The sequence below is a fragment of the Mycobacterium sp. P2_H7 genome (genome assembly GCF_056403275.1).
Genome location: NZ_JBFUFU010000011.1, coordinates 1 through 56,425, shown reverse-complemented (window position 1 = coordinate 56,425; position 56,425 = coordinate 1). Strand labels below are relative to the sequence as shown.

At 67.0% G+C, this 56,425-nt stretch carries 52 protein-coding genes (1 of these 52 cut by a window edge); 24 read left to right on the top strand and 28 right to left on the bottom strand.

The genetic code is table 11. The features are described 5' to 3' along the window. From AC1DY7_RS18260 to AC1DY7_RS18230, 7 genes are all read right to left on the bottom strand, one after another. A protein-coding gene (locus AC1DY7_RS18260; RefSeq protein ID WP_477495114.1) for a CBASS cGAMP-activated phospholipase crosses the window boundary here: on the bottom strand, positions 1-665 show its 5' portion. The gene continues 367 nt to the left of window position 1, outside the view; 665 of the gene's 1,032 nt are visible here — the first part of the coding sequence; it begins with the start codon at positions 663-665; its stop codon lies off the left edge, out of view. Positions 666-691: 26 nt separating this feature from the next. Beyond that, on the bottom strand, positions 692-2,860 hold the full coding sequence (nrdE, locus tag AC1DY7_RS18255; RefSeq protein ID WP_477495113.1) for a class 1b ribonucleoside-diphosphate reductase subunit alpha: 2,169 nt from the start codon (positions 2,858-2,860) through the stop codon (positions 692-694). Continuing rightward, a complete protein-coding gene (gene nrdI, locus AC1DY7_RS18250; RefSeq protein ID WP_477495112.1) occupies positions 2,827-3,270 on the bottom strand; it encodes a class Ib ribonucleoside-diphosphate reductase assembly flavoprotein NrdI in 444 nt (147 codons plus the stop codon). The genes nrdE and nrdI overlap by 34 nt, the downstream gene beginning before the upstream one ends. 28 nt (positions 3,271-3,298) lie before the next feature. Next, entirely contained in the window at positions 3,299-3,538 is a 240-nt protein-coding gene (nrdH, locus tag AC1DY7_RS18245) for a glutaredoxin-like protein NrdH (RefSeq protein WP_477495111.1), read from the bottom strand. Positions 3,539-3,913: 375 nt separating this feature from the next. Continuing rightward, positions 3,914-7,054 (bottom strand): ATP-binding protein, encoded by a 3,141-nt coding sequence (locus AC1DY7_RS18240; protein WP_477495110.1) that lies wholly within the window; start codon positions 7,052-7,054, stop codon positions 3,914-3,916. Between the two features lie 4 nt (positions 7,055-7,058). Beyond that, positions 7,059-8,303, bottom strand: coding sequence for a glycosyltransferase (locus AC1DY7_RS18235; RefSeq protein WP_477495109.1), 1,245 nt, complete (start codon positions 8,301-8,303; stop codon positions 7,059-7,061). A gap of 108 nt (positions 8,304-8,411) precedes the next feature. Then, a complete protein-coding gene (locus tag AC1DY7_RS18230; RefSeq protein WP_477495108.1) occupies positions 8,412-8,951 on the bottom strand; it encodes an NADPH-dependent FMN reductase in 540 nt (179 codons plus the stop codon). A 91-nt stretch (positions 8,952-9,042) separates the two neighbouring features. Here AC1DY7_RS18230 and AC1DY7_RS18225 point away from each other — a divergent pair, with 91 nt between their 5' ends. The 4 genes from AC1DY7_RS18225 (at position 9,043) to phoA (ending at position 13,449) form a co-directional block, all read left to right on the top strand. After that, positions 9,043-9,651: a TetR/AcrR family transcriptional regulator gene (locus AC1DY7_RS18225; protein WP_477495107.1), complete on the top strand. Its 609-nt coding sequence runs from the start codon at positions 9,043-9,045 to the stop codon at positions 9,649-9,651. Then, positions 9,648-10,679: a DNA polymerase IV gene (locus tag AC1DY7_RS18220; protein WP_477495106.1), complete on the top strand. Its 1,032-nt coding sequence runs from the start codon at positions 9,648-9,650 to the stop codon at positions 10,677-10,679. The genes AC1DY7_RS18225 and AC1DY7_RS18220 overlap by 4 nt, the downstream gene beginning before the upstream one ends. Continuing rightward, a complete protein-coding gene (locus tag AC1DY7_RS18215; protein WP_477495105.1) occupies positions 10,673-11,827 on the top strand; it encodes an AAA family ATPase in 1,155 nt (384 codons plus the stop codon). The genes AC1DY7_RS18220 and AC1DY7_RS18215 overlap by 7 nt, the downstream gene beginning before the upstream one ends. Positions 11,828-11,916: 89 nt before the next feature. Then, positions 11,917-13,449 (top strand): alkaline phosphatase, encoded by a 1,533-nt coding sequence (gene phoA, locus AC1DY7_RS18210; RefSeq protein WP_477495266.1) that lies wholly within the window; start codon positions 11,917-11,919, stop codon positions 13,447-13,449. Here phoA and AC1DY7_RS18205 read toward each other — a convergent pair. Beyond that, positions 13,436-14,299, bottom strand: a complete 864-nt coding sequence (locus AC1DY7_RS18205) for an SDR family oxidoreductase (RefSeq protein WP_477495104.1) — start codon at positions 14,297-14,299, stop codon at positions 13,436-13,438. The genes phoA and AC1DY7_RS18205 overlap by 14 nt on opposite strands. A 27-nt stretch (positions 14,300-14,326) precedes the next feature. Then, positions 14,327-14,971 carry a TetR/AcrR family transcriptional regulator gene (locus AC1DY7_RS18200; protein ID WP_477495103.1) on the bottom strand — a complete coding sequence of 215 codons (645 nt, stop codon included), beginning with the start codon at positions 14,969-14,971 and terminating at the stop codon, positions 14,327-14,329. A 132-nt stretch (positions 14,972-15,103) separates the two neighbouring features. Here AC1DY7_RS18200 and AC1DY7_RS18195 point away from each other — a divergent pair, with 132 nt between their 5' ends. Next, positions 15,104-16,585 carry a cytochrome P450 gene (locus AC1DY7_RS18195; RefSeq protein ID WP_477495102.1) on the top strand — a complete coding sequence of 494 codons (1,482 nt, stop codon included), beginning with the start codon at positions 15,104-15,106 and terminating at the stop codon, positions 16,583-16,585. A gap of 72 nt (positions 16,586-16,657) precedes the next feature. Here the strand turns inward: AC1DY7_RS18195 and AC1DY7_RS18190 are convergent, their stop codons facing one another. From AC1DY7_RS18190 to AC1DY7_RS18180, 3 genes are all read right to left on the bottom strand, one after another. Beyond that, positions 16,658-17,050: a homocitrate synthase gene (locus tag AC1DY7_RS18190; protein WP_477495101.1), complete on the bottom strand. Its 393-nt coding sequence runs from the start codon at positions 17,048-17,050 to the stop codon at positions 16,658-16,660. 159 nt (positions 17,051-17,209) lie between these two features. Beyond that, the gene (locus tag AC1DY7_RS18185; RefSeq protein WP_477495100.1) at positions 17,210-17,989 is read right to left on the bottom strand and encodes a Fic family protein; all 780 of its coding nucleotides are present in this window, start codon (positions 17,987-17,989) and stop codon (positions 17,210-17,212) included. Further along, positions 17,989-19,032 (bottom strand): putative nucleotidyltransferase substrate binding domain-containing protein, encoded by a 1,044-nt coding sequence (locus AC1DY7_RS18180; protein WP_477495265.1) that lies wholly within the window; start codon positions 19,030-19,032, stop codon positions 17,989-17,991. Before AC1DY7_RS18180 ends, AC1DY7_RS18185 begins: the two co-directional genes overlap by 1 nt. A gap of 130 nt (positions 19,033-19,162) precedes the next feature. On the opposite strand from AC1DY7_RS18180, the gene AC1DY7_RS18175 reads away from it, so the two are divergent. Both AC1DY7_RS18175 and AC1DY7_RS18170 read left to right on the top strand, forming a co-directional pair. Beyond that, complete coding sequence (locus AC1DY7_RS18175; protein ID WP_477495099.1) at positions 19,163-20,698, top strand: amino acid permease; 1,536 nt, start codon at positions 19,163-19,165, stop codon at positions 20,696-20,698. A gap of 95 nt (positions 20,699-20,793) precedes the next feature. Further along, positions 20,794-21,528 (top strand): sulfite exporter TauE/SafE family protein, encoded by a 735-nt coding sequence (locus tag AC1DY7_RS18170; protein WP_477495264.1) that lies wholly within the window; start codon positions 20,794-20,796, stop codon positions 21,526-21,528. 15 nt (positions 21,529-21,543) lie between these two features. Here the strand turns inward: AC1DY7_RS18170 and AC1DY7_RS18165 are convergent, their stop codons facing one another. Beyond that, positions 21,544-22,899 carry a neutral zinc metallopeptidase gene (locus AC1DY7_RS18165; RefSeq protein ID WP_477495098.1) on the bottom strand — a complete coding sequence of 452 codons (1,356 nt, stop codon included), beginning with the start codon at positions 22,897-22,899 and terminating at the stop codon, positions 21,544-21,546. A 119-nt stretch (positions 22,900-23,018) separates the two neighbouring features. Next, positions 23,019-23,786, bottom strand: a complete 768-nt coding sequence (locus AC1DY7_RS18160; RefSeq protein ID WP_477495097.1) for an SDR family NAD(P)-dependent oxidoreductase — start codon at positions 23,784-23,786, stop codon at positions 23,019-23,021. A 154-nt stretch (positions 23,787-23,940) separates the two neighbouring features. On the opposite strand from AC1DY7_RS18160, the gene AC1DY7_RS18155 reads away from it, so the two are divergent. Next, positions 23,941-25,446 carry a molybdopterin-dependent oxidoreductase gene (locus tag AC1DY7_RS18155; RefSeq protein WP_477495263.1) on the top strand — a complete coding sequence of 502 codons (1,506 nt, stop codon included), beginning with the start codon at positions 23,941-23,943 and terminating at the stop codon, positions 25,444-25,446. On the opposite strand, the gene AC1DY7_RS18150 is transcribed toward AC1DY7_RS18155, so the two are convergent. Further along, on the bottom strand, positions 25,427-25,888 hold the full coding sequence (locus AC1DY7_RS18150) for a pyridoxamine 5'-phosphate oxidase family protein (RefSeq protein ID WP_477495096.1): 462 nt from the start codon (positions 25,886-25,888) through the stop codon (positions 25,427-25,429). The genes AC1DY7_RS18155 and AC1DY7_RS18150 overlap by 20 nt on opposite strands. An 83-nt stretch (positions 25,889-25,971) precedes the next feature. On the opposite strand from AC1DY7_RS18150, the gene AC1DY7_RS18145 reads away from it, so the two are divergent. From AC1DY7_RS18145 to AC1DY7_RS18135, 3 genes are read left to right on the top strand one after another with little or no spacing between them, the layout of a single operon-like run. Next, entirely contained in the window at positions 25,972-27,492 is a 1,521-nt protein-coding gene (locus tag AC1DY7_RS18145) for an ATP-dependent DNA ligase (RefSeq protein WP_477495262.1), read from the top strand. Between the two features lie 55 nt (positions 27,493-27,547). Beyond that, on the top strand, positions 27,548-29,827 hold the full coding sequence (locus tag AC1DY7_RS18140) for a carbon starvation CstA family protein (RefSeq protein WP_477495095.1): 2,280 nt from the start codon (positions 27,548-27,550) through the stop codon (positions 29,825-29,827). Next, the gene (locus AC1DY7_RS18135; RefSeq protein ID WP_477495094.1) at positions 29,773-29,964 is read left to right on the top strand and encodes a YbdD/YjiX family protein; all 192 of its coding nucleotides are present in this window, start codon (positions 29,773-29,775) and stop codon (positions 29,962-29,964) included. The genes AC1DY7_RS18140 and AC1DY7_RS18135 overlap by 55 nt, the downstream gene beginning before the upstream one ends. 56 nt (positions 29,965-30,020) lie before the next feature. Here the strand turns inward: AC1DY7_RS18135 and AC1DY7_RS18130 are convergent, their stop codons facing one another. Genes AC1DY7_RS18130 through AC1DY7_RS18120 form a run of 3 tightly spaced genes read right to left on the bottom strand, consistent with a single transcriptional unit; the run spans position 30,021 to position 33,227 of the window. After that, entirely contained in the window at positions 30,021-31,259 is a 1,239-nt protein-coding gene (locus tag AC1DY7_RS18130; RefSeq protein ID WP_477495093.1) for a cytochrome P450, read from the bottom strand. A 57-nt stretch (positions 31,260-31,316) separates the two neighbouring features. After that, complete coding sequence (locus AC1DY7_RS18125) at positions 31,317-32,186, bottom strand: SDR family oxidoreductase (protein WP_477495092.1); 870 nt, start codon at positions 32,184-32,186, stop codon at positions 31,317-31,319. Next, positions 32,187-33,227, bottom strand: coding sequence for an LLM class F420-dependent oxidoreductase (locus tag AC1DY7_RS18120; protein ID WP_477495091.1), 1,041 nt, complete (start codon positions 33,225-33,227; stop codon positions 32,187-32,189). Between the two features lie 59 nt (positions 33,228-33,286). Between AC1DY7_RS18120 and AC1DY7_RS18115 the strand changes: the two genes are divergently transcribed. Then, positions 33,287-34,783, top strand: a complete 1,497-nt coding sequence (locus AC1DY7_RS18115; RefSeq protein ID WP_477495090.1) for an acyl-CoA carboxylase subunit beta — start codon at positions 33,287-33,289, stop codon at positions 34,781-34,783. After that, on the top strand, positions 34,783-35,130 hold the full coding sequence (locus AC1DY7_RS18110) for a lipocalin-like domain-containing protein (RefSeq protein ID WP_477495089.1): 348 nt from the start codon (positions 34,783-34,785) through the stop codon (positions 35,128-35,130). Before AC1DY7_RS18115 ends, AC1DY7_RS18110 begins: the two co-directional genes overlap by 1 nt. Here AC1DY7_RS18110 and AC1DY7_RS18105 read toward each other — a convergent pair. The 3 genes from AC1DY7_RS18105 to AC1DY7_RS18095 are packed head-to-tail and all read right to left on the bottom strand — an operon-like array spanning position 35,115 to position 37,563. Further along, positions 35,115-36,155, bottom strand: coding sequence for a TIGR03857 family LLM class F420-dependent oxidoreductase (locus AC1DY7_RS18105; RefSeq protein WP_477495261.1), 1,041 nt, complete (start codon positions 36,153-36,155; stop codon positions 35,115-35,117). The genes AC1DY7_RS18110 and AC1DY7_RS18105 overlap by 16 nt on opposite strands. A 2-nt stretch (positions 36,156-36,157) precedes the next feature. Beyond that, entirely contained in the window at positions 36,158-36,529 is a 372-nt protein-coding gene (locus AC1DY7_RS18100; RefSeq protein WP_477495088.1) for a nuclear transport factor 2 family protein, read from the bottom strand. Next, positions 36,526-37,563 (bottom strand): phosphotransferase, encoded by a 1,038-nt coding sequence (locus AC1DY7_RS18095; protein ID WP_477495087.1) that lies wholly within the window; start codon positions 37,561-37,563, stop codon positions 36,526-36,528. The genes AC1DY7_RS18100 and AC1DY7_RS18095 overlap by 4 nt, the downstream gene beginning before the upstream one ends. Positions 37,564-37,629: 66 nt before the next feature. Between AC1DY7_RS18095 and AC1DY7_RS18090 the strand changes: the two genes are divergently transcribed. Next, entirely contained in the window at positions 37,630-38,244 is a 615-nt protein-coding gene (locus AC1DY7_RS18090; RefSeq protein ID WP_477495086.1) for a TetR/AcrR family transcriptional regulator, read from the top strand. On the opposite strand, the gene AC1DY7_RS18085 is transcribed toward AC1DY7_RS18090, so the two are convergent. From AC1DY7_RS18085 to AC1DY7_RS18065, 5 genes are read right to left on the bottom strand one after another with little or no spacing between them, the layout of a single operon-like run. After that, positions 38,195-39,316 carry an alpha/beta hydrolase gene (locus AC1DY7_RS18085; protein WP_477495085.1) on the bottom strand — a complete coding sequence of 374 codons (1,122 nt, stop codon included), beginning with the start codon at positions 39,314-39,316 and terminating at the stop codon, positions 38,195-38,197. The two genes, AC1DY7_RS18090 and AC1DY7_RS18085, sit on opposite strands and share 50 nt — an antisense overlap. Beyond that, a complete protein-coding gene (locus AC1DY7_RS18080) occupies positions 39,309-40,922 on the bottom strand; it encodes a flavin-containing monooxygenase (RefSeq protein WP_477495084.1) in 1,614 nt (537 codons plus the stop codon). The genes AC1DY7_RS18085 and AC1DY7_RS18080 overlap by 8 nt, the downstream gene beginning before the upstream one ends. Then, a complete protein-coding gene (locus tag AC1DY7_RS18075; protein WP_477495083.1) occupies positions 40,919-41,932 on the bottom strand; it encodes an NAD-dependent epimerase/dehydratase family protein in 1,014 nt (337 codons plus the stop codon). Before AC1DY7_RS18075 ends, AC1DY7_RS18080 begins: the two co-directional genes overlap by 4 nt. Next, positions 41,922-42,368, bottom strand: coding sequence for a nuclear transport factor 2 family protein (locus AC1DY7_RS18070; protein ID WP_477495082.1), 447 nt, complete (start codon positions 42,366-42,368; stop codon positions 41,922-41,924). Before AC1DY7_RS18070 ends, AC1DY7_RS18075 begins: the two co-directional genes overlap by 11 nt. Positions 42,369-42,370: 2 nt before the next feature. Further along, complete coding sequence (locus AC1DY7_RS18065; protein WP_477495081.1) at positions 42,371-43,192, bottom strand: mycofactocin-coupled SDR family oxidoreductase; 822 nt, start codon at positions 43,190-43,192, stop codon at positions 42,371-42,373. 83 nt (positions 43,193-43,275) lie between these two features. Here AC1DY7_RS18065 and AC1DY7_RS18060 point away from each other — a divergent pair, with 83 nt between their 5' ends. Genes AC1DY7_RS18060 through AC1DY7_RS18050 form a run of 3 tightly spaced genes read left to right on the top strand, consistent with a single transcriptional unit; the run spans position 43,276 to position 46,617 of the window. Further along, positions 43,276-44,373, top strand: coding sequence for an aromatic ring-hydroxylating oxygenase subunit alpha (locus AC1DY7_RS18060; protein WP_477495080.1), 1,098 nt, complete (start codon positions 43,276-43,278; stop codon positions 44,371-44,373). After that, on the top strand, positions 44,370-44,960 hold the full coding sequence (locus tag AC1DY7_RS18055; RefSeq protein ID WP_477495079.1) for a cysteine hydrolase family protein: 591 nt from the start codon (positions 44,370-44,372) through the stop codon (positions 44,958-44,960). The genes AC1DY7_RS18060 and AC1DY7_RS18055 overlap by 4 nt, the downstream gene beginning before the upstream one ends. Further along, positions 44,953-46,617: an acyl-CoA synthetase gene (locus AC1DY7_RS18050; RefSeq protein ID WP_477495078.1), complete on the top strand. Its 1,665-nt coding sequence runs from the start codon at positions 44,953-44,955 to the stop codon at positions 46,615-46,617. Before AC1DY7_RS18055 ends, AC1DY7_RS18050 begins: the two co-directional genes overlap by 8 nt. Here AC1DY7_RS18050 and AC1DY7_RS18045 read toward each other — a convergent pair. Further along, complete coding sequence (locus AC1DY7_RS18045) at positions 46,614-48,095, bottom strand: coniferyl aldehyde dehydrogenase (protein WP_477495077.1); 1,482 nt, start codon at positions 48,093-48,095, stop codon at positions 46,614-46,616. The two genes, AC1DY7_RS18050 and AC1DY7_RS18045, sit on opposite strands and share 4 nt — an antisense overlap. A 176-nt stretch (positions 48,096-48,271) precedes the next feature. Between AC1DY7_RS18045 and AC1DY7_RS18040 the strand changes: the two genes are divergently transcribed. Together AC1DY7_RS18040 and AC1DY7_RS18035 are read left to right on the top strand one after the other, a co-directional pair. Beyond that, positions 48,272-49,495 (top strand): cytochrome P450, encoded by a 1,224-nt coding sequence (locus AC1DY7_RS18040; RefSeq protein WP_477495076.1) that lies wholly within the window; start codon positions 48,272-48,274, stop codon positions 49,493-49,495. Between the two features lies 1 nt (position 49,496). Continuing rightward, a complete protein-coding gene (locus AC1DY7_RS18035; protein WP_477495075.1) occupies positions 49,497-50,180 on the top strand; it encodes a TetR/AcrR family transcriptional regulator in 684 nt (227 codons plus the stop codon). 6 nt (positions 50,181-50,186) lie between these two features. On the opposite strand, the gene AC1DY7_RS18030 is transcribed toward AC1DY7_RS18035, so the two are convergent. Beyond that, positions 50,187-51,647 (bottom strand): aldehyde dehydrogenase family protein, encoded by a 1,461-nt coding sequence (locus tag AC1DY7_RS18030; RefSeq protein ID WP_477495260.1) that lies wholly within the window; start codon positions 51,645-51,647, stop codon positions 50,187-50,189. A 166-nt stretch (positions 51,648-51,813) separates the two neighbouring features. On the opposite strand from AC1DY7_RS18030, the gene AC1DY7_RS18025 reads away from it, so the two are divergent. From AC1DY7_RS18025 to AC1DY7_RS18005, 5 genes are all read left to right on the top strand, one after another. After that, a complete protein-coding gene (locus AC1DY7_RS18025; protein ID WP_477495074.1) occupies positions 51,814-52,236 on the top strand; it encodes a Zn-ribbon domain-containing OB-fold protein in 423 nt (140 codons plus the stop codon). Further along, positions 52,233-53,378 (top strand): thiolase family protein, encoded by a 1,146-nt coding sequence (locus tag AC1DY7_RS18020; protein ID WP_477495073.1) that lies wholly within the window; start codon positions 52,233-52,235, stop codon positions 53,376-53,378. The genes AC1DY7_RS18025 and AC1DY7_RS18020 overlap by 4 nt, the downstream gene beginning before the upstream one ends. Positions 53,379-53,407: 29 nt before the next feature. Continuing rightward, entirely contained in the window at positions 53,408-54,640 is a 1,233-nt protein-coding gene (locus AC1DY7_RS18015) for an amidohydrolase family protein (RefSeq protein WP_477495072.1), read from the top strand. A gap of 22 nt (positions 54,641-54,662) precedes the next feature. After that, entirely contained in the window at positions 54,663-55,868 is a 1,206-nt protein-coding gene (locus AC1DY7_RS18010) for a cytochrome P450 (RefSeq protein ID WP_477495259.1), read from the top strand. A 36-nt stretch (positions 55,869-55,904) separates the two neighbouring features. Next, positions 55,905-56,425 (top strand): DUF222 domain-containing protein (locus tag AC1DY7_RS18005; RefSeq protein ID WP_477495071.1); only part of this gene is annotated, 521 nt, incomplete at its 3' end.

The following is a 56,425-nucleotide window of genomic DNA, read 5'->3' as shown; positions in this document are numbered from 1 at the left end:
CGGATGGAGCCGAGATCGACGTCGAGCATGCTAACCGCTTCGCCGATCGCGACCACGGATGGATTGTTGGCCCACACTCCGCCGTCGATAAGTCTCTGCCCATCAACAACGGCCGCCGGGAAGTATGTCGGCGCAGCCGCTGTGGCAACGGCGACGTCGGCCATGGGAAGTCGCCAGTCTCGGCGCAATCGCTCATGATGTGGCGTCTTGAAGATATGCACCTCACCCCGCTCGACGCTCCACGACGGGACCACCAGTCTCTTGAGGCTTTCCCCAAGCAGCCGGGTGCCGAAGACATCGCCCAGCGCTTCGCGCAGTACGTCACCCGAGTAGGCGGGGCGGGTGGCCCGCGGCAGGTAACCCCATCGGGCTCGACGGCTGCGAGGGAAAATGCGCGGAATCATCTTGGTGTACTTATCGACGATCTCGCGAGGGCGCATTCCTGCGCCGAGGCCGAGGGCGATGATGCCACCCGCAGATGTCCCAGCGATCAGGTCAAACGAATCTGCGACACATACACCCAGGTCGTCTTCGAGCCGTGCCAGCACATGGGCAGCAAATAGTGCCTTGACTCCACCACCGTCGAGAGCGAGCACCTGAAACCGTCCGCAGCCGGGCGATGCTCCGCCCGGCGCGGCATTGGTTTCGGTAACTTCGCCCATCATCTAGTCCTGATTACGCTCCGCGGTTCCTACAGCATGCAGCTGACGCAACCCTCCACCTCAGTGCCCTCCAGGGCCATCTGGCGCAGCCGGATGTAGTACAGCGTCTTGATGCCCTTGCGCCAGGCGTAGATCTGCGCCTTGTTGACCTCGCGGGTGTCGGCGGTGTCCTTGAAGAACAGCGTCAGGCTCAGCCCCTGGTCCACATGTTGGGTGGCCGCGGCGTACGTGTCGATGATCTTCTCGTAGCCGATCTCATACGCGTCCTGGTAGTAATCCAGGTTGTCGTTGGTCAGATATGGCGCCGGGTAATAGACACGGCCGATCTTGCCTTCCTTGCGGATCTCGATCTTGCTCGCCACCGGGTGGATCGAGGAGGTCGAGTGGTTGATGTAGGAGATCGACCCCGTCGGCGGGACGGCCTGCAGGTTCTGGTTGTAGATGCCGTGCGCCTGCACCGACTCCTTCAACGCCTTCCAGTCGTCCTGCGTCGGGACGCGGATCCCGGCATCGGCGAACAGCTCACGCACCCGCGCGGTGGCAGGCTCCCACACCTGATCGGTGTACTTGTCGAAGAATTCGCCCGAGGCGTACTTCGACTGGTCGAACCCGCCGAAGCGCGTACCCCGTTCGATCGCAATGAGATTCGAGGCGCGCAGCGCGTGGTAGAGCACGGTGTAGAAGTAGATGTTGGTGAAGTCCACACCCTCTTCGGAGCCGTACAGGATCCGCTCGCGCGCCAGGTAACCGTGCAGGTTCATCTGCCCCAGGCCGATGGCGTGTGAGCTGTTGTTGCCCTGTTCGATGGACGGCACCGACCAGATGTGGGTCTGATCGCTGACTGCGGTGAGCGCCCGGATGGACACCTCGATGGTCTGCGCGAAGTCCGGCGAATCCATCGCCTTGGCGATGTTCAGCGAGCCGAGGTTGCACGAGATGTCCTTGCCCACCTTGGCATAGGACAGATCCTCGTTGAACAGCGACGGCGTGGAGACCTGCAGGATCTCCGAGCACAGGTTGGAGTGGGTGATCTTGCCTGCGATCGGGTTGGCCCGGTTCACCGTGTCCTCGTACATGATGTACGGGTATCCCGACTCGAACTGCAGCTCGGCCAGCGTCTGGAAGAACTCGCGGGCCTTGATCTTGGTCTTGCGAATCCGCGCGTCGTCGACCATCTCGTAGTACTTCTCGGTGACCGAGATGTCGGCGAACGGGATGCCGTAGACGCGCTCGACGTCGTACGGCGAGAAGAGGTACATGTCCTCGTTCTTCTTGGCCAGTTCGAACGTGATGTCCGGGATGACGACGCCCAGGGACAGCGTCTTGATCCGGATCTTCTCGTCGGCGTTCTCGCGCTTGGTGTCCAGGAAGCGGTAGATGTCAGGGTGATGCGCGTGCAGGTACACCGCGCCGGCACCCTGACGGGCCCCGAGCTGATTGGCGTAGGAGAACGAGTCCTCCAGCAGCTTCATGATCGGGATGACGCCCGAGGACTGGTTCTCGATGTTCTTGATCGGTGCGCCGTGCTCGCGAATGTTGGAGAGCAGCAACGCAACTCCGCCGCCGCGCTTGGACAGCTGCAGTGCCGAGTTGATGGAGCGCCCGATTGACTCCATGTTGTCCTCGATGCGCAGCAGGAAGCAGGACACCGGCTCGCCGCGCTGCTTCTTGCCCGAGTTGAGGAAGGTCGGGGTGGCCGGCTGGAACCGGCCATCGATGATCTCGTCGACCAGTTTCTCGGCGAGCACGGTGTCGCCGGCGGCCAGGGTCAGCCCCACCATCACCACACGGTCCTCGAAGCGCTCCAGATAGCGCTTTCCGTCGAAGGTCTTCAACGTGTACGAGGTGTAGTACTTGAACGCTCCGAGGAAGGTCGGGAAGCGGAACTTCTTGGCGTACGCACGATCCAGCAGGCTCTTGACGAAATTGCGCGGGTACTGGTCGAGCACCTCACGCTCGTAGTAGTTCTCCTTGACCAGGTAGTCGAGTTTCTCGTCCTGGTTGTGGAAGAACACCGTGTTCTGGTTGACGTGCTGCAGGAAGTACTCACGCGCGGCCAGTACATCCTTGTCGAACTGGATGTTGCCGTCTTTGTCGTACAGGTTGAGCATCGCGTTGAGCGCGTGGTAGTCCGTCTCCCCCGGGAGCGCATGAGCGCCGGTGGTTACAGGCTCTGCAGCTGTGACGGTTGGTGGCACGTCTGTTCCTTCCAGAAATCTTGCAGTCCCGAACGGACGGCGTCGACGTCGTCCGGGGTTCCCATGAGTTCGAAGCGGTAGAGGTAGGGCACTCCGCACTTCGCGGACACCACATTGCCCGCGTAGGCGAATTCCTCACCGAAATTGTTGTTGCCCGCGGCGATGACGCCGCGGATCAACGACCGGTTGTGCTCGTCGTTGAGAAACGCGATGACCTGCTTGGGGACGTAGCCCCCGCTACTGATGTCCGGCGTCGCGTGCCCGCCGCCATAGGTCGGTAACACCAGAACGAAGGGCTCATCGACCTTGATCCGCTCTTTGAGCGGGATCCGGGTCGCCGGGATTCCCAGCTTCTGGACGAAGCGGTGGGTGTTCTCGGAGACGCTGGAGAAATAGACCAGGTTCGTCACCCGTCGACCCCCTCCCGGTGTGCTGTGACTACGCGGTGACCGCAGCGGCGCTGAGTGCCTTGATGCGGTCCGGGCGGAAGCCCGACCAGTGCTCACCGCCGGCCACCACGACCGGCGCCTGCAGGTAGCCCAGTGCCATCACATAGTCACGGGCCTCGGTGTCGACGCTGATGTCGACCACGTCGTAGGCAACACCCGCCTTGTCGAGGGCCTTGTAGGTGGCATTGCACTGCACACACGCGGGCTTGGTGTACACGGTGACGGTCATCTGCGTGGCTCCTCTACGGATGGACTGGCAACTTATCTGTTACAGCGTTCCTGCGGACCCGGTCATTCCGGTTCGCAGGGCCCTGATTGCGGCGGATTAGAGACGATCTACCACCGGTTCCCTGGCCCCGGCTGACCCGTACTCCTGGGGGTCCGTCGGTTCGCCAAACACTACACCTAGTGTCCGACAAACCGAACAGATACAAGATGTTCTGAACAACATTCATGGAATTCCCTGGTCGTAAGCCCTGTGTACACGACACGCCCCGGCGTGTCGCATGTCACATCCGGGTGTGTCGTGCCATGAGGCCGGTTTATCAGCAGGTACCGACAAGTCGGGCAGGCCGGCACCGGACAGCAAAAAGGTGGTGGCGCCTCAGACCATCGCCGACGCGGCCGTGATATGGCCGTCGAACCCACACGAGGCGGCCAACGCCAGGTACTGCTGCGCCCAGCGCCGGTAGCCGTCCTCGTCGCCCTCGGCCCCGGCAACCAGCGCACGTAAGCGCAGTAGCGCCACCTCGTGCAGCAGGAACCCGTGATCGACAGGATCAGCCTGCAGTCTTTCGATCGCGGCCTGCGCCGCCTGCACGTCGCCAGGGGCGCGTCGGGCGACTAGCGCCTCGACGAGCGCGCTGGTGGCCGGGCCACGCCACACCACCGAGCCAAGGGCGAACAGCTCGTCCACGCTCGCCGACGCGAGCGCGACGGCCCCGTCGAGATCACCGAGTCGACGGCGGCGGTGTGCGAAGTGGATGTCGGCAATCAGGACTATCGACGAGTTGCCATACCCCAGCAGCGCCGCGTGGCGGGCCTGGTTCAGGTGTTCGTAACCGGCCTCGCTCTCGGCGCCGCCGCGGCCCACCAGGGCTATCCCCCGCGCCAGGTGTGCGTGCACGACGGTGAAGTCGTCCCCGGACCGCTCGGCGACAGCGAGGGACGCAGCCGTGTCGCGCAGCGCGTCGGGTCCGGACTGCAACGCGCCCACACCGATCTGTGCGTACTTGTGCAGACCGGCGACCACGTTCATCAGCGGATCGAGCTCACGCGCCGTGGCGATGGCCTGGTCGAGATCGTCCTTCCACCCCGGGCTGCCCAGAGACATCCGGGCGACGCCGCGCAGCGCCAGCGAGAGCACTCGCGGGGATCCCACAAATCTCACACCGCGCGCCTCATCGACGTCATGGTCGATGACACGCTGCGCCACGGCCAGGACGTCGTGCACCTCGCCGGTCTCCCATTTGGCCGCCAGAATCCCGAACGATGCGGCGACGGTGAGATCCTCGTCCCCGATGCTGTCGAGCAACTGCTGCAGGCGGGAGGCGAGTTCGGAAGCGTCCCTCGGGTGATTGTGCATCGTCAGCGCCATCATGTAGCCCGACATACCGATGGCCAGCGATCGGCGGTCGCCGCGATCCGCGCAGAGCCGGCGGAGATCGTCGAAGTTCTTCTCCGCCTCGGCAAGTCCTATCCGCCAGGAACTTCCGCACAGTGCGGCGCCGGTTTCGATGAGCATGGACGGCCGGTCCGGGGCATCGAGGGGCAACAACTTGGCCACCTGCCCGGCACGCTGCCAACTGGCGCGGGCTGCCGCGAGATCTCGCAGTGCCAACCAGTTCCCGGCCCGCATGTGCCAGGCGAACGCGGCAGTCAGCTCGTCGGCGCACTCGAGATGGGTGGCGATCAGCGCCGCGTTCTCGTCAGGGGTTCCCGGTCCGTCGCGCTCGATCGTCGAGGCCAACCTGCGGTGCAGCCTGGCCCGCTCGGAGCGCAGCTGAGATTGGTAGGCGACGGTCCGGATCAGTGGGTGACGGAACCCGTATTCGACGCCGTGGTCGGAGTCGAGCTTCTCGATCATCTCGGCGTCCAGGAGCACGTCGATACAGAGCCGGGCGACCAGCTGCGCCAGCCGGTCCTCGCCGAATCGTGATCCGATGACCGCCGCCGCGTTCAACGCGCTCTTGGCTGCGTCACCGAGTCGGTCGATGCGGGCGGCGATGGTGGCCTGCAGCGTCGCCGGCACGCCGATGACCGTGGCCCCGCCATCGGCCACAAACGCTCCCGGGCTTCCTTGCAGGACGGCACGTTCAGCCAGATCCCGGACGATCTCTTCGGCGAAGAAGGGGTTTCCCGCGGCGTGCTCAGAAATCTGCGCGGCCAGCGATCTCACCGACGGGTCGGCGCCGACGAGTTCGCCGATCAACGCATGGGCCTGCGAATCATCCAGTGGGACAAGGGTCAACGTGTCCAGCGCGGCGAGCTCCGCCAGCTTCCCGTGATACTCGGGCCGGTAGGTGATCAACGCCATCGAATGGCCGAGCGCCGACAGGAAACCGGCAATCGTCGATTCACTGGCATCGTCCATCCAATGCGCGTCTTCGATCACGTACACGTCGGCAGTGGTCCGCGCTGCCGAGACACGCGTGAGCAGAGCCGTGATTCGCCGGCGGCGAGCATCCGGATCGACCACGGGCAAGTCGATGTCGGGTTCGGCGATGCCCAGCAGATCATCGAGTAGGAGAACATCCGTGGGCTCGGCGCCGGCCAGATGCGCACGGACGCAGTCCCGGGCCTCCTGACCATGCAGACTCCCCACCCCGGTCAGGTCACGGAACAACCGGGCCGCCGCGTGGAACGGGACATCACGGGTGTGTGCCTCGCAGTAGGTGGACACCACCCCGATGCCGCGCATCTCGCCACGTTTCAGCGTCTCCGCGACCAGCCGGCTCTTGCCGATGCCCGGCGGCCCGACCACGCCGACCGCGACGCCTGCGCCGGCCAGCGCCGCGTCGAGGTGCGCACACAGCACACCCAGCTCCGCGTCTCGCCCCACCAAGGTGGATCGTGAATGCCCAAGCCCCAATCCGGTCACCGCCACAGCGACCAACGTCCGCCCCGCCACCAGGTCTTCGGAGTTCTTGATGCGCAGGTGTTCCACCGCACCCATCTCGACGGTGCCCTCCACGAGGTGCGCGGTGGAATTGCTGAGCATCACACCACCCGGTGGGGCGGCCGCTTCCATCCGCTGTGCCATCCCGACGTGGGCTCCGACGGCGGTGAAACTGCCGGCGCCGATTTCACCCGCAATGACCTGTCCGGAGTTCAGCCCGACCCGCAGTTCCAGACGCACGTCGTCGCGCCGTCGCACCTCGGTGGCCAGCGTCCGCATCGCGCCCTGGAGGTCGAGGGCGGCCAGACAGGCGCGAAAAGCGTGATCTTCCAACGCGACCGGCGCACCGAAGATGGCCATGATGCCGTCCCCGGTGAATTCCACCGAGCCGCCATAATGCGTGACGATGTGGCGCGACCGGCGAAACACATCGCTCATCACCTCACGCAGGCGCTCGGTGCCCAGCGCCGCGGCGAGGTCCATGGACCGCACCACGTCGGCGAACAGCACGGTGACCTGTTTGAACTCGGGATGATGGGGCGTCGCCTCGATCGGGGCGCCACACCCGTCGCAGAATCTGGCACCTGTTCGTGGCTGCGTACCGCACCGAAGACAGGACGCGTCCATCCGTTCAGGCCTCAGCGCCTGCGGTGTCGAGCAGTCGTCGCTCGAGCAGGTCCGCGCCGCGCGTGACACCTCCGGCGGCGGCGAGCCCCGCGGCCACCCGGGCCGCGCCACCCGACATCGTCATCGCTTCGGCGACCGCGGAACGCAGCCGCGAGGCGGTCAGTCGTCGCCGGCTCAGCCGGGTCCCGCTCCCCGACACCACCACACGCGCCGCCACCTCGAATTGGTCACGCCCGTAGGGCACTACGCACACCGGGACTCCTCGGGCCAGGGCCTTCTGCGTGACGCCCATACCGCCGTGGGTGATCGCGCACACCGCGTGGTCGAGCAACGCCCCGTGATCGACGATGCGCCGCACCGTCGCGTTGGCCGGAACGGCGAGGCCCTCGGGCACACCGCACGGAAATGTCGCCACGACATGTACCGGCTCGTCGGCCAGCGCCGCGAGCGCGGTGATCGGCAACCCGTCGTCGCCCTGACGTTCCGAGGACGTGGTCACCAGGACCACAGGGCGGTCGCGGATCGCGAGCACGTCCATCGCCGCGCCGGCCGGCGGCCGGTATTCACACGGCCCGATCATGGCGACACGCTCGTCCCAGTCGGGATGGGCGTATTCGAACGGCTCTGCGGTTCCCACCAGAATCAGCGGCGCACGCATCACGAATTCGTCAGCGGAGCGCACGGGCGCGAGGCCGAGTCCCCGGTGGATGTGGTTGATCGGTTCGATCATCGCCCGCTCGACGAGTCCCCGCGTGACCATGCTCAACACGCCGTCGCGCAGCCGCCCGAACATCCCCGCATGGGGCAGCAACCCGGGCCCGAAGGGCGGCGAAGAACGTGAGGTGAGGTACGGCGGGTAGGCCCAGAACGTCGCCCACAGCAGGCCCGCCGCCTCGACTGCTGCCGGAGCTCCCCAACAGTTGCAGTCGAGGATGACAACGTCGGGCGCAGCCGCACCGATGGCTGCCTGAACGTCGCGTACCTCGAGCTCGGCGCGCTCGCCGAAGACGTCGAAGGCCCGCTTGATCGTGCCGAGCCCGGTGCGCGCCGTCCAATCGGTCATCTGCACCGCTTCGATCCGCGGATCGATCGGCGCTGCGTCGAAACCAGCGCCCAGCCCGATCGGCACCCCGGATTCCAGGGTGCGCAACACGATGCGATGACCGCGACGACGCAACTCGATCAGCAGCGCGACAATCGGATACAGATTGCCCAGCGCTGGAGAGGTGTACGCCAGGACTGTGGCCATCAGTCGCCCGTCAACATCCCACGTCTGGGAGCCGAACCGGCGCGCCGGCCCCTAGAGACGGCAGTCTATTGCGTCATCGAGGGGCCGGTGGCGGGATCGCCAACTGGCTCAGCCGACCTCGGCGGCCAGCTTGCCCACCACGTCGCGCACGCTCGCCGCCACATCGGCGGTCTCGCGCGGATGCTTCCCGTCGAACGCCTTCGACGGGATCGACAGCTTCTCGTCGATCACCCGCGGACCCGCGATGCCGAACGACTTGCGGGTCTCGTCATGCGCCCACACACCGCCGAACTGGCCCAGCGCGGTTCCGATGACAGCCAGCGGCTTGTCCTTCAGCGCGCCGTTGCCCCACGGGCGCGACAGCCAGTCGATGGCGTTCTTGAGCACGCCGGGGATGCTGCCGTTGTATTCGGGGGTGACCACCAGGGCCGCATCGGCGACGGCGGCGGCATCACGCAGTGCCACCACCGAGGCGGGCACGTCCTCGTTGTCGATGTCCTCGTTGTAATGCGGCAGGTCGCCGAGGCCCTCGTAAAGGCTCAAGGTCACCCCGTCCGGGGCGGACTCGACGGCCAGTTCGGCCAGTTGGCGATTCAGCGATGCGGCGCGCAAGCTACCCAGCAGAACCAACACCTTCGTCTCCGACATTTTCACTCCCCAGTCTGTACGGTCGTTTCCATCGTCACACACCTTAACCGGACTGTGGTCCGAATAATTCCGGCTGAGTTAAAGTGCAGGTATGGGCGCCCCTGAACCCCTGATAGCGCTGCCGCTGACCGGCGCCGTCGCGCACGAACGCGGCGACGCCGCGCGCAATCGCGCGCTGCTGCTGGACGCGGCACGCCGACTCATCGCCGAACGCGGCGCCGACGGCATGTCGATGGACGACGTCGCCGCAGCCGCCGGGGTGGGCAAGGGCACCTTGTTCCGGCGCTTCGGCAGCCGGGCCGGCCTCATGATCGTGCTGCTCGACGAGGACGAGAAGGCCGAACAGCAGGCCTTCATGTTCGGTCCACCACCGCTGGGGCCCGGCGCCCCGCCCTTGGATCGCCTGCTGGCCTACGGACGGGAACGGCTGCGATTCGTCCGCACGCACTACGCGCTGCTCTCGGATGCCAACCGTGACCCGCAGATGCGGTTCAACTCCCCCGCCACGCTGCACCACACCCACGTCCGGATGTTGCTCGAATCTGCCGGTACCACAGGTGATCTCAACGCACAGGCCGACGCACTGGTGGCACTGCTGGACGCGGACTACATCGAACATCAGGTCAACGATCGCGGCCAGGACCTCGACCGCCTCGGCGACGCATGGGAAAGCGTGGCCCGCAAGCTCTGCGGCACATGAAACCCTGGATCCTGCACGTCGACCTGGACCAGTTCCTGGCCTCGGTCGAACTGCGGCGGCATCCCGAACTCGTCGGCCTGCCGGTGATCGTCGGAGGCTCGGGTGACCCCGCCGAACCTCGCAAGGTGGTCACCTGCGCCTCCTATGAGGCGCGTGAGTTCGGCGTGCACGCGGGCATGCCGTTGCGCACGGCGGCCCGAAAATGCCCGGAGGCCACATTCCTCCCGTCGGATCCGGCCGCCTACGACGAAGCCTCCGAACAGGTGATGAGCCTGCTGCGCGACCTCGGTCACCCCCTGGAGGTGTGGGGCTGGGACGAGGCGTATATCGGTGCGGCCGTGGCGGATCCGTTCGACCTCGCCGAACGGATCCGCACCGTGATCGCCGCCGAGACCGGGCTGTCGTGCTCGGTCGGGATCAGTGACAACAAACAGCGTGCCAAGGTGGCCACCGGATTCGGCAAGCCCGCAGGGGTCTTCCGGCTCACCGATGCCAACTGGATGTCGGTCATGGGTGACCGTCCGGTCGACGCCCTCTGGGGCGTCGGGCCCAAGACGTCGAAAAAACTTGCCACCCTGGGTGTCACCACCGTCGCCGATCTGGCCACCACCGACGCGACCACACTCACCGCCGCATTCGGGCCGAGCACCGGTCTCTGGATCCTGCTGCTGGCCAAGGGCGGTGGCGACGACACCGTCAGCACCGAAGCATGGGTCCCACGGTCGCGCAGCCACGTGGTGACGTTCCCGCAGGACCTCATAGACCGAGCCGAGATGGACGCCGCCGTGGTCGAACTGGCGCACCGCACGCTGGCCGAGATCGTCGAGGCCGGCCGCACCGTCACCCGGGTCGCGGTCACGGTGCGCACCAAGACGTTCTTCACCCGCACCAAGATTCGCAAACTCGCCACCGCGGGCAACGACGCAGAACCCATCGTCGCCACCGCACTGGCTCTGCTCGGCGAGTTCGAACTGGACCGACCGATCCGGCTGCTCGGGGTGCGGCTGGAACTGGAGATGCCGTGCTGAGCACCGTCGCGGTCCGCGGCTACCGGTCGCTGCGTGATCTCACCCTGCCGTTGGGCGCGCTGACCGTCATCACCGGCGCGAACGGCACCGGCAAATCGTCGGTGTACCGAGCGCTGCGGTTGCTCGCCGACTGCGGGCGCGGCGCGGTGATCGGCTCACTGGCCCGTGAGGGCGGACTGGAGTCGGTGCTGTGGGCGGGGCCCGAGCAGACCAAGGGCGCCCGCCGTACCGGCGAGAGCACCGGCACCACCCGCACCCGGCCGGTGTCGCTGGAACTGGGCTTCGCCTCCGACGATTTCGGTTATCTGATCGACCTCGGCCTGCCCCAGTACGCCGGGCCGAACTCGGCGTTCGCCCGGGATCCCGAGATCAAACGCGAAGCGGTGTTCGCCGGTGCGGTGGCCCGGCCTGCGACCATCCTGATCCGCCGCGCCGGGGAGTACGCCGAGGTCGGCGCGGAGTCCGGCCGCGGCTTCGACCAACTCACCCGCGGCCTGCCCACCTACCACAGCGTGCTGTCCGAGTTCGCCCATCCGGGAACGCATCCCGAACTGGCGGCCGTGCGGGACCGGCTGCGTGGTTGGCGCTTCTACGACGGTTTCCGGGTCGACTCGGCGGCACCGGCGCGCCGCCCGCAGATCGGCACCCGCACCCCGGTGCTCTCCGATGACGGTGCCGACTTGGCCGCCGCCGTGCAGACCATCCTCGAAGTGGGCCAGGACGACCTGACCCGGGCGGTGGCCGACGCATTCGACGGGGCCACCCTCTCCGTCGCCGTGCACGACGGACTCTTCGAGCTGAACCTGCACCAACAGGGCATGCTCCGTCCGCTGCGGGCCGCCGAATTGTCCGATGGCACACTGCGTTTCCTGCTCTGGGGCGCCGCGTTGTCCAGCCCCCGGCCACCGTCTCTGATGGTCCTCAACGAGCCGGAGACCTCGCTGCATCCCGACCTCGTCGCACCGCTGGCCGAGATGATCCGCTCGACCGCCACCCGAACCCAGGTCGTCGTCATCACCCATGCCGCCGCACTGGTGGATCGGCTCGCCGCGGACTCGGAACTGGCGCTGTACAAGGAGTGGGGCGAAACCCGTGTCGACGGGCAGACCATGCTCAGCGCTCCACCGTGGGACTGGGGTAAGCGATAGCCGTTCGCGTACTCGTCAACCCGCGTTCACCCGGGTGCCGTTGAATTCCGCCGTCGATTCCACGAATCGGGGACCAGGGGGAACCAGTGGTGCGCATCAGTGGCCATCTCAAGACGATCGCCGTCATCGCGGCCGCGGCGGCCCTTCCGCTCGCAGCGTGCAGCAGCGACGAGAAAGCGGAGTCGAACGGTAACCCGGTCCAGCGCGCGGCATCCGGCGACCTCTCCGCCACCGGGGGCGCGCGCCGATTCGACGGCGACCAGAGCGGTGCGATCCGCGACGCCATCAACGCCTCCGGCGCGAAGAACGTCATCCTGCTGATCGGTGACGGGATGGGCGACTCCGAGATCACCCTGGCCCGCAACTACGACCGCGGCGCGGGCGGCTTCTTCACCGGACTGGATGCCCTGCCGCTGACCGGGCAGTACACCACCTATGCCCTGCGCAAGGACGGGAAACCGGACTACGTCACCGATTCCGCGGCGAGCGCCACCGGCTGGAGCACCGGCACCAAGACCTACAACGGCGCCCTGGGCATCGACATCGGGGCCAACCCGCACAAGACGATCCTGGAACTCGCCAGGGAGCAAGGCTTCGCGACCGGAGACATCACCACCTCAGAGATCCAGGACGCCACCCCGGCCGCATTGTTCTCACACATAACCAAACGCGGCTGCTACGGACCGGTCAAGACCGCGAAGGACTGCGGCAAGGAAGCCCTGGAGAACGGCGGACCCGGTTCGATCACCGAGCAGATGCTGGTGGCCCGGCCCGACATCACCATGGGTGGTGGCGCCAAGACGTTCGCCGAGACGGCCACCGGCGGCGACTACAAGGGCAAGACGCTCGAGGTCCAGGCCAAGGAGCGCGGCTACCAGATCGTCCGCACCGCAACCGAACTCGATGCGGTGACCAAGGCCGACCAGGACGCCCCGCTGCTGGGCCTGTTCGACGACGGCAACATGCCGGTGAGCTGGACCGGCCCCGCCGCCGTGCGGCAGGGCTACCTGCAGCCGGCCGCCACGTGCGGGCCCAATCCCAAACGGGGTGCGCAGGTGCCGGAGTTGGCGGCCATGACGCAGAAGACCATCGACCTGCTCAAGGCTCGGACAGGAACTTCCGAAAAAGATCCTGCCAAGGGCTTCTTCCTGCAGGTGGAGAGCGCCTCGATCGACAAGCGCGACCACATGGCCGACCCGTGCGGCCAGATCGGTGAGACGGTGGCGTTCGACGCCGCCGTGCAGAAGGCCCTGGAGTTCGCCAAGTCCGACGGCAACACCCTGGTCATCGCGACCGCCGATCACGGACACAGCAGCCAGATCGTCGAGCCGATCTCCCAGGACGACCTGGCCGACATCGCCGAGGAATCCAAGCAGCCCATCGAGCGGGTGCGCGACATCATGTACCCCGGCCTGACCCGGGTGCTCACCACCGCCGACGACGCGGACATGGTGGTCAGCTACGGAACCTCGGCCGACGTCGGTGTCGAGGACCAGACCCACACCGGCACCCAGGTGCGGCTGGCGGCCTACGGTCCGCGCGCGGCGAATGTGGTGGCGCTGACCGATCAGACCGATCTGTTCTTCACCATGACCGACGCGCTGGGCATCAAGCGCGGGTAGCGGACCCGTCCGGCCGCAGCGCCCGGGTGAACAGCAGGTTCGCCCGTCGCATGCTCACGCTGTAGGGCCACCAGGCGACCCGCTTGAACAGGTACAGCGCCCGGATGTCGGACGAGGTGTAGATGAGGAAACGGTTGCGCGCGACACCGTCGAGGATCTTGGCCGCGGCGTGCTCCGGGGACACCGCATGGCCGGCGAACCGGTCCACCCACTTGGCCACCCGGGGATCCTCCCGGTCTACGCCGGCGATCTGAATCGTCTGCACCAGACCGGTTTTGACCGCACCCGGCACCACCACCGACACCCCGATGCGGTGCCGGGCCAGATCGAAACGCAGCACCTCGCTCAGTCCGCGCAGCCCGTACTTGCTGGCGCTGTAGGCCGCATGCCAGGGCAGCGCGACGATGCCTGCCGCCGACGACACGTTGACCAGGTGTCCACCCCGGCGTGCGGCCACCATCGGCGGCAGGAACGTCTCGATGATGTGGATGGGCCCCATCAGGTTCACGTCGATCATGGACTTCCAGTGCTGATGGGTCAGCGTCGACACGGTGCCCCAGGCCGAGATCCCGGCGATGTTGCACACCAGGTCCATCGACCCGTGGGCGGCGTGGACGTCGTCGGCGAACGCGCAGACCGCGTCGAAGTCGGTGATGTCGAAGGCCCGGTAGGCCCCGACGATGCCGCCGAGTGCCTCCACATCGGCGGCGGTGACCGCCAGCCCGTCGGCATCTCGGTCGGTGAGGAACAACTCGGCGCCTTCGGCGGCCAGCCGCAGGGCGGTGGCGCGGCCGATTCCGCTGGCCGCACCTGTCAGAAGACACCGTTTGCCCGCGAACGTATCCGGCATGGCCCAGATGCTACCGGCGGTACCGGATCAGACGGCGTTGCCGCCCCACAACGCGTGCAACCACAGTTTCTCCAGCACCCCGACGATGCGGTCCCGGTCTTCGCCGGGCCCCGAGAACGGCAGGTCCCCGGAGAACGCCATCACCGTCGTGGCACCGAGGGTCCGGATCAGCGTCGGGATGTCCTCGGAGATCGGGTGGGCGGTGCCGGCCGTCATCTCGTTCTCGACCACGGCGATGATCTGCTTGATCACGGCGAGCATCTGCTCGTCCTGGATGCGGCGGATCTCGGCGTCGGTCGCCCGGGCGGCGTAGCAGGCCGACATCACCGGGTCGTTGTGGGCAAAGGTCAGGGCCGCGCTGCCGACCATCCGCTTGGCGAAGGCGGCCGGCGTCTCCCCGGGACTGCGGGGCGCGAAGTGGTGGGTGAGCTCTTCGAGTTCCCGCGTCGCCTCGTCCAGGATCTGCGCGAGCACCGCGTACTTGGTGTCGAAATAGAAGTAGAAGCCCGACCGGGCCACGCCGGCCCGCTCACTGATCATGCTCACCGACAGGTCGGCGAACGGTTTTTCCTCCAGCAGTGCGCGGACGGCCGCGACGATGGCATCGCGTTGCCGGTCCCCCCGGCTGCGACGGACCGGCGAATCTGGCGCAGGTTCCGGCTGTGCAGTCATGGTTTAGACCTTTACATCGCGACGCGCCAGAACAAAACTTGACATGCGTCAAGTCTGGCATACAGGATGACATCTACGAGTGACATCGACCACAGGTCTGTTAGCCCGACGATCTTCTCAGGAGCTCCAACGATGCCCGCAATCAACACTCCGGCCTACCTTCTCGATCAGGCCAAACGACGCCTGACCCCGACCCCGGTGACGATCCCCGGGATGGGCGCCATCGAGAAGAGGTTGCTGGAGCGGGAGTGGAACGAGTTCCCGCTGGCCCCGGCGCCCCCCGGCAGCGGCCTCAAGACGATCATGGGCGACTCCGGCCTGCCGGTGTTCGGGCACATGATCGAGATGTTCCGCGGCGGCCCGGACTTCATCCTGCACCTGTACCGCAAGTACGGCCCGGTGCACTACATGTTCTCCCCCGTACTGCCCGCGGTGCTGACGATCGGCCCGGATGCCACCCAGGCCGTGTTCTCCAACCGCAACAAGGATTTCTCGCAGCGCGCCTGGGACCCGGTGATCGGTCCGTTCTTCGACGGCGGGCTGATGCTGCGCGACTTCGACGACCACATGTTCCACCGCCGGATCATGCAGGAGGCGTTCACCCGCAGCCGGCTCACCGGCTACGTCGAGCACATCGACAGCGTTGCCAGCCAGGTGCTGGCCAACGACTGGGTGGCCAACGACCGGCGCTTCCTGTTCTACCCCGCCGTCAAGGAGCTGACGCTGGACATCGCCTCGGTGGTGTTCATGGGCCATGAGCCGGGCGCCGACCGCGAACTCGTCACCACGGTGAACCACGCCTTCACCACCACCACCCGCGCGGGCAACGCGATCGTCCGCAAGCCGGTGCCGCCGCTGAGCTGGTGGCGTGGCGTGAAGGCGCGCGAGACATTGGAGAACTACTTCAACAGCCGCATCGCCGAGAAGCGGGCCTCGCGGGACACCGACATGTTCAGCGTGCTGTGCCATGCCGAGGACGAGGACGGTCAGCGGTTCACCGACGAGGACATCGTCAGCCACATGATCTTCCTGATGATGGCCGCCCACGACACGTCGACCTCGACGCTGACGACCATGGCCTACCACCTGGCGGCCAACCCCGAATGGCAGGAGCGCTGCCGTGAGGAGTCCGACCGGATCGGCGACGGCCCGCTGGACATCGAGTCGCTGGAGAAGCTGGAAACCTACGACCTGGTGATCAACGAGGCGCTGCGGATGCAGACCCCGCTGCCGTTCAACTTCCGCCAGACCGTGCGCGACACCGACATCCTGGGCTACTACCTGCCCGCCGGCACCAACGTCATGACGTGGCCGTCGATCAACCATCGGCTGCCCGAGCTGTGGACCGACCCGGAGAAGTTCGATCCCGCCCGCTTCGCCGAGCCGCGCAACGAGCACAAGAAGCACCGCTACGCGTTCGCCCCCTTCGGCGGTGGCGCCCACAAGTGCATCGGCATGGTGTTCGGCCAGCTGGAGATCAAGACGGTCATGCACCGGCTGCTGCGCCGCTACCGCCTCGAGCTGCCCCACAAGGGCTACCAGCCGCACTACGACTACGGCGGCATGCCCGTGCCGATCGATGGCATGCCGATCGTGCTGCGCCCGATCCGCTGACGCATCGGGTTCGACAGGCCAGTTGTTGCACACACTTCGCGAGAAGCCGTGCAACAACTGGCCTTTCGGCGTTTAAGCGAGCCGGTTCGCGCAGGCGGTGAACGCCCGCAGCGCCGACTGTGTCGGGGACTCCGACCAGCCGATGGCCCATTCGGTGCGCACCCCGTCGGTGCCACGGATGAAGGTCGCGGTCTGCCCGCCGGCCCGCAACTGGTGGAAGTTCAGCATCTCGACGGCAAAACCCTGGTCGTAGAGCAGCGCTGTCAGCGCGGCGAGCGGGCCCGGCGCGGCGGCCAGCGACGCGGCCGTCTGCTCGTCCAGGCTCAGCGGACCGGTGCTGGAGAACGTCGCGGCGACGTCGTCCCAGGACATGTCGCCGGCCAGTTCACGCAGGCCGCGCGGCAGCGGGGTGTCGAAGAAGTCGGCGAAACGAGGCCCGGTGAGAGTGGTGGTGAGGGTGCTCATGATGTCGGTCTTTCGGCTCAGAAGAGGCGACCGACGGGTAGTAGCGTCCGACCCACAGCGGGGGGTCGGTCCGGATCAGACCCCGCTGGGGATGGCTACTACGACATTGCGATGCACGTCCGCGAGGCTAGCGGCTACCCCGCGGTCTCTGCAACCCGTTTAGCCGAGCGCGCGCACCAGCAGCGGGATGAAGGGCCGGTGGTTGGCCTGGCCGTCGCGACGGAACGGCATGCTGTCCGCCGAGGCGCTGTACCAGTCGGCGCGGGTGAGGCCCGACAGGTCGAATGGATACCCGCACAGCGCCGACACGGTGTGCAGCAGCAGCGTCCCGGTGCGGCCGTTGCCTTCCCGGAACGGGTGTATCTGGTTGTAGTCGGCGTACAACCGCGACAGTTCATAGGCCAGCGCGGGCGCATCGGCGGGCCGGTCGGCCGCCACCCGGCGGGCGTGCCCGGTGACAGCGTCCATCTGCGGCGCGATGTCGGCCTGCCATCCGAATGCCGCGTCGCCGCGCCGCAGTTCGGTGACCCGGTACTCCCCCGCCCAGGCATACACATCGGCAAACACCTGCTGGTGGATCACCCGGGCGTCCAGATCGGCGGCACCCACCAGCCCGGCGCCGATCCGCTGCTGCCACGCGAGCATGCGGCCCGCGGTCGCGACAAATTCCAGCTCGGTCAGCGCCGCCTGCTCAACGAGCCCGAAGTTGTTGCGTAACAATGTCGTTCCGGGAATCAGATAGGGAACGCGGCGGCGCAGCACCCACCGGCGCGCAGGCGGCGCCGCGGGTGGGTACCGAGCGCGGTAGCCGGCCAGATACTCCCCGAACGTCAGTTCCGCGCGCCCCAGCCTGCCCAGGTCGTCGAGTTGTTCGGCGGTGGGCCCCCACCCCTCCAGCCGCGCAGCGGCGACGGTCTGGCGCACCGCGCCGGATGTCACTACCGGTACGCCGAGGTAGAGGCCAGGAAGGTGAGCTTGCGGCAGATCCCCGCCACCTCGCGGTGCACGCCCCGCAACCCGGCGCGCTCATGCGGGGCGATGTCGGTCAGCGCGATGACGTCCGAGACCGGCCTGCCCTGCAGCCACGGCCCGGTCCGCATGCGCCAGCGGAATCGGGTCAACCACAGGAAACACTCGTTCAGGGTCGAAACATCTTCGGCATCAAGGATATCGGCGGCCCCGGCCGCGTCGAGGCGGCCAAGGGTGGACACCGTCACCGAGCCCGCCGACAGCCCGGCCCAGCGGGCGATCTTGACCACCGGATCCACCATCGCGAGCTTCATGTCGACCGTGTCGGCGTTCCGGGCGAAGATGCGCAGCCGCGACGGGAAGCCGGCCCGCAGGGTGGTGGCGTCGTCGAGCATCGCCTTGCGCACCGGATAGTGCCGTCCCACCGCGGCGACGGTGGCAGCGCGAAGGACGTCCGCGCCGTCCGGCGCCAGCCCGGCCGCGTCGGCCACCAGTCCGGTCATCACCACGCCCCGGTCTTCGCGAGGATCGGCGGACCAGCGTTCGATGCCCTCGGTCCAACTCTGCATCCGGCGGCAGAACCGCGGCCGGCTGCCCAGCACCCCGTTGCCGTCCCCCTGGACGCCGCACCGCTCCAGCAGGGCGTGTACGTCGGCGGCCCGTGCCATCAGGGCCGCCTTGCGGTCCTCGGACACGCTGTCGGCCAAGGCGACCATCGTCTCGACGTCCGAGCCGGGCGCCGCCTCGCCGCGCGCCACACTGCCGGAGACGAACCAGCGAGATTCACGTTCGTCATCGCCGGGCGTCAGTGCCACGGCGGCGGCGACGCCGTGGCGCAGGACCTCCGACCAGCCCGCCGCCAATGCCTGCGCTGGCGTGTGCGCCGCCAGTTCCTCGGTGACCGCGAGTTTGGCCCGCTCGACTCCGGCGCGCAGATCCGCCTCATCGCTGGCAGCATCGATGACTGCGAGGGCTGCGGCGATGCCGCGCCCGGAGGGGCTGTCGGGAGGCACGGAATTGATTGTCACTCGCACGCTCCCTGGGCGCAGGTCACACAAATGTGACAGTTCCGAAATGCGGGAAACAAAAACACACGCTAATTTCTATCGCACGATAGTTATTACCACCACCCAGGAGCACAGCATGACCGCCCCCTTCGACCCGGCGATCTCCTCACAGGAGGACGCCGCCACCCTCGAGGAGCTCGGGTATACGCAGGAACTGCACCGCGGCATCGGCGGTTACGCCGCCTTCGCCGCCGGCTTTTCCTTCGTCTCGATCCTCACCACCGTCTTCGCCTTCTTCCCGCTCGGCTTCGCCCTCGGCGGCCCCGCTTTCTTCTTCACCTGGCCGATCGTGTTCATCTGTCAGTTCTGCGTCTGCCTGGTCTTCGCCGAACTGTCCGGCAAGTTCCCCGTGGCGGGTGCCATCTATCAGTGGTCCCGGCGCCTGGCCGGTAACGCCGTCGGCTGGTTCGCCGGCTGGTTCATGCTGATCGGCTACATCGTGTCCATCGCGGCGCTGGCGATCGCCATGCAGACCGTGCTTCCCCCGATCTGGAGTGGCTTCCAGGTCGTCGGCACCGACATGGATCCGCTGTCGGTGGACGGTGCCACCAACGGCATCATCCTGGGCAGCATCACCATCGTCCTGTGCACCGTCATCAGCGCCGCCGGAGTGCGGTTCATGGCGCGCATCACGGTCACCGGCGTGACGCTGGAGATCATCGGCGTCTTCCTCATCATCGGTGCGATGTTCTGGAACGCCGAGCGCACCCCGGTGCAGGCGGTGGTCGACACCGGCGGTCACGGCAGCGGCCTGGGCTACCTGCCCGCGTTCCTGGCATCCATGCTGATGGCCGCCTACGTGATGTACGGATTCGACAGTGCCGCAGAGCTTTCCGAAGAGACCAGGGATCCACGGCGGACCGCTCCCAAGGCCATCGTCAACGCCCTGCTGGTGTCCTTCATCGGTGGCGGCCTGATGATCGTGGCGGCACTCATGTCGGCACCCGAACTGGGTGACGACCTGGCCACCGGCGGCATGGCCTGGGTCATCGAGAGCCAACTGGACACCTGGCTGGGCAAGACGCTGCTGGGCCTGGTCGCGGTCGCGATGTTCTCCGCCACGCTGGCCATCCAGGCCTCGGCCTCACGGGTGATGTTCTCGATGGCCCGCGACAACCGGCTGCCGTTCGGCAAGCTCCTGGCCAAGGTGAACAAGCGCACCGGCACCCCGGTCATCACCGGCATCGCGGTGTCCACGCTGGCCATCGGCGTGCTGCTGGTCAACCTGGGCCAGGCCAGTGTGTTCCTGGCCATCGCGTCGGTGTCGGTGGTCATCGTCTACCTGGCCTACCTGATGGTGACGGTGCCCGCGCTGGTGCACCGGCTCCGCGGGACCAGCCTCTCGCACGGAAAGCCCGTCATGGACCTGGGCAAGTGGGGCATCCCGGTCAACCTCGTCGCGGTGGTCATGGGCGGCCTGCTGGTCGTCAACATCGGCTGGCCGCGACAGGAGGTCTACAACCCGGCGGGCGATTCGTGGTTCCTGCAGTACTTCGCGGTGATCTTCGTCGCACTGACCCTGGTCGTGGGCTTCGTCGCCTACCGCGTCGTCAAGGACCGCGACGGCGCCCCCGACCCAGTTGACGCCCTGGTTTCGCCCAAGAAGAAGTAGTACGCGGGCACCGAGATCCCGCCTCCGCGACCCGGGGGCGGGATTCCTGCCCGGACCGGTCGCTGCGCCAGGATGGGCCGGTGACGTGGTCGGAAATGCTGCTCCTGGTCGCCGCCGGAATCGGCGGCGGCCTCGCCGGCAGCATCGCCGGGCTGGCGTCGGTGTCCACCTATCCGGCGCTGCTGCTCGTCGGATTGCCCCCGGTGGCCGCGAACGTCACCAACACCGTCGCACTGGTGTTCAACGGCGTCGGATCGGTGTGGGGCTCGCTGCCCGAACTGAAGGGCCAGGGCGCCAAGCTGCGCCGGATGGTGCCCCTGGCCGCGCTCGGCGGCGCGGCCGGCGCTGCGCTGCTCCTGTCGATTCCCGCCGAAGGGTTCGAGAACGTGGTGCCGGTGCTCCTGGCGGCGTCCTCGGTAGCGATCGCCCTGCCGATCCGCAACGACGCCGACCGGCCCCGCAGCACCAGACACCGTGTGCTGCAAGGACTTCTCGTATTGGCGATCTGCGTCTACGGCGGGTTCTTCGGGGCCGCGGCCGGGGTGCTGCTGCTGGCCATGTTCCTGCGCACCGGCAGTCCCAGCCTGGCCGACGCCAACTCCACCAAGAACGTGGTGCTCGGCATCGCCAACGGGGTGGCGGCGCTCGGTTTCGTCCTGTTCGCCCCGGTGAGTTGGGCCGCCGTCATCCCGCTGGGGCTGGGCTGCCTGATCGGCTCGCGGCTGGGGCCGGTGGTGGTTCGCCATGCCCCGGCGACCCCGCTGCGCCTGCTCATCGCGGTCGCCGGACTCGGCCTGGCCGTCAAGCTCGGACTGGACACCTATCGATGAGACGCGTGACGGAGGTCAGTGCTGGTACTCCGTGCATGCCTCGGCACCGTTGATGACGCCTTCGCGGAACGCGCGCACCCGGTCGAATCCTGCGCCCTGGCGGTCGGCATCCTCGTCGCCGCGGAACACGAGCAGCGCCTTGATCCCCTCGTCGAGGTCACCCGGTGAGATGGACCAGGTGCTGGTCTCCTCGCGGTTGTGCAGGATGACGCTGGCGGTGTAGGCACCGGCGAAGCAGTCGCCCCGCGCGGTCGAGGTCTTCACATCGGAGTCGTCACCCAGTCGGGTCAGGGCCGCCAGCCCGTACTGGGTGGCCAGCAGCGTGGCCACCGCGTAGTCGCCGCCCTGGTCGTACACCCGCGGCATCGTCTGCTTGTCGTCCCAGCCGATGTAATCGTCGGGCACGCAGTAGAACAGCGAGAAGCCTTCGGTGGATTGGTCGCCGCAGTTCGGCGGGCTGGATGGGTCGAACGGCTCCAGTCCGTGCACCGGCGGCCACTCCTTCCCGTTGGAGATCTCCGGATACACGTGGGTCCAGTAGTCCTCCAGGTCATACGGCACACCGTTGGTGATGGACTCGTAGGGGGCGTCGCCGCCGCGGGCGGCGTCCTCGGGGTCGGCGAACGGCAGCGCCAGCACCATCGGGTCGTCGTCGCGGTAGTCCTTGCACCGCTGCAGGCCGTTGTCGAAACCGTCCTGGAAGGCGCCGACGCGGTCGAATCCGCTGCCGTGCGCGGACGGGTCGAGTTTGTCGGTGCCCACCGGGTCACGCAGATCCAGGATGCCGGCCAGCGCGGTGTCCAGTTCCCCGCTGGTCACCTCGAAGACCTTGTCGTCCTTGGCATGCCGGGCCCAGGCACCGGCGAAGCAGTCCGCCTGCAGTTCCCTGGTGACGGTCCGCGCGGTGAAGTTCGACCGCGCCTGCACCGCGTGCCCCCACTCGTGGGCCATGACCACCGGGATGACGAAATCGCCGTATTTGGACTGCAGGTCGGGGAACAAGCCGGTCGAATCCCAGGCGACGACGTCCTTGGAGCCGCAGTAGAAGGCGTTGCCCGCGACGTCTTCGGGGCCGGCGGCGCACGGCGGCGTCTCTCCCGAGGACGGGTCCACCGCGAAGAACCCGCCCGCGACGGGTTCGTAGTCCTTGCCGTACAGGTCGGGGAATTCCTTGCCCCAGAACGACTGCAGGTCGGCGATGGCCTCGACGGCCAGCTGATTCAGCGGACCCGACGCATCACCTTGCACCTTGATCCCGCTGGTGTCGGGCTTGACGGCCATTGCCGAGGATTTGGGGATCTCGACCTTGGGACCGCCGCAGGCGGCCACCATCACGACCGCGGCGCACGCCGCGGCGATTCGCTTGAGCATGGGCAAACAGTAGTGCGCATGCTTGGAATCGGCTTGGAAATCAGTGAGCTGCCGCTATGCGTCAGCCGGCGCGATCGGAGGCCGCATCGGCAACCGATCACGCCGGCTTCGGCAGACGTTTACTTCGGGGCGAACCGCTGGCCGGCGTCCAGCCGTACACACTGCCCGTTGAGCATCGGGTTCTCGACGATCGCCACCGCGAGTTTGGCGTACTCCTCGGGCTTGCCGAGGCGCTTCGGGAAGGCCGCGTCCTTCGTCAGCACGGCGGCGAACTCATCCGGGATGCCCTCGGTCAGTCCGGTCGCGAACAGGCTCGGCGCGATGGCCAAGGCGCGAATACCCAAGCTGCCGAGATCTCTTGCCATGGTCAGGCACATCCCGGCGATGGCGGCCTTGGATGCGGTGTAGGCGATCTGGCCGATCTGGCCTTCGAACGCGGCGATGGACGCCGTGTTGATGATGACGCCGCGCTCCTCGGCCTCCTCGTCGACCGGTTCGTTCTTGCTCATGTGCCACGCCGACAATCGGCTGATGTTGAAGGTGCCGATGAGATTGAGGTCGATCGATTTGCGGAACGACTCCAGGCTGTGCGGACCGTCCTTCTTGACCGTGCGCTCACCGATACCGCCGCCGGCGGTGGTGACCGCGATGTGCAGCCCGCCCAGGTCGGCGACGGCCGCCTCGAGAACCTTCTCCGTGCCGTCGAAGTCGGTGATGTCCACCTCGTGGAACGCGCCGCCGATCTCCTGGGCGACATCCTTGCCCTTCGACTGCGGCCGGTCCAGGATGGCGACGCTGGCCCCCCGCTTGGCCAACGCCTCCGCGGTGGCGCGGCCGAAGCCGGATGCCCCGCCGACGACGACGGCCTTCTTGCCCGAGATCTCCATCTAGCTCCCTTTCACGGTGGTGCGTTCACGGTGTCAGTTTCCACAATCGGGTCAGACTGTAACGCCGACCTTCCCGCGACACTTTACGGTAAGCCTTTCGGGGACTCCGCTCGGCTAGCGTGGATCTGTGACAGCCATCGCTCCCGGCACCCGCATGCTCTGTGGGATCTCCGCTGCAGCCATCACCCTCGGCGTCAGCGCGCTGGCGGCCATCCCGCTCGGCGCCTCCGCAGATGCCCGCACCGCCGTCGGCTCCACGGTCATCGACCACACCCCGGGAGCCGTGAAGGAATGGGCGATCCAGACCTTTGGCACCAACGACAAGCTGTTCCTCACGGTAGCGGTGCTCCTCATCATCGCGATCCTGGCCGCGCTGGCCGGGCTGCTGGAGCGGCGCCGTTTCCCGATCGGCAGCGTGATGTTCGCCGCCGCCGGAGCCGCCGGTTGCGCGGCCGTGCTCACCCGCGCGGGAGCGGGCCCGATGGACATGATCCCTACCGTCGTCGGCGCGGTGGCCGGCATCGTCACGTTGCGGTTCCTGGTCTCGGGACGGCTTCTCGACGAATCCGCCCATGAATCAGCCGAAGCCGATCCGGGACGGCGGTTGTCGCTCGCAGCGCTCGGACTGCTCGGCCTGGGCACGCTGAGTGCGGCGCTGGGCTCGGTCTACGGCGGGCGGCTCACCTCGGTGTCCGGCGACCGCAACGCGTTCTCGCCGCCCCCGCTGGCCAAGCCCGCTCCGCCGGTACCCCCCGGTGTGCAACCCGAGGGTGTTGCGCTGCCCAGTTTCGTGACAGACAACGCCGACTTCTACCGGATCGACACCGCACTCTCGGTGCCGCAGCTGGCCCGCGGAAACTGGGAGCTACGCATCCACGGCATGGTCGATCACGAAAAGACCTACCGCTTCGACGATCTCACCGCCTTCGAACTGATCGAGAAGGTGGTCACGTTGACCTGCGTGTCCAACCCGGTGGGTGGTGACCTGATCGGCAACGCCGTGTGGTCCGGCTACCGGGTGCGTGACCTGCTCGCCGCAGCCGGCGTGCATCCCGACGCCGACATGGTGCTGTCCACCTCCAGTGACGGCTTCACGGCGGGCACGCCGGTGCAGGCCCTCACCGACGACCGCGATGCCCTGTTGGCGATCACCATGAACGGTCAGCCGCTGCCCGTCGAGCACGGCTACCCGGTGCGGCTGGTGGTGCCTGGCCTGTACGGCTACGTCTCGGCCACCAAATGGGTGGTCGACCTCGAACTCACCAGATATGACCGGGCAGAGGCGTATTGGACCCGGTTGGGCTGGTCGGAGAAAGGCCCGATCAAGACGCAGTCCCGCATCGACGTGCCTCGCAGCGGTGCCGACGTGCCGAAGGGGCCGGCCCGGTTCGGTGGGGTGGCGTGGGCGCAGAACCGCGGGGTGCGGGCGGTCGAGGTACGCATCGACGACGGACCCTGGCAGCCGGCCACGCTCGGGGCCGCCTACTCGAATGACACCTGGCGGCTGTGGAGCTTCGACTGGCAGGCCGAACAACCCGGGCTGCACGACATCTCGGTGCGCGCCACCGACAACACCGGTGCGGTGCAGACCGCCGATCTGGCAGACGTCGTGCCCGACGGTGCGACCGGTTGGCACACCGTCAACTTCGCGGTGAAGTAACCGGTTTCACGTCGGTCGTCTGGTACCGCGGCCCTGTGGAGTCGCGGAACTCCCGGCCCGTCATCTGCTCGGTCTTGATCCGGATGAAATGGTCGCGATGGCCGGTCACCCACGGCGTGACGAAAGTGCCTGCCACCTCGACCAGATCATCGACCCCGGTGATCGGCTCGGCGTGGCCGACGACCGTCACACTCCACCCGGAGCGCAGGTCCTGATCGAGGTCGTCAGCCTCGAACGCCACCACCTGATGATCCGCCGCAGCAGCCAGTTTGGCCCCGCCGGCCACCCTGATCACCACATCGTCGCGCCACAGCCGGAAGTTCACCGGCTGCACCGCGGGCAGCGCGCCCTCGGTGAAGATGAGCCGGCCGACGCGGGTGGTCTGCAGCCGGTCCAGGCACTGCCTGCGGTTGAGGACGTCGAGTTCGTGTGTGTTCGGCATGGATCTCATGCTCTGCCGAGATGCGCCGCCAGTACAGAGCCGAAGGTCCCGACTTGTCACACGGCCGTGGCACGGTGGAAGCCATGTTGCTCAGTGCGGTGGCGGACGCCTCGACCGACGTGGCCGCGTCGTCCTCGCGGCTGGCCAAGACGGCACGGGTGGCCGACCTACTCAGCCGGACCGATCCCGGCGAGGTCGCCATCGTGGTGTCCTGGCTGACGGGTGAGCTTCCGCAACGCCAGATCGGTGTCGGTTGGGCGGCCCTGCGGGTGCTACCCGAACCGGCCGACGCGCCGGCACTGACGGTCTCCGGTGTCGACGAGACGCTGTCGCTCATCAAGGCCACCACGGGCAAGGGCTCCCAGGCGCTGCGTAGCCGGTTGCTCGCCGACCTGTTCACCACGGCCACCGCCACCGAACAGGTCTTCCTGCGCAAGCTGCTCTCCGGTGAGCTCCGGCAGGGTGCGCTGGCCGGGGTGATGGCCGAGGCCGTTGCCCGGGCGGCCGGCGTTCCCGGCGCCGACGTGCGCCGGGCGGCCATGCTGTCCGGAGATCTCGCCACGGTCGCGGTGGCTGCGCTGTCCGAGGGCGGCGCCGGCCTGGCCCGGTTCACCCTCGCCGTCGGCAGGCCCGTCGGACCCATGCTGGCGCAAACCGCGACCGGCGTCGGCGATGCCCTCGAAAAGCTCGGCGGCACCGCAGTTTTCGAGGCGAAGCTGGACGGCGCCAGGGTTCAGATCCACCGCACCGGGGACGCCGTCACGGTGTACACCCGCAGCCTCGACGACGTCACCGCACGGCTACCGGAGGTGGTCGACGCGGCGTTGGCCCTGCCGGTCACCGATCTCATCGCCGACGCCGAGGCCATCGCGCTGCGACCGGACGGGCGTCCTCACCGCTTTCAGGTCACCGCATCCCGGTTCGGTAGTTCGACCCCAGGAGAGCAGCCGCTGTCGGTGTTCTTCTTCGACCTGCTGCACCACGACGGCACCGATCTGCTCGATCTGCCCATCACCGAACGACTCGCCGTCCTCGACGGGGTGGTACCGGCCACCCGACGGGTGGACCGACTATGCACCTCCGATCCTGATGCCGCCGCGCGATTCCTGGAGTCGACGCTGGCCGCGGGTCACGAAGGGGTGATGGCGAAGTCGCCCACCTCGCCGTATGAGGCGGGCCGGCGCGGATCCGGGTGGCTGAAGGTGAAGCCGGTGCACACCCTGGACCTCGTGGTGCTGGCGGTGGAGTGGGGCTCGGGGCGGCGCACCGGCAAGCTGTCCAACATCCACCTGGGTGCGCTGGATCCGGCCACGGGCGGATTCGTGATGCTGGGCAAGACGTTCAAGGGCATGACCGACGCCATACTGGACTGGCAGACCCAGCGCTTCACCGAGCTCGCGGTCGGTAGCACCGATGGGTACGTGGTGACGGTGCGCCCGGAGCAGGTCGTCGAGATCGCCTTCGACGGGGTGCAGGGCTCGACGCGTTATCCCGGCGGGATGGCGCTGCGTTTCGCCAGGGTGCTGCGCTACCGCGACGACAAACCCGCCGCCGACGCCGACACCGTCGACACCGTGCGCGCCCTGTACGAACGAGGCAGTTGAGTCCAAACCGGCGGTTCGGCCGCAGCGCGATTTTGTTCGGTGCGAGGATCGACCCATGTCCGCTCCTGAACGCCTCGAAGAGCACGACGGCGATATCACCTACGTCCGCACCCAAACGGACCTTCCCCCGGTCGCGGTCATCGACCGCTCGCCGATCACGGTGCGGCACCGGATCATCTTCGGTGTCATCGGCCTGCTCGGCGCGGTGGCCTGGGCGGTCATCGCGTTCGTGCGCGGGGAGACGGTCAACGCGGTCTGGTTCGTCATCGCCGCCATCTGCACCTACGTCATCGGCTTCCGGTTCTATGCGCGGCTGATCGAGAACAAGATCGTCCAGCCACGGGACGATCAGGCCACCCCGGCCGAGATCTTCGAGAACGGCACCGATTACATGCCGACGGACCGGCGGGTGTTGTTCGGGCACCATTTCGCCGCCATCGCGGGCGCGGGCCCTCTGGTCGGGCCGGTGCTGGCCATGCAGATGGGGTATCTGCCCGGCACCATCTGGATCATCGTCGGTGCCTTGGTCGCCGGCTGTGTCCAGGACTATTTGGTGCTGTCCATCTCGGTGCGCCGCCGCGGCCGCTCGCTGGGGCAGATGGCACGCGACGAACTCGGCAGCATCGGCGGTGTCGCCGCGATCGTCGGCGTGCTGGTGATCATGGTGATCCTTCTCGCGGTGCTGGCGCTGGTGGTGGTGAATGCGCTCGCCGAGAGCCCGTGGGGCGTCTTCTCCATCACCATGACCATCCCGATCGCCGTCTTCATGGGCTTGTATCTGCGGTTCCTGCGCCCGGGCCGGGTGTCCGAGGTATCGCTGATCGGTGTCGCGCTGCTGCTGCTCGCGGTGGTCTCCGGCGGTTGGGTCGCCGAAACCGATTGGGGAACAGACTGGTTCACCCTGTCGAAGGTGACCTTGTCCTGGTGCATCATCGCCTACGGCCTGGCCGCGTCCGTGCTGCCGGTGTGGCTGCTGCTGGCCCCCCGGGACTACCTGTCCACGTTCATGAAGGTCGGCACCATCGTGCTGCTGGCCATCGGGATCCTGTTGGCCCGCCCCATCATGGAAGCCCCGGCGGTCTCGCATTTCGCCAGCATCGGTACCGGTCCGGTGTTCGCGGGTGCGCTGTTCCCGTTCCTGTTCATCACCATCGCCTGCGGTGCGTTGTCCGGATTCCACGCGTTGATCTCCTCGGGCACCACGCCGAAGCTGCTGGAGAAGGAATCCCAGATGCGGCTGATCGGCTACGGCGGCATGCTGACCGAGTCGTTCGTGGCCATCATGGCTCTCATCACCGCGGCGATCCTCAATCAGCACCTGTACTTCGCGATCAACGCGCCGACCGCGGCGACGGGTACCACCGCGCAGGCAGCGGCCGACTACGTCAACGGTCTCGGGTTGTCCGGCGCACCGATCACCGCCGCCGAGATCACCGAGGCCGCGGAGGGGGTCGGGGAGAAGTCGGTCGTCTCCCGCACCGGCGGCGCGCCCACCCTGGCGTTCGGCATGTCCGAGGTGCTGCACCAGGTCTTCGGCGGCGAAAGTCTCAAGGCGTTCTGGTACCACTTCGCGATCATGTTCGAGGCGCTGTTCATCTTGACCACCGTCGACGCCGGCACCCGGGTTGCCCGGTTCATGTTGTCCGACGGCCTGGCCAATCTCGGTGGACCGCTGAAGAATCTGCGCGACCCGAGCTGGCGCCTCGGCGCATGGGTCTGCAGCATCATCGTCGTCGCGGCGTGGGGCAGCATCCTGCTGATGGGTGTCACCGATCCGCTCGGCGGCATCAACACGCTGTTCCCGTTGTTCGGCATCGCCAACCAGTTGCTCGCCGCCATCGCCCTGACGGTGGTGACCGTGGTGATCATCAAACGCGGGCTGGTGAAGTGGGCCTGGATTCCAGGTGTCCCGTTGCTATGGGACCTGATCGTGACGATGACGGCCTCATTCCAGAAGATCTTCTCCGGCGACCCCAAAGTGGGCTACTGGACTCAACATTCGCAGTACGTCGCCGCGAAGGAGGCCGGCAAGACCGCCTTCGGTGCCGCCAAGAATCCCGCCCAGCTCGACGCCGTCATCCGCAACACGTTCATCCAGGGCACCCTGTCGATCGTCTTCGCGGTGCTGGTGCTCATCGTGTTCATCGCCGGTGTCGTGGTGGCGCTGCGCGCCCTACGCGGGCAAGGCAGGCCGCTGTCGGCCGACGACCCGGTGCCGTCGCGGCTGTTCGCACCATCGGGCCTGATCCCCACCGCCGCCGAGAAGGAGGTGCAGAAACAATGGGACGCGTTACCGCCGTCGCACGCAAAATCAGTTGGTACTTCTCATCATTGATGGGTGACAACCACTACCAGCGCTACCTCGAGCACCGCCGGCGTACCCATCCCGGTGAGCAGGTGCTCTCCGAGCGGGAGTACTGGCGCATGAGGCACGCGGCCGCCGACGCCAATCCGAGCGCCCGCTGCTGCTAGCCCATCCCCCGCGGGTCTGTACGTCGACGCGCCGTACCCGCAGCGCACCCTCGCGGCTACCGACTGAGCCGATAACGGATCGGCAGGTGCTTGAGACCACCGACGAAGGTTGTCGCGATGTGCGCGGGAGTGCCTGCCAACTCGACCGATTCCAGACGCGGCAGCAACGCCGTGAAGAAACTGTTCACCTCGAGGCGGGCCAGTGCGGCCCCGAGGCAGAAGTGCACGCCGTAGCCGAAGGAGATGTGCTTGTTGGCTTCCCGCCCGATATCGAAGGTGAACGGGTCGACGAAGACATCCTCGTCGCGGTTGGCCGATACATAGGACAGCAGCACCGACTCGCCCGCGGCGATCCGGACTCCGCGAAGTTCGTAGTCCCGTTGGGCGGTCCGCATGAATTCTTTGACGGGGGTGGTCCAGCGGACCATCTCCTCGACCGCCAGCGGCATCAAGCTCGGATCATTGCGCAGCCGGGCCAACTGGTCCGGGTGCTCGACAAGGGCGTGCATGCCGCCGGAGATGCTGGCGCTGGAGGTGTCGTGCCCCGCCGCCGCGATGATGGCGTAGTACGAGACGGTTTCGATGTCGTTGAGTGGCTCACCGTTGATGGTGGCATTCGCGATGGCCGAGGCAAGGTCATCGGTAGGGTTCGCCCGCCGCGAGGCGGTCAATTCGGTGAAGTACTGGAACATTTCGAGCAGCGCCATCATCTGCTCTTCCTTGCTCGTCCCGCGCTGGAATTCTTCGTCGTCGTTGCCGAAGAGTTCCTGGGTCCAGCGCAGCAGCGAACCGAAGTCGGCCTCCGGTACGCCCAGCAGACTCATGATCATGTACAGCGGGTAGTTGACCGCGACCTGTTGCACGAAATCGCATTCGGGTCCCTCGTCCGCCATCTTGTCGACGAATTGTGCGGCCAGTTCGTCGGCACGTTCTTTCAGGGCACGCATGGCCTTGGGCCGGAACCAGTCGGCGCCGATCGCCCGGATGTCGCGGTGCTGCGGGTCGTCCATGTGGATCAGCGTCTTGATCCCTATGGCGGCCTGCTGCTCGTCGGCCTCCCGCGTGACCAGCACCGGCCGCGGCGAGTTGGTGAACACATCGTTGGCCCGCTCGATCTCCATGATGTCGGCATGCTTGGTGATCGCCCAGAACGGGGCGTAGTCGGGCACCTCGACCCACGCCACCGGTGCGTTGGCCCGCAGGTGGCGCAGTGCTGCATGCAGGCCGACTTCGTCGGTGTAGGCCTTCGGGTCCGCGAAAACCCTTGCGGCGTCGTCCATCGTCGGCGTGCTCACCGGCTACTCCCTCGCTACTGAAATATTGACTGCCGATCCTACTGTAACTATTACAGTTCAGCGTCCGGTCGCGCGATCCGATTCACCGACCACGCCCAATGCGGCCTGCGCTCGTTGTTCGTAGCCCTGCCGCGCGGCGGTGTCGAATTCCAGGAACACCTTGTCGGTGCCGACGCGCCTGCCCACCCAGCGCCTGCCACGTGGACCCAGGAGCCCGATCGGACCGAGTACGAACCGAATTCCGCCGGGCACGGTGACATGCGTCTTCGGCTTGTCGAGCGCCTTGACGATCGCCGCGGCAATCGCCTCGGGTTCCACGGGCCGGTTCGTCTTGGTCTCGGCGGTGCCCGAGATGAGCTCGGTGCGGGTGAACGGCGGCATGACCACACTCACCTGCACACCGCGCCCGGCGAACTCGTCGGCCATCGCGCTCGACAGGCTGATCACCGCGGATTTGGTTCCGGCATAGACGGTCTGGCCGGGCACGGGCATCAGCCCCGCCAGCGATGCGACGTTGATGATGTGCCCGCCGCGCCGCTCGATCATCTCCGGCAGCACCAACTGGCACCCGGTCACCACCCCGTAGAAGTTCACCTCGATCGCCGAGCGCAGGGCCGCCACGGATTGATCGAGGAATCCCCCGATCGGCATCACCCCGGCATTGTTGATCAGCACGTCGATATGGCCGCCGGCGTCTGCGCGGGCCTTGTCCAGGAACGCCGAGAACGATTCCCGGTCGGTGACATCCAGCGGGTGTCCCGACACCTGATCGACGCCCAGCGACACCACCGCCGATTCCAGGGCCGCGACGTCCCGATCACCGATCACCACCCGCGCGCCGCGAGCCAGCAACGCCTTGGCGGTCGCGTACCCGATACCGCGAGCGGCACCGGTGATCACCACGGTGCGGCCACTGATCTTGTCCATCTACTGACTCCTCACCAGGCCGCGAAGTTCCTGCAGCACAACACTTATCGCAGACTCCGAAAGTCCGGCAGGGAATCCGGGCAGCACCCGGTCGATGGCACCGTCGCAGCGCTGCCGCAATGCGGCCGCCACCTCCGGCAGCGGGGCGACCACGGTGAACGCCGCCAGCACCTCGTCGTCGACCAGGCCGGCCATGGTGTCCCATTCACCCAGCCGGGACAGCCGGTGCAATTCGGTGTGCAGATCACCCCAGCCGTGCAGATCCAACACCTTGCGATAGGCCGGGGTGGATCCGTAGAACGCTATCTGCTTGCGGTGCGCGGCCGCCGCTGCGGTGAACTGCTCTTCGGTCTCCCCCGTCACGACGAACACCGGGCAGGACACCTCCAGGTCCGCGCGATCCCGGCCGGACCGCGCCAGGCCTGCCATCAGCGCCGGAGTGGTGACCTCGTCCAGGTAGCGCTTGGTCGTGAACGCGTGCGCGATCAGCCCGTCGGCGACCTCGCCGCACAGTTGGGTCATGGCGTCGCCCACCGCGGCGATGAAGATCTTCGGTACCCCGTACTCGTGGCCTTCGGGGGTGAACATCGGGGTCATCAGCTTGTGGGTGTAGAACTCGCCTTCGAACCCCAGCCGGGTGTGGTCCCGCCACGACGTCCAGATCGCCTGCACCGCAGCGACGAATTCGCGCATCCGGCGCACCGGCTGGCCCCAGGGCATCCCGAACCGCTTCTCGATATGCGCCTGCACCTGGGTGCCCAGACCCAGGATGAACCGGCCCCGCGAGTAGGCGTGCAGGTCCCAGCCGAGGTTGGCCACGAGCATCGGATTGCGCGCGAAGGCCACCGCGATGCTTGTGCCCAGCTGCATCCTGGTGGTGTGCTCGGCAGCGAGAAGCAACGGCAGGAAGGGATCATGATTGATTTCACCGGTCCAGCAGCCGTCGTAACCCTGTTCCTCCAGCGTGCGCGCCACGACGGGCACCTTGTGCAGATCACTGGGGATGCCCCGATCGATGCAGAGCCGGGCGCCGTTACCCATGCGGGGGACGCTACAGTAAGCAATTCAGTATGGTCAACGCCACGAGACAAGGACCGGTGATGGCGAACGCTTCGGACTGGCAGGAAACCCTCGACGACCTCGACCGCCGCCGCCGGCACACGCTGGCCATGGGTGGGGCCGAACGGGTCGCCAAGCATCACGCCAAGGGCAAGCTCGACGTCCGGGCCCGGCTGGACCGGCTACTGGACAAGGGGACCTTTCGCGAACTCGGCATGCTCGCGGGCGAGGACATCGCCGCCGACGGCATCGTGACCGGCTCGGGGCTGATCAACGGCTCTCCGGTGATGGTCGGCGCCGAGGACTTCACCACACTGGCGGGCAGTATCGGTCCGTCGGGCAACGCCAAGCGCTACCGGGTCGCCGAACTCGCACTGCGCGACAAGATTCCGTTGGTCATGCTGCTCGAAGGTGCGGGCCACCGCGCCAGCGGTGAACGGTACGGGCGGACGCCGACCGACCTGATCGCCCAGGCGCAGTGCTCCGGCCGGGTCCCGACGGTGGCCGCCCTGCTCGGCCCCTCGGCCGGGCACGGGGCGCTGGTCGCTCCCGTCAGCGACTTCCGCATCATGAGCAGCCAGGGCGCCATCTTCACCGCCGGTCCGCCGGTGGTGAAGGAGTCCACCGGGGAGGACATCACCAAGGAGGATCTCGGCGGCCCCGACGTCGCCCTGTACAGCGGGGTGGTGCACAACCTGGGCGAGGACGACGAGACCGTCATCGACGACATCCGACGCTACCTTTCCTACTTTCCGTCCAGCGCCTGGTCCTACCCCGAGCAGGTCGCCGAGGACGAGGACACCGCACCGCGGCCGACTCCCGAACTGCTGGAGATCATCTCCCGCGACAACCGCCGCGTCTACAACATGCGTTCGGTGCTCGACGTGGTGTTCGACAACACCGAATGGTTCGAGGTCCAGCCGTACTTTGGCAAGGCCATCATCTGCGCGCTGGCGCACCTGGGTGGGCATCCGGTCGCCGTGATCGCCAATCAGCCCAACGTGCTCGCGGGGTCCATCGACGCCGACGCGGCCGACAAGGCAGCGCATTTCATCATGGTCGCCGACTCCTTCCATCTACCGATCATCTTCTTCGCCGACAACCCGGGCATGCTGCCGGGCAGCCGGTCCGAGAAGTCCGGCGTACTGCGGGCGGGTGCCCGGATGTTCGCCGCGCAGACCTCGGCCACCACCCTCAAACTCCACGTCACGTTGCGCAAGGCGTACGGCTTCGGCTCGATGGTGATGTCGCTGTTGGGATTCGACGGGCAGGAGGCGTGCTTCGCCTATCCCGGTGCGACGATGGGCGCGATGAGCGCGGCGGCGTTGTCGAAGGCGTCGCACGCCGAGGAGGACCTGTCCGCCAAACTGCGCGAGGCCGAGCTCACCGCGTCCTTCCGGTCCGCCGGCCACCTCGGCTTCGACGAACTCATCGACCCGCGCGAAACCCGTGATCAACTGCTCGATGCGCTTCGCCGGGGGCTACGGTCCCGCCAAGCGGCCGCCGAACCGGTGCAGCGCACGGTCATCCTGCCCTGATGACGCTGCGCGGCGACCTCACCGGCGCGTGGGAGTTGTTGTCCTTCACCGTCAGTGACGGCAGCAGGCCGCTGGGCAACCAACCGCAGGGGCTGATCCTCTACACCGGGGACGGCCACATGTCGGCGCAGCTGACCGGCGGCGATCAGCACATCGCCTACGGCGGACGCTTTTCCGTCGATGAGGAGACCGCGACCGTCCACCATCAGGTGGGCATCTCGACGATGCCCGAACTGCTTGCGGCGCCACAGTTCCGGCACGCCGCAGTCCGCGGCGACGAGCTGATCTTGTCGACCGCGGACGCGGTACTGGTGTGGCGGCGCCCCGCGGGTCAGGACTGCCGGTAGGCCGCGACGATCGGCTCGAGCTCGTCCGGGGTGGCTCCGTGCATGATCACCGCGTCGGCGCCGTAGCCGAACTCCTTGCGGATCCGGTCGACGCACTGCTGCGCCGAACCGGTGGCCGACGGCTCCAGCCATTCGTCGGGGATGAGGGTGGCGATGTGCTCGATCTGCTCGGCGGATGCCTTGTGGTCTATTCCACCGGCGATCGAGGTGACCACCGAGTCCGCGCGGAAGCGTTGCAGCACAGCGGGATCCCAGCCGTTGGTGCTGACCAGCAGGTCCCCGTAGCCCTGCAGGTAGGTGGCCAGCCGGGCGACGGTCTTCTTCAGCCGCAGTTCCTCGGGCAGATGGTCCCCGACGGTGGCGAAACAGGACCACACCCGCACGTCGGCGGGGTCCCGGCCGGCCTGCTCGGCGGCGTCCTTGACTATCTTGACCGCCCGCTGCAACGTCTCCGGGGTGAAGTAGGTGTGCAGGATGACGTCGTCGAACGCCCGGCCGCCCAGCGCCAGCGTCTGCGGCCCGAATGCCACGATGCCCAGCCGGATGTCCTCGCGGAAATCGGGATCCAGGAACAGCACCTGGTACTTGCCGATCGGCCCGTCGTGGTTGATGATCACCTCGCCATGCCACAACCGGCGCATCACCTGCGCGAAATCCTCCATCTGCGCGGTGGTCACCGCGGGCACGCCGAAGGCGTTGTACATGGCGGCGATACCGCGGCCGATGCCCAGGGTGAACCGGCCCTTCGACAGCTTGTGCATGGTGGTGGCCCACGAACCGGTGATCAGCGGGTGGCGGGTGTTGTGATTGGTGGCGGCCGTCGCGATCTGCATCCGGTCGGTCACCGCGCACGCCGCGCCGACCAGTGACGACGCTTCCTTGACGTTCCACCGTTCGGAGATGAAGGCGGTACCGAAACCGAGTTCCTCACCGCGGCGCGCCTCGTCCATCAGCGTCGCCGGTCCCTCCCCACCGGCGCCCGCCAGCAGGTAGTAGCCCAGTTCGTCGAGAACCGCTGTGCCAATCGTCACGCCCACACTCCTTGTTTGTAACCACAGTTCCACACTTCGGTGATGCGGCCGTCGCGCACCCGGAAGACCTCCATGCTGCCCACCGTCGTCTCGGTGCCGTCCTTGAGCTTCATCGGCGACTGGTAGACGATCGCCACGTGCTCGCCGTCATCGCCGGCGACCACGAGATTCAGGTCGAACCGGATGGTTTCGAACAACCCCCAGTGGTCGACCACCCGACTGACTGCCTCGGCGTGGGTGAGGGTCGTGGACTCCCCCACATCATGGCGGATCACGCTGTCGCCCAACAGTTCATCGGCGAGCTCGAAATCGCGCTCGTTCCACACCACCAGGTTGTACTGTTCCACCACTTCGCGAGCGGTCCTCACAGGTCGAACTCCTCAAGTGCGGCAACGTCTTCGATGGCGGTCACGGCCCGGTCGATCAGGGTGAGGCACAGTTGCCGTGAACGCTGCGGCACCACGTCCCAGGTGAGCAGTGCCACCACGGGCATGTACATCAGCAACGCCACACCGAACCGGTAGTGCCGCCATGCCTCGTCGAACGAATAGTCCTCGACACCATGGGATTCCAGGTCGGCCACGTAGGCCCGGACCAGGTCGCGGTCGGTGCCGCGGCGGACGTCGGCCGGCAGACCCTGGCTGACCAGGTACGCGATATCGGCCGCCCCGGCGCCCCGGACCGTCAACTGGAAGTCCACGATCTTGAGCTCGTCGCCGCGGAAGAACATGTTGTCGGCCCGGATGTCGCCGTGCAGCAGCATCGCCCGCTCGGTCAGCGCGGACAGGGCCTGGGGCGCCAGTTCCGCGAATCGGTCGGCGAAGCGGGCGACCGCGTCGGGCACCGGTTGTTCGGTCTTGCTCAGATACAGCTGCCATCCGGGGGTGAACGCCGGCAGGAACAGGTCGCGGGTCAGCGGATTGTCCACCAGCGGAAAACATTGCAGCGCATCCTCTTCAGCGCTGCGTGACCAGGCATGCAGGCCGGCCAGTGCACCGATTGCTGTCCGGGTCTGCGCCTGCGACAGTCCGGCCAGATGGTCGGCGTTCTCCCACTCCTGCAGGTCCTCGAGCACCAGGACGAAATCGGATCCGGACATCCGGGCGGCGTGGCACTGCGGGGTCGCCAAGGGGGCCACCGGCGCGATCCGTTGGTAGAAGTCGAGTTCGCGCCGATAGCCGCCGAGCAGTTCCATCCCGCCCCGCGCCTCGGACTCAGCCGGAAGTTTCACGATGACCGTCTCCGGTACGTCGGTTCCGGTCAGGTGCACCCGATACAGCAGTGCCGAGAAGCCTGTGTCCTGCGCGATCCGCTCGGCCCGCACCCCGGTGACGTTGCCGGGCAACGCCTCCGACAACCAGGTCGCCGTCACCTCACCGATCCCCGAAGGCACCGCTGTCACCGTTGACCTCCCAGGAAATTTGACGCTGAACAACTAAGTTAATTGTCGATCGCCTAATATGCAAGGGTGCCGTCCCCCGCTCAGGGCCTGACCCAACCGCAGCGTGTCGAGATGTCCTCGCAACGGCTGCTCATCGCCGCCGCCGAGCTGATCGTCGAAAAGGGCTGGGAGGCAACGACAGCGGCCGAGATCGGTCGCAGAGCCGGCTACAGCCGGGCCATGGTGCATGCCCGCTACGGCAGCAAGGACGCCATCCTGGAGGCGTTCCAGCAGACCTACGTCGTGCGGTTGAATCCCGATCCCGAGCCCGGGGCCGACGGGCTGCAGCAGGTCCTCGCGCATTTCGAGCGCATCCAGGAGATCCACGCGGTGGACCCGGCCCTGATGCGCGCCATGTTCGTCTCCGCCTTCGAGGCGGTGAAGACGACCTCGCCGCTACGTGAGGCGGTCCGCAGCCAGCTGCGCGACGCCGGTGTCAAGGTCGAGGCCGGCCTGCGCGCCGGCATCGCGGATGGATCCATCCAGCCGGACATCGACGTGGACGCCGCCCGTGAGGACATCACCGCGTCGGTGTTCGGCCTCGCCTTCCAGTGGGTCGTCGTGCCCGAGGATCACGACCTCGACGTCGAGATCAACCGTGTTCGGGCGCGGCTGATCTCAAGCTACGGACGGGCGCACTGACCGACTGCAGGAAACGGTCGGTGGTGCGGCCCACCCCGGGCGCGAACAGATGCCCGACGTGGCTGCCGTCATGCCAGTACAGGTCCCCGCCCCACTGCTCGTGCAGGGCCAGCGCCGAGGTGCGCATGGCCATCCGGTCGTGCCAGGCGCCGACGATCAGCCTGCGGTCCGCGCGCGGCACCGTGGCCAGCGGGTCCACCACCGAGGTCAGCGCCGACACCGTGTCGGACTGCAGCAGTTCGCCTGCCCGCCGACCCGCCGCACCCCAGCGGCCCAGGTGCATACCGATCATCGTGTTCAGCCCCAGGATAGGTGTGTACACGGCGACCGCATCGACACGATCGTCCAGGTGCGCCACCAGCGCGGCCACGGCGCTGCCCAACGAGAGGCCCGATACCGATATCGATACAGATTGCGGTGCCAGCCAGTCGATCAGGGCCCGCACCTCCGAGACGGCGCGCATCATGCCCGCGACATTGGCCAGCGGATCGCGTGCGGGGTACTCCGGCCAGTGCCGCCGCCGCGGCCCGTGCCCGGGCTGGATCGGCAACGCAACATTGAAGCCGAGTTCCCGTGCGCGGCGCACCCGGGCCACCAGCAGGTCCATCGGATCGCCTTGGCCCGCACCGTGCACCCACACCAGCCAGGGCCGGGGTTGCGTGCCGTCGCGGTACAACCGCACCCGCGCGGTCGCAGGTCCGCCGTGACCGTCGGCCAGCACCGACTCGGGGAGCTGCGGATCGTGCTCGAAGAGGAGCTCCTCGTAAGTCAGTCCGCCGAATCGGTGTGACACGATCTCGGCCGCCACGGCAGGGTCGGGTGCGCGATGCGCCCCGTCGATCCCGAGCCCGGACAGTTCGTCGGCAGCCCGCTCGTAGGCGGCCAACGGTCGCGGCGGCTCCGGCGGTGGCCCGCTGAGGGTCATGCCGGTGACCACGAGTTCGTCGAGGGCGACCTCACCGAGCTGACGGATACCGTTGACCGTCAGTGGATTCCACTCACCGATCAAGGCGCCGACCGAGCGGGGCAGCACGCCGCCCAGTTCCCAGACGATCTGCGCGGCCCTACGCAAGGGTGAATCCCAGGTAGCCGCCGGCAGCAATCTCGTCGCAGCGCCGCCGGTACTCCGGGATACCCGCGGTGTAGCCCATGTACATCCTCTTCTTGCCCGGCACGTTGGCTCCGTTGTACCAGGAGTTGCAGCTCGGGTGGGTCAGCACGGTCGGCGCCACCAGTGACGTCGCGTGGTCGATCCAGTCCTGTTGCGCATCGTGGTTCGCGTCGATCGTGTCATGCCCGTGTTCACGCAGGTACCCGATACAGTCGGCAATCCACTCGATGTGCTGCTCCATCGCGGCCACGAAGTTCGTGGCCGCCGAGGGGCTGCCCGGGCCCTGCACCAGGAACAGGTTGGGAAATCCGGCGACCGCCAGCCCGAGATAGGACAGCGGGCCCGCCTCCGCCCAATAATCGCGCAGCAGTAGGCCGTCGCGCCCGCGGACCGCCATCCGGGTCAGGGCACCGGTCATGGCGTCGAAACCGGTGGCATACACGATCACGTCGAGGTCGATGTGCTTCTGCTCGGTGGCGATGCCCGTCGCGTCGACTGCCACGATGGGATCGCGACGCAGGTCGACCAGGGTCACGTTGTCCCGGTTGAAGGTCTCGTAGTACCCCTGGTCGATGATGGGCCGCTTGCAGGCGAACGGGTGCGTCGGCACCAATGCGGCTGCGGTGGCCGGGTTGTCGACGATGCGGGCCACCGCCTCGCCGTACAGCGCGGTCGCCATCCGGTTGGCCTCGATGTCGAAGAAGATGTCACCCCAGTTCAGCGCGCCCATCACCCCGCGTTCATCGATGGCACGCAACTGATCTTCGCGGGACGCCGTCTTGATCGGTGGGCTGGCGAGCATGTCCAGCAACACCGAGAAGGCCGACAGCCGCGCTGCCCCGACCGGATGCGCCCGCTGCGCCGCGCGGATATCGGCGTAGTTCTCCTTCAGCTCATCGAGTTCACCGTCGGCGAACCGGTGCACGGTCCAGGGCAGAGTGAAGGCCGGCGACCGCTGGAAGACGAACAGCCGGCCGGCCTGGCGCGCCACCACGGGAATGAGCTGTACCCCGGTCGAGCCGGTGCCGATGACGCCCACACGCCTGCCGGTGAGATCGACGCCCTCGGCCGGCCACCTGTTGGTGAACAGCGAAGTGCCACCGAAGGATTCCATTCCCTCGATCTGCGGTTCGAGCGGCACCGAGAGGATGCCGGACGCCGCGATCACGAACGGCGCCGAATACTGCGCACCGGCGGCCGTGTCCAGGTGCCAGCGCGAACCCGCCTCATCGAACGTCATCGCGACCACCTCGGTGCCGAACGCGATGTCGCGGCGCAGGTCCAGCCGGTCGGCGACGAAGTTCAGGTAGGCCTCGATCTCCGGCTGGGCAGGCATCGACTCGGTCCACACCCAGTCCTGCTGGATCTCGTCGGAGAAACTGTAGGAGTACTCGATGCTCTCGATATCGCAGCGGGCGCCGGGATAGCGGTTCACCAGCCACGTACCGCCGACGGCATCGGCCTTCTCCAACAACAGGATTCGCAGTTTCTGCGCACGCAGTCGGTGCAAGGCGTACAGGCCGGAGAAGCCGGCCCCGATCACGATCACGTCGTAGTCGGTACTCATGCGGCCGCTCGTTTCTGATGCCGCTCGACGTAGAACCGGGCGGCGCGGGCGATCGCGTCGGTCGCCGGTTCCGGCTGCCAGCCCAAGTCTTTGGTGGCTTTGGAGTGATCCAGCGGAGAGGTGGTGTCGAGCAGCCGCACCGAGGTGACCGTCACCGGGAAGTCGCGGTCGAGTAGCCGTCCCGCCAGGCTCCCGACGTAGCCGGCGGCGTACACCGCCGCCAGCGGCACCCCGATCCGGGGCGGCCGGACCCCGACGGCGCGGGCGGCCGCCGCGAAGATCTCCCGCTGGCTCAGATAGCGCTCGGAGATGATGTAGCGCTCGCCGATCCGGCCGCGGTCGGCGGCCAGCACCAGGGCGCGGGCGGCATCCTCGACGCCGACCACCTCCGAGGCCACGCCGCTGATGTGGACCGGAACCTTGCCGAGTGCGGCGGCGGCCACCATCGCCCCGTGCGGGGTGGGCTGCCAGTCCCGGGGCCCATAGGTGTTGGATACGCACATCGCGACGGCGGGCAGCCCCCGCTCGCGCGTGTACTCCAGCACGAGTTGCTCTGCCTGGCGCCGGGATTCGATGTACGGGCCACCCACTCCCGGCCAGTTGAACGAGTCGTCCTCGCACGCCGCGCGGCCGTTGCGGCCCACCGCCACCGCACCGATGGTGCTGGTGAAGACGAACCGCTTCAGCTCGGCGGCGGTCGCGATGTCCAGCACCCGGCGCAGCCCCTCCACATTGGTGCGGAACAGCGGGGCCGGGTCGCGCAGCCACGCCCGGGTGTCGACGACGCAGTAGAACACCGCCTCACAGCCGGCCATGGCCGCACGGACCGCGTCGTCGTCGAAGATGTCACCGTAGTGGCGTTCGACATCGAGGTCGTCAATCGGCCTGGTGGAACTGCTGCGGCGCAACAGAACCCGTACCCGGTCGCCGCGCTCCACCAGTTGGCGAGTGACGTGTGAGCCGAGAAAACCACTCGCTCCCATCACCAGGACGGGGCGCCTAGTGGTCATCGGGGCCCGCGGTGAACTGCAGGATCGTCCGCGTCAGGTGCAGGCTGGTGATCACCCAGTTCCCGGCCCGCTTCTCATACGTCTCGTGATAATGCCCGGCACCGAAGAGTTGGCCGCCGTTGGGAAACAGCAGCAGGTCCTCCATCGCCCAGATCGCAGCGGCGGTGGTGTCCGAGGTCAGGGTGATCTCCGGGGTGTGGCAGTGGTGTTTGGTCTGCGCACCCTCGACGCCGCCGAGCACCACCGGCAAGAACTCGTCCAGGCCGTGCAGATCCGGCGCGGTCTGGCCGTCTGCTCCCCCGGTCGAGATCGCCATGTCGAGCTTGACGACGACGTCGTGGGCGAACACGGTCTTCCACGCCTCGATGTCCTTGGTGTCCAGGAATCGGCAGTACCGGGCCTTGAGCTGGCGGATCGCTTCGAAGTCATCGCTCATGATCAGAACTGTGCCATCCCGTTGTCGATCGACAGGGCCACCGCGCTGATGTGCCGGGCCTCATCGGAAGCCAGCCACACCGCCGACGCGGCGATGTCCTCGGGCTCGACAATCCAGTTCGGGGTGAACGGCGTACCCATCTGCACCAGCGGCGGGTTGGTCTCGAACGCTTTGTTCAGCGCGACGACCATGTCGCCGGTGCCCATGGCGGTGGCCACCGGGCCGGGGTGCAGGCTGTTCACCCGGATGTGGTGCTTGCCGAGCTCGGCGGCGAAGGCGCGAGCCATGCCGGTGACGGCATGCTTGCTGGCCGTGTAGTGCACCATGAAGGCCTGCATCTTCACGCCCGCAAGGGAACTCACGAGAATGATCGAGCCGCCCTTGCCGCCGTCGATGATGTGCTGGGCGCCGGCCATGACGGTGTTCCAGGTGCCGGTCACGTTGACGTCGATGGTGTCGCGGAACGACTCCGGGGTGATGTCGTGCCACGCCTCGGGGATGGTGATCCCGGCATTGGCCACGATGACGTCCAGTCGGCCCAGTTCGGCGACCCCGTCGTCGACGGCGCCTTTCAGACCGTCGTAGTCGCGGACGTCGACGGCGCGATGGAAGATCCGCCGGCCCTCGGCCTTGACCAGGTCGACCGTCTCCGCGAAATCATCCGCGGTGGCCGACAGGTACGGCACCTTCGGGGGCAGGGGCCCGGCGACGTCCACCGCGATGATGTCGGCGCCCTCCTTCGCCATCCGGACCGCATGTGCGCGGCCCTGGCCACGCGCCGCTCCGGTGATGAACGCGACCTTGTCGGTCAACAGCCCTGCCATCGTGCTCCTCCGGTGTTTGTGGTACTAACGGACGATACTACTGTAAGCTGTTCAGTATCTCGGCCTGATCGCGGAGGTTGTTCATGGAAGTTCCATTCACCTGGAAAGTCACCGGCTGGTTCATGATCGGCTGGTCAACCGAGTTCGTGGCAGGCGAGACCCGGCCGCTGAAGTACTTCGGTGAGGATCTGGTCGCCTGGCGCGACGAGTCCGGTGACCTGCACCTGATGGAAGGGCACTGCAAACATCTCGGTGCGCACCTGGGGCGCGGCGGCAAGATCGTCGGCGACTGTGTGGAATGCCCCTTCCACGGCTGGCGTTGGGGTCCCGACGGCGCCAACACCTTCATCCCGTATCAGCCCGACAAGCCCAACCGCGGGCTGAAGCTGCGGGTGTACCCGATCCAGGAACAGCACGGCTGTGTGTTCATGTGGTACCAGCCCCACGGCGAACCGCCGCAATGGGAACTGCCCGACATCTTCGACAAGTTCCCGCAGTTCCCCACCGACCCCGACGCGTTCTACCGGCCCTTCCCGGAATTCTCCCGATTCGCCGAGAATGAACCTGTGCACCCGCAGATCGTGGCCGAAAACGGCCCGGACAGTGCGCATTTCAAGTACGTGCACCGCGCCACCGTCACCCCGGTCTGCCTGGACTGGAAGGTCGTCGACAACGAGTGGCAGTTCCTCACCGGCTGGCCCGACGCCCGCAGTGAGGACCCGAACAAGATGGCCCTCTACATCCACAGCCACTTCTCCGGCCTGGGCTTCGCCATCAGCGCCTTCGAGGGTGCCTCCGAACACCGGCTCATCTTCGCCTGCACACCGGTCGACGACCAGGTCTCCAACATGTTCTATTCGATCTGGTGGCCCAAACAGCCCGGCGACACCTCCGACATCCCACCCGAGGACGTCCGCAAACGGGTCGAGAAGCAATACCTCATCACCGTGTGGGACGACCTGGACATCTGGCGCTATCAGAAGTACGTCGAGCGTCCGTCGTTGTCCAAGATCGACGCGAAACCCTATATGGCCATGCGGAAGTGGGCGACGCAGTTCTACGAGGTCCCGCCGGACTGGGCGAGCGAAGCGACGGGAAAAAGTCCCTGGGCGAGCGAAGCGACGGGAAAAAGTCCCTGGGCGAGTGAAGCGACGGGGCAAAAGCACGGCGCCAACGCGTGACGACAGCCGTCATCACCCAGGAGCTGCAGGGTGCGGTGGTCGGCCCCAACGCCGGTCTCGCCGTCCTCGCCAAAGAAGCCCAGCGTGAAGCGCTGCCCAATATCGGTCGGCTGCTGCCGGCCGCCCGGGCGGCCGGTCACCACGTGGTGCACTGCCTGGTGCAGCGCCGCCCCGACGGGCTGGGCTCCAACCACAATGCCCGGCTGTTCGCCGCGGGTAAACGCTCGGTCGACATCACCCCCGGCAGCGAGGGCGCCACCCTGCTACCCGAATTCGGCCCGGAACAACAGGATCTGGTGCTGTCCCGCTGGCACGGCGTGGGCCCGATGGGCGGTACCGACCTGGACGCGGTGCTGCGCAATCTCGGTGTGACCACCATTGTCCCCGTGGGGGTTTCACTGAACATCGCGATCCCCAGCCTGGTGATGGACGCCATCAATGCCGGCTACCAGGTCATCCTCCCGCGCGACGCCGTCGCTGGCTTTCCCGCCGAATACGGGCAGGCCGTCATCGACAACAGCCTCGCCCTGCTGGCCACGATCACCACCACAGATGAACTCATCGAAAGCTGGACGAACCATGGCTGACACATGCCCGATGTTCACCGTCCCCGCCGTCGCCGAAGCCGTCGCCGCGGTGATACCCGATCGCACGCTCGTCGCCCAGGGCGAACGTCGCTACAGCTACCGCCACATCGTCGACCGGTCCAATCGGTTGGCCGCGTATCTGCACGCCCGCAGGCTGGGCTGCCACACCGACCGCGAGTCATTGTCCGGACACCAGGTGGGCCAGGATCTGCTCGGTATCTACGCCTACAACGGGCCAGAGTTCGTCGAGGGCCTGCTCGGCGCGTTCCGCGCCAGGGTCGCCCCGTTCAACGTGAACTACCGCTACGTCAAGAACGAATTGCAGTATCTGCTCGCCGATTCCGAGGCTTCGGCGCTGCTGTATCACGCCGCGTTCGCGCCGCGGGTCGCCGAGATCCGGGACGAGCTGCCGAACCTCAAGGTGCTCATCCAGATCGCCGACGGCTCCGGCAACGACCTGCTCGACGGTGCCGTGGACTACGAGTCGATCGTCAACGCGGACATTGCGGCCCCACCGGTCGAGCCCTCCCCGGACGACCTCTACGTGCTCTACACCGGCGGCACCACCGGTATGCCCAAGGGTGTGCTGTGGCGCCAGCATGACATCTTCATGACCGCATTCGGTGGTCGCAACATGGTCACCGGCGAGCGGGTCGGCTCGGTCGACGAGATCGTCGCCCGGGTGGCGGAGAACCCCGGCACCAAACTGCTGATCCTGCCGCCGCTGATCCACGGCGCCGCGCAATGGGCCGCCATGACGGCCATCACCACGGGTCAGACATTGGTGTTCCCCAGCGTCGTCGAACGCTTCGACACCGACGACGTGGTGCGCACCATCGAGCGTGAGCAGGTGCTGGTCGCCACCGTGGTCGGCGATGCGATGGCCCGGCCACTGCTGGCCGCCATCCAGAGCAGTCTGGCCGACGGCAGCGCCGACGTCTCCTCGCTCTCGGTCGTCGCGAACGGCGGCGCGCAACTCACCCCATATGTGAAGCAGCAGTTGATCGATGCGAAGCCGGGGCTCATCGTGATCGACGGAGTCGGTTCGTCGGAGACCGGCGCGCAGATGAGCCACATGTCGGCACCCGGTGCCGTCTCGACCGGCACGTTCAACGCCGGGCCCGACACCTGTGTGGTGGCCGAGGATCTCAGCGCCGTACTGCCGCCCGCCCACGAGGGGCTCGGCTGGCTGGCGCAGCGCGGCTACGTCCCGTTGGGTTACAAGGGCGACGCCACCAAGACGGCGGCGACTTTCCCGGTCATCGACGGCGTGCGGTTCGCGGTGCCGGGCGACCGTGCCCGCCACCTCGACAGCGGGGCCGTCGAACTGCTCGGCCGCGATTCGGTGACCATCAACTCCGGTGGGGAGAAGATCTTCGCCGAGGAGGTCGAGTCCGCAATAGCCTCACATCCCGCGGTGGCCGACGTCGTGGTGGCCGGCCGGCCCAGTGAGCGGTGGGGCAGCGAAGTCGTCGCGGTGGTCGCCCTGGCCGAGGGTGCGCACGCCGATGCCGACGAACTGATCCGGCACGCCGAAACATCCATCGCGCGGTACAAACTCCCCAAGGCAGTGGTGTTCCGCCCGGTGCTCGAGCGCAGCCCGGCGGGCAAAGCCGACTACCGGTGGGCTCGGGAGCAGGCTTCGCTCGGCGATTAGACCGAGCGGTTCTTGAGCCGACGGTGAGTACGCCGGCGCGCCATCGCCAGGGTGACGTCGGCGTACATCCGCATGCCCCGCCGGAACGGCGGCGCGGCACTTCCCGTCATGCTGAACGGCAGGTCGGTGCCCACCACCGTCCGCTGGTGACTGAACGCGTCGAAGCCGGCCTTGCCGTGATAGGCACCCATGCCGCTGCGACCGACCCCACCGAAAGGCGCCGCAGACGGAATCATCTGCGCGGCGAAGTCATTTCGCGCGACACCCCCACTGCGGGTGTTGCCCACGAACGTCCGGAAGGCATCACCGTCGGGCCCGTACCAATAGGCCACCAACGGCGCCGGCCGGGCGTTGATGTAGTCGATCGCCTGTGTCAGGGTGGAATACCCGTGCACCGCGAGGACGGGCCCGAAGATCTCCTCCGTGGCGATCTGCATCGTGTCGTCGACGTCGCGCACGATGGTCGGCGCGATCTTGCGGCTGGTCCGGTCCGGCAGTGTCTCGCCCGGCGGCGCAACGGCTTCCACGGTGGCGCCGCGAGCACGCGCATCGTCGACCAGCCCGACCACCCGGTCGAAGTTGGCCTCGTTCACACTTGAGCAGTAGTCGCCGTTGGCGATGATGGCCGGGAACATCCCCTGCAGCGTCTGGCGCGCGACGTCGACGAACTCACCGACTTTCTGATCGGGGACGAACACGTAGTCGGGACACACGCAGACCTGACCGCCATTGACCATGCGCGCCTGCGCGATCCGCGTCGCGGAGCGGCGGATGTCGGCATCCGGAGCGACCACCACCGGGTTCTTGCCACCGAGTTCCAGCGTCACCGGGACCAGATTCTCGGCGGCGGCGCGCTGCACCAGGGACCCGACGCCCGGCGAGCCGGTGAAGAACAGGTGGTCGAACGGTAGCGCCGAGAAATCCGCGGCCACCTCGGTGCCACCGGTGAACACCGCCAACTCGGTCTCGTCGAAGTAGTCCGGTGCCGTCGCCGCCATCAGTTCGGCTGTGTGCGAGGTGATTTCGGACATCTTGATCATCACCCGGTTCCCGGCGGCGAACGCGGCCGACGCCGGCAGGACCACCAGATTCAGCGGGAAGTTCCACGGGCCGATGATCCCGACGACACCCAGCGGGGCTGGTTCCACCTCGGCGCGCAGGCCGGCCACCCGGGCGGCGCGCATCAGCTTGGTGGCTCGCATCCATTGCGCCACATGGGCCCGGGTGTGCTCGATCACCGGGATGATGCCGACCACCTCGGTGAACAGCGAGGCGGCGCGGGACCGGGTACCGAAGTCGGCGGCCATGGCGTCGACGAAGGCATCGGTGTTGTCGAGGACGAGCGCCATCAACCGGTCGATGCGGTGCTGCCGGACCGCAACGTCCGGCGGACCGTCGGCGATGAACGATCGCCGCTGGCGTTCCAGCAGAGCGCGCATGTCCAGTCCGCGCTCGACCCGCTCGTCGGTTGTGCTCATATCCGAAAACTCCCTCCGGTAAATGCCACGGTAGCAGTCCGGGCAGGCCGTCGAACCGATACCGGCACCTCGGTATCGGTACTGCAAAATCGGGTGTTTCGACCAGACGGGACGGTCTACTGTAATCTTTACCGTAATTGCCCTCTGTAGGACCGGCACGAAGGTGGGGACCAGGCGTGGAAAGCCAGACTGAGGATGCGTCCGCCGCAGCGGATGTCTTGGGCGAATCCTTCAACCTGTTGCGGGATCCCTACCCGTTGTTCGCCTACCACCGCGCCCGCAACGGCGTGTTCGAGGGCAGCGTCATGGACTGGCGCAAGACCCCCGAGTCGCTGCGTGCCGAGCACCAATACGCCGCCGTGTCCTTCGACGCCGTCAGCACCGTGTTCCGCGACGGCAAGTCCTTCAACTCGAAGATCTACGACAACACCATCGGCCTGTTCATCGGCCCGTCCATCCTGGCCATGGAGGGCAAGCCGCACCGAGATCATCGCAATCTCGTGACCACCGCGTTCAAGACCAAGTCCTTGGCCCGTTGGGAACCCGAGATCGTGCGGCCCATCTGTGAGGCACTGATCGACGAGTTCCTCGAGACGGGGCGCGCGGATCTGGTCCGCGACTTCACGTTCGAATTCCCCACCCGGGTCATCTCGAAGCTGCTCGGCCTGCCCGAGGAGGACCTGGCCTGGTTCCGCCAACGTGCCGTCGAATTGATCAGCTACACAGTCAAATACAAGCGCGCGTTCGAGGCCTCCGCGGCACTGAAGGACTACTTCCTCAACCAGATCGAGTTGCGCCGTTCCGCGCCCACCGATGACATCATCGGCGACCTGGTGACCGCCGAGGTGGCCGGGGAGAAACTCACCGACGAGGCCATCTACTCGTTCCTGCGACTGTTGCTGCCCGCCGGGCTGGAGACCACCTACCGGTCCTCGGGCAATCTGCTGTACCTGCTGCTCACCCACCCCGAGCAGTTCGCGGCGGTACAGGCCGACCGGGAACTGCTGGGACAAGCCATCGAAGAAGCATTGCGCTTCGAGACCCCGCTGACCACCGTGCAGCGTTCGGCCAATGTCGAGACCGAGCTCGACGGTGTGGCGCTGCCCGCCGGCGCGGTGATCGACGTGTGCATCGGATCGGCCAACCGCGACGAAACCCGTTGGGAGCGGCCCGAAGAGTTCGACATCTTCCGCAAGCGCGTACCCCACATCACCTTTGCCGCGGGCGAACACACCTGCCTGGGCCTGCACCTGGCCCGCATGGAGACCCGGGTGGCGATGGAATGCCTGCTCGACCGCGTGACCGAGATCGAACTCGACACCAGCAGCGATCCCCACATCTTCGGTCAGCCGTTCCGCTCCCCCACAGCCATCCCCGTCACCTTCAACCCGGTCAGCTGACATGACCCGGCCCGCGTCCAAACGCAAGCGCCGCGAGCGCGGGTCGATCAACGTCGAAGAAATCCTCAACGGCGCGTTCGAGGTGGCCGAGCAGGTCTCCATCGATCACCTGAGCATGCCGCAACTGGCCCGCCACCTCGATGTGGGTGTCACCAGCATCTACTGGTATTTCCGCCGTAAGGACGATCTGCTCGACGCGATGACCGACCGTGCGCTGGATTCCTACGACTTCACCGCCACCACCATCGACGCCGACAACTGGCGCGAATCCCTGGCCCACCACGCGCGCACCATGCGAAAGATGTTCCTGGCCAGCCCGATCCTGTGTGACCTGATACTGATCCGGGGGTCCTACAGCCGCCAGGCCGTGCAGGGTGCCATCCGCAAACTGGAACCGCCCGTCGCTGCGCTGGTGCGGGCCGGGCTGACGCCCACCCAGGCCTTCGACACCTATTCGGCCATCGCCACACATGTGCGCGCCACGGTGATCATGGAACGACTGCAGGACAAGATGCCCGGCATCGAACCACGAGGCGAAGGGCAGCGGGCGCTCATCGACGCCGCGACCACGCCCTACATCGCCGAGGCGACCGGGCAGGGGCACCGCCTGGGCGTCGCCGACGACATCAACTTCGAGTATGTCCTGGGCTGCATCCTGGACCGTGCCGGAGCCCTTGTCGCATAACCGGTTTCAGGAACGCGGCCGGCGCCACCCGATGGTCTTGGTCTCGGTGTACTGCGCGAATCCTTCGATGCCGCACTGCCGCCCGACGCCGCTGTTCTTGAATCCACCGAACGGTGCGTCGGCGCCGTAGTACATGCCGCCGTTGACACCGATCGCGCCGGTCCGGATCCGCCGGGCCACGCCCATCGCCCGGTCGGCGGACTTGGACAGCACCGCGCCCGCGAGGCCGAAGGCGCTGTCGTTGGCCAGCCGTACCGCCTCGTCGTCGTCGTCGAACGGGATGAGAACGAGCACCGGACCGAACACCTCGTCCTGCGCGATGGCGGAGGCCGGATCGGCCCCCACGATGACGGTGGGCGCGACGAAGTGCCCGCCCGTCAGGTGTTCCGGTAAGCCTGCCGGCACACCACCGCCCACCACGATGTCGGCCCCATCGCGCCGCGCCCCGTCGATGGCGTCGAGCACGCGCTGCTTCTGCGCTGCGCTGATCAGCGGGCCCACCAACGTGGTCGGCAGCACGGGATCACCGACCGGCACCCCACCGAAAGCCATCGTCACGTTGGCCACGGCCTCGTCGAACAGGCTGCGGTGTACCAGCATCCGGGTGTTCGCGGCGCAGGCCTGGCCTGCGTGCACGCAGGCGCCGATGGCGCTGGGAATGATGTGCGCCGGGTTGGCGTCATCCAGCACGATCATCGCCGACTTGCCGCCGAGCTCCAGGAAGGTGCGCTTCATCGTGTCCGCGCCGACCCGCATCAGGTGCCGGCCCACCGCGGTGGAACCGGTGAACGACACCATGTCGACGCGTGGATCGGTGCCGAGCAGACCCGCGACCTCGTTGGACGGGGTGGGCACCACATTGATCACGCCGGGTGGGATGTCGGTGTGCTCGGCGATCAGCCGGCCCAACCGGGTGGCGTTCCACGGGGTGTTCGGGTCCGGTTTGAGCAGCACGGTGTTCCCGGCCGCCAGCGCCGGACCGATCTTGTTCAGGATCACCTCGACGGGGAAGTTGGACGGCGTGATGGCCGCGACGACCCCGACGGCCTCCTTGACGACCGTGCGGGCATTACGCTCGCCGAACAGGCCGCCGCCGTCCAGGGTGCGTTCCCATTCGAATTCGTCGATGAGCCGGGCCGGGTAGCACAGCGCGTCGGTCAGCGGCCAGTCCAACTGGGCGTTCTGTGTCGTCATCGCCGGGCACCCGACCTCGGCGATCAATTCCTCACGCAGATCTTCTTTTTCGGCCTCGATGGCGTCTTGCAGCTGCAACAGTGTGCGCTGCCGCAGGGCACGGTTGACCGCCCAGTCGCCGTCGTCGAAGGCGCGCCGGGCGGCGGCGATCGCGGCATCCATATCCTCGGCGCCCGCGGCCGACGTGGTACCCAGCACCAGGCCGGTGGCCGGGCTGACATTGTCGAATTCGGTGCCGGACGCGGCGGTGACCAGCTGCCCGTCGATCAGCATGCGCTTCTCGGCGCGGCCCGCGGCGCGGCGGCCGACCTCCACGCTCGTGACCTGCTCCGCGACCAGCTCGCTCACCGCAACCTCCACTCGTAGACCCAACCCGACGTACGATACTGTAAGAATTACAGTTGGCTTGTGCAGTTCATCGATCCGGCAGGAGGCGCCCATGCAGAAAGCACTGGCACCGGAGATCTCGACATGGCCCGCAGCGGATCCGGCGCTGATCGGCAGCCGTTGCGGCACATGCTCGGCGACCACCTTTCCCATCCAGCGCCGCTGCCCCAAATGCAGTAGCGACGCGATGACCGACGAGCAACTCCCCCGCCGCGGCACCCTGGTCGCCTGGACCACCCAGGGCTTCCCACCCGGGCCGCCGTACAAGGGTCCCGTCGGTAAGGACTTCGTGCCCTTCGGGGTGGGGCTGGTGCAGCTCGGTGACACGATCCGTGTCGAGGGCCGGCTGACCGAGAACGACCCGACGAAGCTGCAATTCGGGATGCCGGTCGAGCTGACCATGCTGCCGTTCGCCACCGACGATGAGGGTGACGACCTGATCACCTTCGCCTTCAAGCCCCTGGGAGCATCATGAACGACGTAGCGATCATCGGTGTCGGGCTGCACCCGTTCGGCCGGTTCGAGGGCAAGTCCGCGATGGAGATGGGCGTGGACGCGATGTTCGCAGCCGTCGACGACGCCGGTGTGGAGTGGAAGGACATCGGCGCGGCTACCGGCGGCAGCTGGACCGTCGCCAACCCCGACGCCATCGTCGGCATGGTCGGACTGTCGGGCATTCCCTTCACCAACGTCTTCAACGCCTGCGCCACCGCCGCGTCAGCAGCCAAGGTCTGCGCCGACGGGATCCGCCTCGGCGACTACGACATCGGCATCGCCGTCGGGCTGGACAAGCACCCGCGCGGCGCGTTCACCGAGGATCCCGCGCTGGTCGGCATGCCCAGCTGGTACGCCGAGAACGGCCAGTACCTCACGACGCAGTTCTTCGGTATGAAGGCCAACCGCTACCTGCATGACCACAACATCTCGGCGCGCACCCTGGCCAAAGTGGCCAACAAGAACCTGCGGAACGGCTCCCTGAATCCGAATGCGTTCCGCCGCAAGCCGATCGACGAAGACGACATCCTCAACTCGGCGATGCTGAACTACCCGTTGACCCAGTACATGTTCTGCGCTCCCGACGAGGGCGCCGCCGCAGTCGTCATGTGCCGCGCCGACATTGCGCACCGTTACACCGCCAAGCCGGTGTACCTGAAGGCGGTAGAGATCCGGACCCGGCGCTACGGCGCCTATGAGGTCAACACCACGTGCGCGCCCGTCGAGGAGGATGTGGCGCCAACCGTCTACGCCGCCCGCGCCGCGTTCGAGAAGTCCGGTGTGGCACCCGAAGACGTCGATGTGGTGCAGCTGCAGGACACCGATGCCGGAGCCGAGATCATCCATATGGCCGAATGCGGCTTCTGCGCCGACGGCGATCAGGAGAAGCTCCTCGCCGACGGGGCAACGGAAATCGGCGGATCGCTGCCGGTCAACACCGACGGCGGGCTGATCGCCAACGGCGAACCGATCGGCGCGTCCGGGCTGCGGCAGATCCACGAGTTGGTACGCCAGTTGCGCGGCGAGGCCGGTGACCGCCAGGTGCCCGGCAATCCGAAGGTCGGTTTCGCCCAGCTCTACGGGGCCCCCGGCACCGCCGGGGCCACCGTCCTGAGTTTGTGATACTCATTGCGCGAGAGGCAGCTTGACACATGACCGAACAGTTCCGGGATGCACCGATCTTCGATGCCGACCAGCACATGTACGAGACCGGCGATGCGCTGACGAAGTTCCTCCCCGAGAAGTACAGCCGGGCCGTCCAGTACGGGCAGTTCGGCAAGCAGACCCGCATCGTGATCAACAATCGGGTCACCGACTTCATCCCGAACCCGACCTTCGAGCGGGTGGCCGCACCCGGCGCGCACGAGAAGTTCTTCGCCGGCGAGAACACCGAAGGCCAGACGCTGCGCGAGATGCAGGGCCGGGCCATCGACGCACCCGAGGCCACGCGTAATCCCGCCGATCGGGTGAAGGAGCTCGACCGCCAGGGCGTCTCCGAGGCGTTGAACTACCCCACCCTGGGCAGCCTGGTGGAGCATTCCAGCGCCGATGACCCGCAGCTGACGCTGGCCATCGTGCACGCCCTCAACGAGTGGATCTATGAGCACTGGGGCTTCAACCACGAGAACCGGGTGTTCACCACACCCATCATCAATCTCTCCGAAGTCGATGCGGCCCAACGCGAAGTGGCCTGGCTGCTGGAACGCGGCGCCCGCGTCGCCCTGATCAAGCCGGGCCCGGTCAACGGCCTGCACGGCTGGCGTTCCCCCGCGCTGCCCGAGTTCGACCCGTTCTGGCGCGATGTGGAGGCAGCCGGGTTGCCCATCGTGTTGCACGCCAGCTATCCACCGCTGGACGATTACGTCGGCAAGTGGGAGCCGCCGTACACGCAAAACTTCATGGCACAGAGCGCTTTTCGGTGGATGGTGCTGGGACACCGCGAGATCGCCGACATGATCACGGCCCTGATCTGCCACGGCACGCTGACCCGCTTCCCGAAGCTCCGGGTGGCCAGTGTGGAGAATGGTAGCGGGTGGATCTTCCCACTGTTCAACGACTTCGAAGATCTTCAGAAGAAGATGCCGCAGAATTTCCCGGAGCATCCGCACGAGGTGTTTCGCCGCAACATCTGGGTCAGCCCGTTCTGGGAGGGCTGCGTCTCCGACGTCGTCAACACCGTCGGCTGGGACAAGGTGATGTTCGGCTCGGACTACCCGCACCCCGAGGGCCTGGCCGAACCCAACGGCTTCTGGAAGTACGCCGAGGGTATGGACGTCCGGCGCACCTATGACTTCATGGGTGACAACGCGCGCCGGTTCATGGGCCTGCCGCTGGCCAATCCCGATCCCACCGCCGTGCAACCGCCGGCGCTGGCCCAGATCTGAGGCGTACGGGGCGATGACCGCGGTGACCCCACCCAAACTCGAGTTCGATCCGTTCTCCGACGATTTCTTCGCCAATCCCTATGGCACCTATCGCCGGATGCGGGACGAGACTCCGGTCTACTACAGCGACCGGTACGACTTCTATGCGTTGTCCCGCCACGAGGACGTCGCCGCGGCGTTCAAGGACTACGAAACCTATTCGTCCGCATACGGTGTCGACCTTTCGCAGGTCCGCAAAGACGAGGTGACCGAACACGGGTCGATCATCGCGATGGACCCACCCGCACACCGCCGGATGCGCAGCCTACTCAACAAGGTGTTCACCCCACGAGCGATCGAGGCCCGGCGGGCCTTGGTGTGCTCATCGATCGACCGGCATCTCGCTGATGTCGACGGCGCCGGCTTCGATTTCGTGCAGGACTTTTCCGCGCGGTTCCCCGTCGACGTGATGACCATCATGCAGGGCGTTCCCGAGCCGGACCGTCAGCGGGTCCGGATCTGGATCGACGATCTCCTGCACCGGGATCCCGGTCAGGTCGACATGGGTGAGACCGGGCAGAAGGCCGGCGTGGACATGGCGGTGTACTACTACAAGCTGGTCAAGAAGCGCCGCGGTGAGCTCGGCGACGACCTGCTGAGCACGCTGATCGCGGCCGAAATCGAACGCGGGGACGGCGCCATGGAGTCGCTGACCGACCTCGAAATCACCGAATTTGCCATGCTTTTGGGTGGCGCCGGCGCCGAGACGGTCACCAAACTGCTCGGCAACGCCGCCGTCGTGTTCGCGCAGAACCCGGATCAGTGGCGCCTGCTGCTCGACGACCGGAGCAAGACTCCGCTGGCCGTGGAGGAGCTGTTGCGGCTGGAGGCACCGGCGCAGTACAACGTGCGCAGGGCCATGCGTGACGTGACGCTCCATGGTGTGACGATCCCGGCCGGCAAGCCGGTGTTCCTGTTGGGCGGCTCGGCCAATCGCGATCCCGCAGCATGGACGGATCCGGACCGCTTCGACATCGAGCGGGACCGCACCCAGGCCCAAAACCTGGGGTTCGGGTACGGCATCCACAGTTGTCTGGGGGCGGCGCTGGCCCGGATGGAGAGTGTGGTGGCGCTCGACCGGATGCTCGATTTCATGCCGCGCTACGAGGTCGATTGGGACGGCTGTAAACGGGTCAACATGCAGAACGTGGCGGGCTGGAGCAACGTCCCGGTGCGGGTGCTTCCGTAGCCGGTACTTGTCGGTGGCCTCTGCGAGGATGGTTTGATGTCCACCGCGACAGCATCTTTGGCTCCCAAGGAGCGTCTAGAGGTGCTGTTCGGCGAGCTCAGCGAGTTGTGCGGGCAGCGCAATGCGATCGACGGCAAGATCGTGGCGATCGTCGCCCAGCTGGAGCGTGAAGACCTGGCCGGTATGACCGGCGCCAAATCGGTACCGGCACTGGTGGCCTGGAAAACCGGTGTCTCCACCCGCAACGCCGAGACCATGGTCGCCATCGCCCGCCGACTCGACGAGCTGCCCCGCTGCACCGACGGGTTACGAGACGGCCGGCTGTCACTGGATCAGGTCGGGGTCATCGCCGAACGCGGCGCCGACGGCTCCGATGAGCACTACGCCGAAGTCGCCGAATCCGCGACCGTCACCCAACTGATCAAAGCGATCAGTCTGGCACCGAAACCCGAACAGCCTTCCCGCCCCGAACGGGGACCGGAATTCAGCAAGACCGTCGAAGACAACTACACCACCTACCGGATCCGGCTGCCCCGCATCGACGCCGCGAAATTCGA

Excerpts from the sequence above, each read along its gene's own strand:
- AC1DY7_RS18235 (WP_477495109.1), bottom strand. The coding sequence starts at position 8,303 with ATGGCCACAGTCCTGGCGTACACCTCTCCAGCGCTGGGCAATCTGTAT.
- AC1DY7_RS18150 (WP_477495096.1), bottom strand. The coding sequence starts at position 25,888 with ATGCCGAACACACACGAACTCGACGTCCTCAACCGCAGGCAGTGCCTG.
- AC1DY7_RS18140 (WP_477495095.1), top strand. The coding sequence starts at position 27,548 with ATGTCCGCTCCTGAACGCCTCGAAGAGCACGACGGCGATATCACCTAC.
- AC1DY7_RS18050 (WP_477495078.1), top strand. The coding sequence starts at position 44,953 with ATGGCTGACACATGCCCGATGTTCACCGTCCCCGCCGTCGCCGAAGCC.
- AC1DY7_RS18110 (WP_477495089.1), top strand. The coding sequence starts at position 34,783 with ATGACGCTGCGCGGCGACCTCACCGGCGCGTGGGAGTTGTTGTCCTTC.
- AC1DY7_RS18045 (WP_477495077.1), bottom strand. The coding sequence starts at position 48,095 with ATGAGCACAACCGACGAGCGGGTCGAGCGCGGACTGGACATGCGCGCT.
- AC1DY7_RS18225 (WP_477495107.1), top strand. The coding sequence starts at position 9,043 with ATGGGCGCCCCTGAACCCCTGATAGCGCTGCCGCTGACCGGCGCCGTC.
- AC1DY7_RS18145 (WP_477495262.1), top strand. The coding sequence starts at position 25,972 with ATGTTGCTCAGTGCGGTGGCGGACGCCTCGACCGACGTGGCCGCGTCG.
- AC1DY7_RS18230 (WP_477495108.1), bottom strand. The coding sequence starts at position 8,951 with ATGTCGGAGACGAAGGTGTTGGTTCTGCTGGGTAGCTTGCGCGCCGCA.
- AC1DY7_RS18120 (WP_477495091.1), bottom strand. The coding sequence starts at position 33,227 with ATGGGTAACGGCGCCCGGCTCTGCATCGATCGGGGCATCCCCAGTGAT.
- AC1DY7_RS18060 (WP_477495080.1), top strand. The coding sequence starts at position 43,276 with ATGGAAGTTCCATTCACCTGGAAAGTCACCGGCTGGTTCATGATCGGC.
- AC1DY7_RS18030 (WP_477495260.1), bottom strand. The coding sequence starts at position 51,647 with ATGCTGATCGACGGGCAGCTGGTCACCGCCGCGTCCGGCACCGAATTC.
- AC1DY7_RS18035 (WP_477495075.1), top strand. The coding sequence starts at position 49,497 with ATGACCCGGCCCGCGTCCAAACGCAAGCGCCGCGAGCGCGGGTCGATC.
- AC1DY7_RS18015 (WP_477495072.1), top strand. The coding sequence starts at position 53,408 with ATGACCGAACAGTTCCGGGATGCACCGATCTTCGATGCCGACCAGCAC.
- AC1DY7_RS18240 (WP_477495110.1), bottom strand. The coding sequence starts at position 7,054 with ATGGACGCGTCCTGTCTTCGGTGCGGTACGCAGCCACGAACAGGTGCC.
- AC1DY7_RS18190 (WP_477495101.1), bottom strand. The coding sequence starts at position 17,050 with ATGAGCACCCTCACCACCACTCTCACCGGGCCTCGTTTCGCCGACTTC.
- AC1DY7_RS18220 (WP_477495106.1), top strand. The coding sequence starts at position 9,648 with ATGAAACCCTGGATCCTGCACGTCGACCTGGACCAGTTCCTGGCCTCG.
- AC1DY7_RS18205 (WP_477495104.1), bottom strand. The coding sequence starts at position 14,299 with ATGCCGGATACGTTCGCGGGCAAACGGTGTCTTCTGACAGGTGCGGCC.
- AC1DY7_RS18170 (WP_477495264.1), top strand. The coding sequence starts at position 20,794 with ATGCTGCTCCTGGTCGCCGCCGGAATCGGCGGCGGCCTCGCCGGCAGC.
- AC1DY7_RS18135 (WP_477495094.1), top strand. The coding sequence starts at position 29,773 with ATGGGACGCGTTACCGCCGTCGCACGCAAAATCAGTTGGTACTTCTCA.
- AC1DY7_RS18195 (WP_477495102.1), top strand. The coding sequence starts at position 15,104 with ATGCCCGCAATCAACACTCCGGCCTACCTTCTCGATCAGGCCAAACGA.
- AC1DY7_RS18115 (WP_477495090.1), top strand. The coding sequence starts at position 33,287 with ATGGCGAACGCTTCGGACTGGCAGGAAACCCTCGACGACCTCGACCGC.
- AC1DY7_RS18155 (WP_477495263.1), top strand. The coding sequence starts at position 23,941 with ATGCTCTGTGGGATCTCCGCTGCAGCCATCACCCTCGGCGTCAGCGCG.
- AC1DY7_RS18165 (WP_477495098.1), bottom strand. The coding sequence starts at position 22,899 with ATGCTCAAGCGAATCGCCGCGGCGTGCGCCGCGGTCGTGATGGTGGCC.
- AC1DY7_RS18160 (WP_477495097.1), bottom strand. The coding sequence starts at position 23,786 with ATGGAGATCTCGGGCAAGAAGGCCGTCGTCGTCGGCGGGGCATCCGGC.
- AC1DY7_RS18175 (WP_477495099.1), top strand. The coding sequence starts at position 19,163 with ATGACCGCCCCCTTCGACCCGGCGATCTCCTCACAGGAGGACGCCGCC.
- AC1DY7_RS18070 (WP_477495082.1), bottom strand. The coding sequence starts at position 42,368 with ATGAGCGATGACTTCGAAGCGATCCGCCAGCTCAAGGCCCGGTACTGC.
- AC1DY7_RS18080 (WP_477495084.1), bottom strand. The coding sequence starts at position 40,922 with ATGAGTACCGACTACGACGTGATCGTGATCGGGGCCGGCTTCTCCGGC.
- AC1DY7_RS18020 (WP_477495073.1), top strand. The coding sequence starts at position 52,233 with ATGAACGACGTAGCGATCATCGGTGTCGGGCTGCACCCGTTCGGCCGG.
- AC1DY7_RS18065 (WP_477495081.1), bottom strand. The coding sequence starts at position 43,192 with ATGGCAGGGCTGTTGACCGACAAGGTCGCGTTCATCACCGGAGCGGCG.
- AC1DY7_RS18025 (WP_477495074.1), top strand. The coding sequence starts at position 51,814 with ATGCAGAAAGCACTGGCACCGGAGATCTCGACATGGCCCGCAGCGGAT.
- AC1DY7_RS18200 (WP_477495103.1), bottom strand. The coding sequence starts at position 14,971 with ATGACTGCACAGCCGGAACCTGCGCCAGATTCGCCGGTCCGTCGCAGC.
- nrdH (WP_477495111.1), bottom strand. The coding sequence starts at position 3,538 with ATGACCGTCACCGTGTACACCAAGCCCGCGTGTGTGCAGTGCAATGCC.
- AC1DY7_RS18125 (WP_477495092.1), bottom strand. The coding sequence starts at position 32,186 with ATGGACAAGATCAGTGGCCGCACCGTGGTGATCACCGGTGCCGCTCGC.
- AC1DY7_RS18075 (WP_477495083.1), bottom strand. The coding sequence starts at position 41,932 with ATGACCACTAGGCGCCCCGTCCTGGTGATGGGAGCGAGTGGTTTTCTC.